Source organism: Chelativorans sp. M5D2P16 (assembly GCF_034427935.1).
Lineage (GTDB): Bacteria > Pseudomonadota > Alphaproteobacteria > Rhizobiales > Rhizobiaceae > Chelativorans.
Map to the genome: position 1 here is coordinate 172,435 of NZ_JAXQNM010000030.1, position 57,338 is coordinate 229,772.

At 61.2% G+C, this 57,338-nt stretch carries 52 protein-coding genes and 1 pseudogene (2 of these 53 only partly in view); 30 read left to right on the forward strand and 23 right to left on the reverse strand.

Going from position 1 to position 57,338, the window contains the following annotated elements; all coding sequences use genetic code 11:
• The 15 genes and pseudogenes from SIN08_RS15440 to SIN08_RS15510 form a co-directional block, all read right to left on the reverse strand.
• On the reverse strand, positions 1-290 hold the beginning of the coding sequence (locus tag SIN08_RS15440) for a DNA cytosine methyltransferase (protein ID WP_322452494.1). It extends 1,204 nt beyond the left edge of the window; only the first 290 of its 1,494 coding nucleotides appear in the window; it begins with the start codon at positions 288-290; its stop codon lies off the left edge, out of view.
• A complete protein-coding gene (locus SIN08_RS15445; RefSeq protein WP_322452495.1) occupies positions 274-738 on the reverse strand; it encodes a DNA mismatch endonuclease Vsr in 465 nt (154 codons plus the stop codon). Before SIN08_RS15445 ends, SIN08_RS15440 begins: the two co-directional genes overlap by 17 nt.
• 95 nt (positions 739-833) lie before the next feature.
• Positions 834-1,043: pseudogene (locus SIN08_RS15450) on the reverse strand (helix-turn-helix domain-containing protein); the annotation flags it as partial.
• 307 nt (positions 1,044-1,350) lie between these two features.
• A complete protein-coding gene (locus SIN08_RS15455) occupies positions 1,351-1,605 on the reverse strand; it encodes a DUF2274 domain-containing protein (RefSeq protein WP_322452496.1) in 255 nt (84 codons plus the stop codon).
• A 42-nt stretch (positions 1,606-1,647) separates the two neighbouring features.
• Positions 1,648-2,865, reverse strand: coding sequence for a TrbI/VirB10 family protein (locus SIN08_RS15460; protein WP_322452497.1), 1,218 nt, complete (start codon positions 2,863-2,865; stop codon positions 1,648-1,650).
• Positions 2,866-2,872: 7 nt separating this feature from the next.
• A complete protein-coding gene (gene trbG / locus SIN08_RS15465; RefSeq protein WP_322452498.1) occupies positions 2,873-3,898 on the reverse strand; it encodes a P-type conjugative transfer protein TrbG in 1,026 nt (341 codons plus the stop codon).
• Positions 3,888-4,619, reverse strand: coding sequence for a conjugal transfer protein TrbF (gene trbF, locus SIN08_RS15470; RefSeq protein ID WP_322452499.1), 732 nt, complete (start codon positions 4,617-4,619; stop codon positions 3,888-3,890). Before trbF ends, trbG begins: the two co-directional genes overlap by 11 nt.
• The gene (gene trbL, locus SIN08_RS15475; RefSeq protein WP_322452500.1) at positions 4,620-5,936 is read right to left on the reverse strand and encodes a P-type conjugative transfer protein TrbL; all 1,317 of its coding nucleotides are present in this window, start codon (positions 5,934-5,936) and stop codon (positions 4,620-4,622) included.
• Positions 5,937-5,969: 33 nt separating this feature from the next.
• Complete coding sequence (gene trbJ, locus SIN08_RS15480; protein WP_322452501.1) at positions 5,970-6,695, reverse strand: P-type conjugative transfer protein TrbJ; 726 nt, start codon at positions 6,693-6,695, stop codon at positions 5,970-5,972.
• Positions 6,692-9,142: a conjugal transfer protein TrbE gene (trbE, locus tag SIN08_RS15485; RefSeq protein ID WP_322452502.1), complete on the reverse strand. Its 2,451-nt coding sequence runs from the start codon at positions 9,140-9,142 to the stop codon at positions 6,692-6,694. The genes trbJ and trbE overlap by 4 nt, the downstream gene beginning before the upstream one ends.
• Positions 9,136-9,408: a VirB3 family type IV secretion system protein gene (locus tag SIN08_RS15490; protein WP_322452503.1), complete on the reverse strand. Its 273-nt coding sequence runs from the start codon at positions 9,406-9,408 to the stop codon at positions 9,136-9,138. The genes trbE and SIN08_RS15490 overlap by 7 nt, the downstream gene beginning before the upstream one ends.
• The gene (locus SIN08_RS15495; RefSeq protein ID WP_322452504.1) at positions 9,408-9,716 is read right to left on the reverse strand and encodes a TrbC/VirB2 family protein; all 309 of its coding nucleotides are present in this window, start codon (positions 9,714-9,716) and stop codon (positions 9,408-9,410) included. The genes SIN08_RS15490 and SIN08_RS15495 overlap by 1 nt, the downstream gene beginning before the upstream one ends.
• A gap of 10 nt (positions 9,717-9,726) precedes the next feature.
• Positions 9,727-10,710 carry a P-type conjugative transfer ATPase TrbB gene (gene trbB / locus SIN08_RS15500; RefSeq protein WP_322452505.1) on the reverse strand — a complete coding sequence of 328 codons (984 nt, stop codon included), beginning with the start codon at positions 10,708-10,710 and terminating at the stop codon, positions 9,727-9,729.
• Positions 10,707-11,120 carry a CopG family transcriptional regulator gene (locus SIN08_RS15505; RefSeq protein WP_322452506.1) on the reverse strand — a complete coding sequence of 138 codons (414 nt, stop codon included), beginning with the start codon at positions 11,118-11,120 and terminating at the stop codon, positions 10,707-10,709. The genes trbB and SIN08_RS15505 overlap by 4 nt, the downstream gene beginning before the upstream one ends.
• A 115-nt stretch (positions 11,121-11,235) precedes the next feature.
• Positions 11,236-13,266 carry a conjugal transfer protein TraG gene (locus tag SIN08_RS15510; RefSeq protein ID WP_322452507.1) on the reverse strand — a complete coding sequence of 677 codons (2,031 nt, stop codon included), beginning with the start codon at positions 13,264-13,266 and terminating at the stop codon, positions 11,236-11,238.
• A gap of 755 nt (positions 13,267-14,021) precedes the next feature.
• On the opposite strand from SIN08_RS15510, the gene SIN08_RS15515 reads away from it, so the two are divergent.
• The 3 genes from SIN08_RS15515 to SIN08_RS15525 are packed head-to-tail and all read left to right on the forward strand — an operon-like array spanning position 14,022 to position 15,959.
• Positions 14,022-14,327 carry a hypothetical protein gene (locus tag SIN08_RS15515; RefSeq protein ID WP_322452508.1) on the forward strand — a complete coding sequence of 102 codons (306 nt, stop codon included), beginning with the start codon at positions 14,022-14,024 and terminating at the stop codon, positions 14,325-14,327.
• The gene (locus SIN08_RS15520; protein ID WP_322452509.1) at positions 14,324-15,454 is read left to right on the forward strand and encodes a HigA family addiction module antitoxin; all 1,131 of its coding nucleotides are present in this window, start codon (positions 14,324-14,326) and stop codon (positions 15,452-15,454) included. Before SIN08_RS15515 ends, SIN08_RS15520 begins: the two co-directional genes overlap by 4 nt.
• A 16-nt stretch (positions 15,455-15,470) precedes the next feature.
• Positions 15,471-15,959, forward strand: a complete 489-nt coding sequence (locus SIN08_RS15525) for a hypothetical protein (RefSeq protein WP_322452510.1) — start codon at positions 15,471-15,473, stop codon at positions 15,957-15,959.
• A 314-nt stretch (positions 15,960-16,273) separates the two neighbouring features.
• On the opposite strand, the gene SIN08_RS15530 is transcribed toward SIN08_RS15525, so the two are convergent.
• Both SIN08_RS15530 and SIN08_RS15535 read right to left on the reverse strand, forming a co-directional pair.
• Positions 16,274-17,497: a hypothetical protein gene (locus tag SIN08_RS15530; protein WP_322452511.1), complete on the reverse strand. Its 1,224-nt coding sequence runs from the start codon at positions 17,495-17,497 to the stop codon at positions 16,274-16,276.
• A 333-nt stretch (positions 17,498-17,830) separates the two neighbouring features.
• Positions 17,831-18,874 carry a hypothetical protein gene (locus SIN08_RS15535; protein ID WP_322452512.1) on the reverse strand — a complete coding sequence of 348 codons (1,044 nt, stop codon included), beginning with the start codon at positions 18,872-18,874 and terminating at the stop codon, positions 17,831-17,833.
• A 269-nt stretch (positions 18,875-19,143) separates the two neighbouring features.
• Between SIN08_RS15535 and SIN08_RS15540 the strand changes: the two genes are divergently transcribed.
• From SIN08_RS15540 to SIN08_RS15590, 11 genes are all read left to right on the forward strand, one after another.
• Positions 19,144-20,445, forward strand: a complete 1,302-nt coding sequence (locus tag SIN08_RS15540; protein WP_322452513.1) for an ADP-dependent glucokinase/phosphofructokinase — start codon at positions 19,144-19,146, stop codon at positions 20,443-20,445.
• Between the two features lie 106 nt (positions 20,446-20,551).
• Complete coding sequence (locus tag SIN08_RS15545; RefSeq protein WP_322452563.1) at positions 20,552-21,808, forward strand: sugar ABC transporter substrate-binding protein; 1,257 nt, start codon at positions 20,552-20,554, stop codon at positions 21,806-21,808.
• Between the two features lie 58 nt (positions 21,809-21,866).
• A complete protein-coding gene (locus SIN08_RS15550; protein ID WP_322452514.1) occupies positions 21,867-22,799 on the forward strand; it encodes a sugar ABC transporter permease in 933 nt (310 codons plus the stop codon).
• Complete coding sequence (locus tag SIN08_RS15555) at positions 22,799-23,620, forward strand: carbohydrate ABC transporter permease (RefSeq protein WP_322452515.1); 822 nt, start codon at positions 22,799-22,801, stop codon at positions 23,618-23,620. The genes SIN08_RS15550 and SIN08_RS15555 overlap by 1 nt, the downstream gene beginning before the upstream one ends.
• A gap of 18 nt (positions 23,621-23,638) precedes the next feature.
• Positions 23,639-24,718, forward strand: coding sequence for a sn-glycerol-3-phosphate ABC transporter ATP-binding protein UgpC (locus SIN08_RS15560; RefSeq protein WP_322452516.1), 1,080 nt, complete (start codon positions 23,639-23,641; stop codon positions 24,716-24,718).
• A gap of 17 nt (positions 24,719-24,735) precedes the next feature.
• Entirely contained in the window at positions 24,736-25,509 is a 774-nt protein-coding gene (locus SIN08_RS15565; RefSeq protein WP_322452517.1) for an SDR family NAD(P)-dependent oxidoreductase, read from the forward strand.
• A 51-nt stretch (positions 25,510-25,560) separates the two neighbouring features.
• Positions 25,561-26,379, forward strand: coding sequence for a DeoR/GlpR family DNA-binding transcription regulator (locus SIN08_RS15570; RefSeq protein WP_322452518.1), 819 nt, complete (start codon positions 25,561-25,563; stop codon positions 26,377-26,379).
• 101 nt (positions 26,380-26,480) lie between these two features.
• On the forward strand, positions 26,481-27,206 hold the full coding sequence (locus tag SIN08_RS15575; protein WP_322452519.1) for a LuxR family transcriptional regulator: 726 nt from the start codon (positions 26,481-26,483) through the stop codon (positions 27,204-27,206).
• Between the two features lie 89 nt (positions 27,207-27,295).
• Positions 27,296-27,928: an acyl-homoserine-lactone synthase gene (locus SIN08_RS15580; RefSeq protein ID WP_322452520.1), complete on the forward strand. Its 633-nt coding sequence runs from the start codon at positions 27,296-27,298 to the stop codon at positions 27,926-27,928.
• 1 nt (position 27,929) lies between these two features.
• Complete coding sequence (locus SIN08_RS15585; RefSeq protein ID WP_322452521.1) at positions 27,930-28,181, forward strand: transcriptional regulator domain-containing protein; 252 nt, start codon at positions 27,930-27,932, stop codon at positions 28,179-28,181.
• A 268-nt stretch (positions 28,182-28,449) separates the two neighbouring features.
• Positions 28,450-28,734, forward strand: a complete 285-nt coding sequence (locus SIN08_RS15590; protein WP_322452522.1) for a DNA -binding domain-containing protein — start codon at positions 28,450-28,452, stop codon at positions 28,732-28,734.
• A 32-nt stretch (positions 28,735-28,766) separates the two neighbouring features.
• On the opposite strand, the gene SIN08_RS15595 is transcribed toward SIN08_RS15590, so the two are convergent.
• Positions 28,767-29,033: a DNA -binding domain-containing protein gene (locus SIN08_RS15595; protein WP_322452523.1), complete on the reverse strand. Its 267-nt coding sequence runs from the start codon at positions 29,031-29,033 to the stop codon at positions 28,767-28,769.
• A gap of 123 nt (positions 29,034-29,156) precedes the next feature.
• Between SIN08_RS15595 and SIN08_RS15600 the strand changes: the two genes are divergently transcribed.
• The 10 genes from SIN08_RS15600 (at position 29,157) to rlxS (ending at position 37,851) form a co-directional block, all read left to right on the forward strand.
• Positions 29,157-29,375 carry a helix-turn-helix transcriptional regulator gene (locus SIN08_RS15600; protein ID WP_322452524.1) on the forward strand — a complete coding sequence of 73 codons (219 nt, stop codon included), beginning with the start codon at positions 29,157-29,159 and terminating at the stop codon, positions 29,373-29,375.
• 400 nt (positions 29,376-29,775) lie between these two features.
• Positions 29,776-30,738, forward strand: coding sequence for an ArdC family protein (locus tag SIN08_RS15605; RefSeq protein ID WP_322452525.1), 963 nt, complete (start codon positions 29,776-29,778; stop codon positions 30,736-30,738).
• Positions 30,735-30,938 (forward strand): hypothetical protein, encoded by a 204-nt coding sequence (locus tag SIN08_RS15610; protein WP_322452526.1) that lies wholly within the window; start codon positions 30,735-30,737, stop codon positions 30,936-30,938. The genes SIN08_RS15605 and SIN08_RS15610 overlap by 4 nt, the downstream gene beginning before the upstream one ends.
• A gap of 14 nt (positions 30,939-30,952) precedes the next feature.
• A complete protein-coding gene (locus SIN08_RS15615; RefSeq protein WP_322452527.1) occupies positions 30,953-31,375 on the forward strand; it encodes a DUF2958 domain-containing protein in 423 nt (140 codons plus the stop codon).
• A gap of 75 nt (positions 31,376-31,450) precedes the next feature.
• Positions 31,451-33,181, forward strand: coding sequence for a ParB/RepB/Spo0J family partition protein (locus SIN08_RS15620; RefSeq protein ID WP_322452528.1), 1,731 nt, complete (start codon positions 31,451-31,453; stop codon positions 33,179-33,181).
• Positions 33,182-33,716: 535 nt separating this feature from the next.
• Positions 33,717-34,040, forward strand: a complete 324-nt coding sequence (locus SIN08_RS15625) for a DUF736 domain-containing protein (protein ID WP_322452529.1) — start codon at positions 33,717-33,719, stop codon at positions 34,038-34,040.
• Positions 34,041-34,218: 178 nt separating this feature from the next.
• Complete coding sequence (locus SIN08_RS15630; protein ID WP_322452530.1) at positions 34,219-34,488, forward strand: helix-turn-helix domain-containing protein; 270 nt, start codon at positions 34,219-34,221, stop codon at positions 34,486-34,488.
• Positions 34,485-35,033 carry a S26 family signal peptidase gene (locus tag SIN08_RS15635; protein ID WP_322452531.1) on the forward strand — a complete coding sequence of 183 codons (549 nt, stop codon included), beginning with the start codon at positions 34,485-34,487 and terminating at the stop codon, positions 35,031-35,033. The genes SIN08_RS15630 and SIN08_RS15635 overlap by 4 nt, the downstream gene beginning before the upstream one ends.
• A complete protein-coding gene (locus SIN08_RS15640) occupies positions 35,021-35,707 on the forward strand; it encodes a lytic transglycosylase domain-containing protein (RefSeq protein WP_322452532.1) in 687 nt (228 codons plus the stop codon). The genes SIN08_RS15635 and SIN08_RS15640 overlap by 13 nt, the downstream gene beginning before the upstream one ends.
• Before the next feature lie 173 nt (positions 35,708-35,880).
• On the forward strand, positions 35,881-37,851 hold the full coding sequence (gene rlxS, locus SIN08_RS15645; protein WP_322452533.1) for a relaxase/mobilization nuclease RlxS: 1,971 nt from the start codon (positions 35,881-35,883) through the stop codon (positions 37,849-37,851).
• 370 nt (positions 37,852-38,221) lie between these two features.
• On the opposite strand, the gene SIN08_RS15650 is transcribed toward rlxS, so the two are convergent.
• From SIN08_RS15650 to SIN08_RS15665, 4 genes are all read right to left on the reverse strand, one after another.
• Positions 38,222-39,208 (reverse strand): GSU2403 family nucleotidyltransferase fold protein, encoded by a 987-nt coding sequence (locus SIN08_RS15650; protein ID WP_322452534.1) that lies wholly within the window; start codon positions 39,206-39,208, stop codon positions 38,222-38,224.
• A gap of 305 nt (positions 39,209-39,513) precedes the next feature.
• Entirely contained in the window at positions 39,514-41,346 is a 1,833-nt protein-coding gene (locus SIN08_RS15655; protein ID WP_322452535.1) for a hypothetical protein, read from the reverse strand.
• Positions 41,343-41,837 (reverse strand): ABC-three component system middle component 2, encoded by a 495-nt coding sequence (locus tag SIN08_RS15660; RefSeq protein ID WP_322452536.1) that lies wholly within the window; start codon positions 41,835-41,837, stop codon positions 41,343-41,345. The genes SIN08_RS15655 and SIN08_RS15660 overlap by 4 nt, the downstream gene beginning before the upstream one ends.
• A complete protein-coding gene (locus tag SIN08_RS15665) occupies positions 41,827-42,984 on the reverse strand; it encodes an ABC-three component system protein (protein ID WP_322452537.1) in 1,158 nt (385 codons plus the stop codon). Before SIN08_RS15665 ends, SIN08_RS15660 begins: the two co-directional genes overlap by 11 nt.
• A 369-nt stretch (positions 42,985-43,353) precedes the next feature.
• Here SIN08_RS15665 and SIN08_RS15670 point away from each other — a divergent pair, with 369 nt between their 5' ends.
• The 5 genes from SIN08_RS15670 to SIN08_RS15690 all read left to right on the forward strand — a co-directional run bounded on the left by SIN08_RS15670 (position 43,354) and on the right by SIN08_RS15690 (position 51,866).
• Positions 43,354-44,232, forward strand: coding sequence for an aminoglycoside phosphotransferase family protein (locus tag SIN08_RS15670; RefSeq protein ID WP_322452538.1), 879 nt, complete (start codon positions 43,354-43,356; stop codon positions 44,230-44,232).
• Positions 44,233-44,887: 655 nt separating this feature from the next.
• A complete protein-coding gene (locus tag SIN08_RS15675; protein ID WP_322452539.1) occupies positions 44,888-46,981 on the forward strand; it encodes a TerB N-terminal domain-containing protein in 2,094 nt (697 codons plus the stop codon).
• Positions 46,959-48,269: an ATP-binding protein gene (locus tag SIN08_RS15680; protein ID WP_322452540.1), complete on the forward strand. Its 1,311-nt coding sequence runs from the start codon at positions 46,959-46,961 to the stop codon at positions 48,267-48,269. The genes SIN08_RS15675 and SIN08_RS15680 overlap by 23 nt, the downstream gene beginning before the upstream one ends.
• Before the next feature lie 9 nt (positions 48,270-48,278).
• The gene (locus SIN08_RS15685) at positions 48,279-50,453 is read left to right on the forward strand and encodes a DEAD/DEAH box helicase (RefSeq protein ID WP_322452541.1); all 2,175 of its coding nucleotides are present in this window, start codon (positions 48,279-48,281) and stop codon (positions 50,451-50,453) included.
• A gap of 534 nt (positions 50,454-50,987) precedes the next feature.
• Positions 50,988-51,866 (forward strand): pentapeptide repeat-containing protein, encoded by an 879-nt coding sequence (locus tag SIN08_RS15690; RefSeq protein WP_322452542.1) that lies wholly within the window; start codon positions 50,988-50,990, stop codon positions 51,864-51,866.
• 158 nt (positions 51,867-52,024) lie between these two features.
• Here the strand turns inward: SIN08_RS15690 and SIN08_RS15695 are convergent, their stop codons facing one another.
• Positions 52,025-56,116 (reverse strand): hypothetical protein, encoded by a 4,092-nt coding sequence (locus SIN08_RS15695; RefSeq protein ID WP_322452543.1) that lies wholly within the window; start codon positions 56,114-56,116, stop codon positions 52,025-52,027.
• A 906-nt stretch (positions 56,117-57,022) separates the two neighbouring features.
• On the opposite strand from SIN08_RS15695, the gene SIN08_RS15700 reads away from it, so the two are divergent.
• Positions 57,023-57,338, forward strand: the 5' end (the start) of a protein-coding gene (locus SIN08_RS15700) for a hypothetical protein (protein WP_322452544.1). It continues 437 nt past the right edge of the window; 316 of the gene's 753 nt are visible here — the first part of the coding sequence; the start codon lies at positions 57,023-57,025; its stop codon lies beyond the right edge, outside the window.

Sequence of the window (57,338 nt, forward strand, 5' to 3'; positions counted from 1 at the left end):
GCGGGCGTTGCCAGTCCGAGATCATCGACAACGTCATCAGCGGTCTGCTCGACCATGTCGCGCGGTGCTGACCATTTGTCGGACGATACGCCCTCGGGTGGTTCGAAATTGAGAGCATAGCTCTTCGCTGCAATCGGATCACACTCGACATGCGCCTGAAGATTGAACCCGGCGGCGGCGAATCCAAGAGACAGCCCCCCGCAGCCAGAGCAGAGCTCAAGGACCCGCGGCTTCTCGCCGGAGCGGACACGCTGCAGCTTCGCAGCCCGGTTGTCAGCATCTATAATCAATGTCTCGCACTCCCCCCAGATGCGAGGCGACCCGCTCTCTAAGATGCTCCAGGTCTTCAGTCTCGCACTCCCAGATTACCAGAGTGTCCCATCCCAGCTCTGTAAGCTCTGAAAGCGCTCGCCGATCCCTTTCTTGATTGGCCCTGAATTTCCGCTCCCAGAATTCAGTATTCGATTTGGGCGTATACGCAAACCTGCAATTTCGATGACGGTGCCAGTAACACCCATGGACCAGTATTACTTTGCGCAACCTTGGAAAGACAAGATCTGGTGACCCAGGAAGGTCCCGTCGATGTAATCGGTGGCGAAATCCGAGCGCATGCGCGACGCGACGGACGCGCAGTTCCGGCTGCGTATCCTTGCCGCGCACTCGCGCCATCATCGCCGATCGCTTTTCCTGGCTGACGATGTCCATGGCTCCCCGTTCCAGATTTAGATGCAAGTTCATGCGGGATTCGCCATGTCGGTCCCGCGATGTCGACGCGCGTTTCTTCGTGCACGGCAGTCCGGCACGGCTCGACGAGGGGACGATCCGGCTATAATTCGCGGCGTGTCTGGCGACTTGACTTCAAGTTCGCAGCCCAGCGTGGCCAGCACGATCAGCGCCTTCCCGATCTGTGCGGTCGGCTTGCCCGCTTCTAGCTCCACGAGAAACCGCACACCAACGCCGGCAGCGGCAGCAAGCTGATTCTGCCTCAGACCTTGCGCTCGACGTACATCTCTGATCAGCTGCCCGACTGCTTCCGGTGTCATTCCGTGATTCCCGTTCGGGAAATTTATGCTACGATGCAACTCACAGTTCAAGCCTGACCTTCCCGATCCTCAAGGCTATCTGCGTTCGCAGGGCCCAGCCTCATTCTCCGGATTCAAACGTCCCGCCGGGCGATCGAACCTTCCGGATTGCGAACAGGTCAAGCTGACCGCCCGCATTACCGGCCCCATGTCTTTGATGTGGATGTCGTCCGCTGCGGAAGTTGGAGTTCGGTCTGATGCGCCGGGTGCCCAGCTCCAACGCCTGATACCCACCACAGATGACTGAACCGGAAGTCCCATTTTTCCTTTAATCCGGTTTTCCGGATCGGGATCGATCTACAATTGGCGATTTCTCCTTCCTTGCTTTCACGAAGGCCCGATCCCCTTCCAGGAATGCTTCAAGCATGAACGGGATCAGTTCGGAGACAGATTCGGATTCGCCGTAGGCCTGACGGTAAAGCGCCGCATAGTCGCGAAGCGCCCGATTCAGCTCGGCGCCAACCGTGATGGTGATCTTCACTGGCGTGCGGTCGGGCAGTTTTCCAAGCTTCAGGTTCGTCATTTTCAATCCTATGCATTTCGCCACGCTTTCCAAAGGCGGACGTCAGCCTCGATACGGCTGTAGCAACAAATCTTTTTGGACGATGATGCGCAGCGGCCATCCGGGGCGGACGGTGATGGTCGGCTGGATGTTGAGATTCTTTTCGGTGATGCGCTGGCCGGCGCGGTTGACGTTCTGTTGGGTGGATTCGCGGACGGCGCGGACCAGATCGCTTTCGTCCTGGCCGAGGCTCAGTTCCGTGGTGACGCCGAGCAGCGTGGCGAGCGCGATACCCTTGATCAGTCGCCAGGTATGGAAATCGACCTCGTCCTCGAGCCCGGCATAACCGGCGGTGTCGGTGGCGGGCAGGTTGTCGATCTCGATGGACGAGCCGTCGGGCAGCAGAATGCGCTGCCAGACGAGGAGCGCACGCCTTTGCCCGAAGGCGACCACACTGTCATAGGTCCCGATGACACGCGAGCCCTGCGGGATCAACAAGATGCTGCCTGTCGCCGTGTCGTAGATGTTTTCGGTGACCTGAGCGACGACAAGGCCCGGCAGGTCGGAATTGATGCCGGTAATCAGGCTCGCCGCGATCACGCTGCCGGCCATGATCTGATAGGGCGAGGCCGGGGTTTGCAGGGCGTGCGGATTATAGATCCCGCTAGCGTCGCGCCGGCTGACAAAGTCCAGTTTGCGCTGCTGGTTGTTCTGGTCGCCTTCGGCTGGTGCAACGGAGGCCGGCGCGAGCCCGGCCCCTGATTGTGATAGCGCCGTTTCCGGTTGCGCGCGGGCGCCCTGTCCCGTTCCGACAGCACCGATCATGCGGGTCCTGTTCTCGATCCGGAAGAACACCTCCGACTCGCGGGCCTGGATCGCCTGCTGGGCGAGGCGCTGTTCCTCGGCGGAAACCTCCTGCCCGGGTGCGATGCCGAGCTGGCGCTGACGTTCGAGAATGGGCCCACCGAGATCGCCGGGCAGCGGCGGCCCCAGCATGGGGATCTGCGGCTTGACCTGGGAATAATCCCCCGGAAGCGTTTCAAGTCCTTCGGGCGTCGGCTTGCGCTCGGTGTTGTAGAGTTCTTCCGCCTGTTCGCCGAGGCGCAGTGCCGGTCCCTGCAGCGCCATTATGGTGACGCCGAGGATGGTCCCGGAACCAAGAGCAGCAATGGCGATGACCACACCGCGTTTGAAGCGCACGGTGCGGCGCGGTGAGGCCCGCAGCTGCAGCCCCTCGGGATCGACTTTGGGAGGCGTATGGGAAGCGGATGTATCGGTCATGACCTGCTCACCTACTCAGACGCCCGAACAGAGACGTGCGGCGGCGTGGTCTGCCGTCGGTTCTCGTGATGCGTACGACCTGTTGCGGCTTGGTGCCGAGACGCAATTCGGCCGCGGCGAAGAGGCGGTCTACGATGTAATAGTTGCCGCGCATGCGGTAGTTGACGAGTTCGTTGCCACCTTTGGCGCCGACCACGAAGAGCGGCGGCGCCTCGCCCTGATCGATGCGGCGCGGGAATTCGATATAGACCTTGTGACCGTCGTCGAACGCACGCACCGGGCGCCAGGGAGGCGTGTCGCCGGTGATCGAATAGCGGAAGCGGATATCGTTGAGCGCTACGTTGGACGCCACCGGTGCGGCTGCTTCGGCTCGGGCATTTCGCCGGCGTAGTGCGATGATCTGATCCTCGCTGTAGGTCCAGGATATCGCGGCCATGGCGGTCTTCTCCGTGCTTTCCAGCTGCAAGTGATAGGACCGCCGGTCCGTCGTAATGACCAGATTGGTTTTCAGCCCCGGCGCGAAGGGTTTGACCAGTACATGGGTGCGCTGGTTCTCGCCCGTGCCGCTCACCGTATCGCCGATCACCCAGCGCACGGTGTCGCCAGCCGAGACGGAGGTCAGCGTCTCGCCAGGCTGCAGCGCGATATCGGTGACGCGCTCGGGTGCCGCATAGAGCTGGTAGAGCGCTCCGTCCGCATATGGATAGACCTGGACCGCGTTGACATAGCCATGTTTCGTGGGTTCCTGGGTGGCGGCCTTGTTGGCATCGGCGACACGCTCCTCGGGCGAGCGCTTATCCTCGACGGCCTTGCTCGGTTCGGGCTGCAACTGACCAGGCAAGGGCAGTGGCTTCGGAACTTCGACGATCTTCACCGGTTTCTCAGGCGCCTTCTCGGTTGCCGCCGGTTTGAAATCAGCAGCATCATAGGAAATCTCCGGCGGCGGCACCTTCTTCGACGCACAAGCGGAAAAGACCACTGCCGACGCCGACACGATCAGCACGGCTCGGAATGACAAAAGCCTATTCTTCATGGGCGGACTCCTTCGGGGACGCAGAAGTGGGTGCGGCGCTGTCGAGCTCGCGCGACCAGTCGATGGCATGTACGAAGACGCCGAGCGGATTCCTGCGCAGCTGATCGGCGTCGGTCGGCGGCCGGATCAGGACGGTGAGGATCGCGGTCCATCGTGTCGTGCTGGCGAGACTGCCGCGCTCGTAGACCTGCTCGGTCCACTTGACCTGGAACGAGCTGTCGGAGGCCCGGACCACGCTGGTCACCTGCACCGACACGCTGCGCGTGCCGATCCGGCCAAACGGATCGTTGGCCTTGGCGTACTCGTTGAGGAAGAGTGCGGCGCGGTCGGTGGCGAAGTCATACGCCGATAGCCAGTTCTGCCGCACCAACACGGGATCGGTGGAAACCGACCGGACATTCGAAACGAAGCGACCGAGATGCCAGGCGATCTGTGCATCGGTCGGCTCGTAGTCCTGGATCGCCGGGGCGACCGCACGCGCCTCCCCGAAACGGCCGACCTCGACGACGTAGGGGACGACGCGGCTTTGCAACGACTGCCACAGAAGCCCGCCGGCAAGGCCCGTCGCCAGCGCCAGGCAGCCGAAGGCCATGAGGCGCCAGTTCCTGGCCTGCACGCGGGCCGAACCGATGCGCTCGTCCCAGAGTTGAGCCGCCTTCTGGTAAGGCGTGACGGGTTCGGGTGTCTTCCCGTAGCGCTGAACGGGTCGCTTGAAGAGCATCTAGTCGTCCTTGTCTCTGAGGGAGGGATTGGCGCCGCTTCCCGGCCGATCGCCGTCGCGGACGGCCTGCATCGCAGTGTGGCGATGGGCACGGGTTGTCTGTTCGGAGCGCAGCCGCCTTGCCCAGGCTGGGGCGCTATCGGCCGCTGTGCCGGCCGAAGGTTCGCGGCTGGTCGGCGCACCGCCTGTCGCGATCCAGGAGGCATCGCGCCCGGCATCGGCACTCTGCTTGAACGGTGCGGCCGCGGAGCGCGCGCCTTGTATGACGCCGCCACCGGCAGCCCGCGCCACACCGCCCATTCCGGCCGCAACGCCTGCTACACCGACTTCACCGGACGTATCCCGTCCGAAGCGATAGGCCGCGGTTGTCGCGGAACCCATGGCGGTGCCGGCACGGATCGCGGACAGACTGCCGCCGGTGGCTAGGCGGGTCCCGGCGTAGGCTGCGCCTCCGGCAACGAGCGCCGCACCGCCCGCCGCTGCCGTCGTGCCCAACGCTGCACCCGCACCGAGCTGCGGCGCGCCGGAGACAAGACCGGAGGCGATCCCCGGCCCGAAGATGCCGAGGCCAAGCAGCGCCAGCGCACCCAGCACCTGCGACATGGCGGCGGCGAGGTCCGGTTCCTGGCCCTGCAGGGCGGAAACGAACTCGGAGAAGAGCGTCGAGCCGATGCCGACGATGACGGCGAGCACCATCACCTTGATACCGGAGGAGATCACATTGCCGAGCACGCGTTCGGCCAGAAATACCGAGCGGTTCCAGAGTGCGAAGGGCACGAGCACGAAGCCGGCGAGCGTGGTGAGCTTGAACTCCAGGATGGTGATGAAGAGCTGGATGGACAGAATGAAGAAGGCGATGATGACCAGGAACCAGGCCAGAAGCAGCACGAAGATGGTGAGCGCGTTGCCGAAGAATTCCGGGAAACCGAGAAGCTGGCTTGCCTGATCGAGCAACGGCCATGCGCCTTCAAAACCGGTTGACGCAATGCGGCCTGGCCGCAGCAGGTCGTCGGCCGACAGGCTGCCGGATGAGGCGTTGATCCCGAGCCCGGCAAAGGACCGGTAGATGATGTCGGCGAGGTTGGAAAAATTGTTCAGAATGAAGGCGAAGACGCCGACATAGAGCACCTTGCGGATAAGGCGGCCGAAAATGTTGGACTCATCACCGAGCGTCCAGAACAGGCCGGCCAGCGTGATGTCGATGCCGATCAGGATGGTGGTGAGGAAGGCGACGTCGCCCGAAAGCAGACCGAACCCGCTGTCTATATAGCGGATGAAGGTCTCCATGAACCGGTCGATAACGCCGAGGTCGTTCACGTTGCCGCCTTCCTCTTGCCTGTCGGGCCTGGATCAGTTGCCGGAATAGGCGTCACCGGAGCCGAGGAAGCGCCGCGTCGTCTCGCGAGCTGCTTCCTCCGACTGCGCCTTGCGGGCGGCATCCTCGGCCTGCGCCCGGTACTGGGTGGCGAGCAGCGTCTGGATCTGCATCTGCTGCTTGGCCGACAGCGCGATCAGCTGGTTAGTGGCCTGGCTCACCTGGAGGGCGCCGACGGCGCCCTGGCTGCGACTGACGAGATCGGCAAGGAGATCGCCGTCGGCCTGGACGTTCTCGACGATCTGCGACTGGACGCGCATGGTCTGGCGGAAGGCCTTCATGGCGCTTTGCCAGCGCTCGCGCGCGGCCGCCGCCAGGTCGTTCACCTTGATCGTGGCATCGTAGCTTTCCGGATATTGCTCTCGCCATTCATCCTCGAGCCGGTCGAGGTCGAAGCTCAGACCGTCCGCCTGGATCATCAGCCCGTCGATGCGGTTGAGCGCGCCGGTGAGCTGGCCGAGCGAAGAGAAATCCAGACGCTCCAGGTTGCGCGCCATGTTCTGCAGCATGGTCGCCTGATTCTGCAGCGACTGGATCTGGTTGTTGATCTGCTCCAGGGAGCGTGCGGCCGTCAGCACGTTCTGGGCATAGTTCGACGGATCGAACACGGTGATGGCGAAGGCCGGCTGGATGAAGCCGGCAATCGGTCTGGTGACCAGGGAGACTGTGATCAGTCCCGTGAGAAGATGGCGTCGCATCATGACGATTGCTCCTTGTCTGGTTGAGGGAATTGCCCGAGAAGCTCGGCGGCCCAGTCGAGGCCGCGCGCACTGAGAAACCGGGACGCGAAGCCGTCCCGCCCGTGCTCGGATAAGATGGTGTCGATAAGGGTCTGCGCGGCCGGATCGGAGGCGCCGCAAAGCGCCAGTGCCACGGGACCCAAGCCCAGCTCGAACTGCCGATTGCCGCGGCGCGATTGCAGATAGTAGTGGCGCTTGGGCGTGGCGCGGGCGATCAGCTCGATCTGCCGCTCGTTCAGACCGAAGCGGTCATAGGCCGTCCGTGCCTGCGGTTCCACGGCGCGATCGTTGGGCAGAAAGATACGCTGCGGGCAGCTCTCGATGATCGCCGGCGCAATGGAAGAATCGGCGATGTCGGCGAGCGACTGCGTGGCGAAGATCACCGAAACGTTCTTCTTGCGCAGCACCTTCAGCCATTCGCGGATGCGGGCGGCAAAGAGCGGGTTGTCGAGATAGACCCAGGCCTCGTCGAGGATGAGCAATGTCGGCCGCCCGTCGAACCGCGCCTCGAGCCGGTGGAACAGATAGGTGAGCACCGGCAGGACAACGCCGGCCTCATGCATCAGCTCCTCGGTCTCGAAGCACTGCACGTCCGACAGCGCCAGCCGGTCGTCATCGGCATCGAGCAGCCGGCCGAAGGGGCCGTCCAGCGTATAGGGCATGAGGGCAGCTTTCAGCGCATTCACCTGAAGGAGCACCGACAGGCCGGTGAGCGTGCGTTCTGCCGCCGGCGCGGTCGCCAGGCTGGTGAGCGCCGACCAGACCGCCTCCTTCACCTCCGGCGTGACGGTGATGTTCTCATGAGCCAGCAGGCCGGCAATCCATTCGGCAGCCCAGCTGCGGACGGTCTGATCATCGATGTTGCGCAGCGGCTGGAAGGCGAATGAGCCGTCGGCGCCCAGTGCATGGTGCTCGCCGCTCATGGCGAGTGTGACCGCGCGCGCGGAATTGCCCTTGTCGAAGAGATAGACCTGCGCGCCGGCATAGCGGCGAAACTGCAAGGCGATGAGCGAAAGCAGCACTGACTTGCCGGCACCGGTCGGCCCGACGATCAGCATGTGACCGACATCGCCGACATGAGTGGAAAGCCGGAACGGTGTCGAACCGCTGGTCTCGGCAAAGAGCAGCGGCGGAGCTTCTGTCCCCGTGATCCTGGCAAGATGGTCGTTGCGCGCCGGACCGGCCCACACCGACGACAGCGGCATCAGATGGGCGAGGTTCAGCGTGTGGATTAGCGGCTGGCGGACATTGGCATAGACGTGGCCGGGCAGCGAGCCGAGCCAGGCCTCGACCGCATTGACGCTCTCGCGGATGGTCGTGAAGCCGAGCCCGTTTATGATGCGTTCGACCGCGCGAAGCTTCTCCTCGGCGGCCTGACGGTCCTCGTCCCGGATCGTCACCGTGGTGGTGAGATAGCCGAAGCCGACATGATCGCCACCCAGGGCCTGGAGTGCTGCATCGGCATCGAGTGCCTTGTTGTCGGCATCGCTGTCGACGAGCGGCACCGGCTCGTTGGTCACCACCTCGCGCAGGATGGCGGCGATCGACTTGCGCTTGGCGAACCACTGCCGACGCAGCCTGGTCAGCGTCTTCGTAGCCTCCGTCTTGTCAAGGGGAATGAAGCGGGTCACCCAGCGATAGGCAAAATCCTGATGATTGAGGGCGTCGAGGACTCCGGGCCGGGTGGTATTCGGGAAACCGAGAATGGAGAGCGTACGCAGATGCTGTTCGCCCAGCATCGGCTCCAGCCCGCCGGTAAGCGGCGTGTCGACCAGCACGCCATCGAGATAGATCGGCGTCTCCGGCACGGCGACCGGATGACGCCTGGTCGCGATCGTGCCGTGCAGGAAGGCCAGCGTCTCGGCGTCGTCGAGCGCGTACATCTCGGGCATGAAGCCTGACAGGAGATCGAGCACCCGGTCGGTCTCGTCGCGGAACCGCGTCAGCTCCTGGCGCCAGTTCCGTGTCCCTTCCGAATGATCGGACTCGACCAGGGCGCTTTCGGCGCGTGCCTGGCCGTCCGGTGGCGGCATGAACAGCAGGGTCAGGTGATAGCGGCTCTCGAAATGCGCGACCTTGCCCTCGAACGCCGCGCGCCGCTCCTCGTCGACCAGCCACGAGGCGGCGTCGGGGAACTGCGCCTTCGGATAATCCAGCGCCTCGATGCGTTCGGCCTCGAAGAACAGGGCCCAGCCGGTGCCGAGGCGTCTCAGCGCATTGTTCGCCCGCGCACAGATGCCGACGAGCTCGGCTTCCGTCGCGCTTTCCAGATCGGGTCCGCGGAATCGGAACGTCCGCTGAAAGCTGCCGTCCTTGTTGAGAACGACGCCGGGCGCCACCAGCGCCGCCCAGGGCAGATGGTCGGCAAGCCGGTCAGCGCGGTTTCGGTATTCGACAAGGTTCAGCATGCGAGCCACCCCTTCTGGCGAAGGTGACGGACGAACACGCTTGCGAAGTCCGGGTCGCGCCGGGCGGCAAAGACGGCGAGCGTGTGGCCCGCGATCCAGAGCAACAAGCCGGCGATCCATTGCTGCATCCCGAGCCCGATCGCCGCGGCTACCGTGCCGTTGAGGATCGCCACGGCCCGTGGCGCACCGCCAAGCAGGATCTGCTCGGTCAGCGATTGATGGACCGGAACTTCGAAACCTTCGATATGCTGCTCCCCGGCCGGCATCAGATGAGCGCCCCGCCACCGAAGGAGAAGAAGGAGAGGAAGAAGCTCGAAGCGGCAAAGGCGATCGACAGGCCGAAGACGATCTGGATCAGCCGGCGGAAGCCGCCCGCCGTGTCGCCGAAGGCGAGCGTCAGACCTGTGATGATAATGATGATCACCGCGATGATCTTGGCGACCGGCCCCTGCACCGATTCCAGGATCTGTTGCAGCGGCTCTTCCCACGGCATGCCGGAACCGGCCGCATGGGCCGGAAGCGTGAGAAGAAGCGGGAGGGCGGCGGACGAACAAAAACGAAGCTTCTTGCGCATGAAAATCCTCTCAAAGCTGCTGGAGTTGCGGGAGGGTGAGCTGTGTGACGGCGTAGTCGCCATTGCCGTCGAGACCGGCGACTTCGGCGATCGCGTCAATGCGGCGCGATGAGCCACGCCCGGCGATGAAGACGATCAGATCGATCGCTTCGGCGATGAGACGACGGGGAACGGTGACGACGGCTTCCTGAGCGAGCTGCTCGATACGGTAGAGCGCCGAGCGTGCCGAATTGGCATGGACCGTGGCGATGCCGCCCGGATGACCGGTGTTCCACGCCTTCAGCATGTCGAGGGCTTCCGCGCCCCGGACCTCGCCGACGATGATGCGATCGGGTCTGAGCCGCAGCGTCGAGCGCACGAGATCGGCGAGGGTGACCGAGCCGCGCCGAGTACGGAGCGCAGCGCAATCCTTCGCCGCGCATTGCAGTTCGCGCGTGTCCTCGATCAGTATTACGCGCTCGTCACATTCGGCCACTTCAGCGAGCAGAGCATTGGCAAGTGTCGTCTTACCCGACGACGTGCCGCCGGCGACCAGGATATTGCGACGCTCCCGGACCGCCTTCCTGAGCGCATCGGCCTGGACCGGCATCATGATCCGGTCGGTGACATAATCGGCGAGTGTATAGACACGTGCGGCCGGCTTGCGGATCGCAAAGCATGGTGCCAAGACCACCGGAGGCAGCAGGCCCTCGAAGCGCTCGCCGCCCAAACCATCTGAAATTGGCAATTCGGCGCTGACGATCGGATTGTCGGCATGCGCTTCGGCGCGCACGTGGGAGGCGACCAGGCGGATGATGCGTTCCGCCTCGGTCGGATGCATGCGCACGCCGGTGTCGACCCGGCCCTCCCCCAGCCGGTCGAGCCGCAGAGCGCCGTCGGGGTTCACCATCACCTCGATGACGGAGGGATCGGCCAGCGCATCGGCGATCGCCTGCCCCATGGCGGTGCGCAGCATGGTGCGGCGGCGGTGATCGGCCTCGGGATGCGTGGTCATCCTTCTTCTCCCCCGGCATCGCCTTCATCAAGCGAACGCTTGCCGGAGGCGATCTGGCGGCCGACCTGCTCGACGAATTTCCGGAAGCGCTCCTGCGCGATCGCCTGTGTCGCCTTGTCCGGCACCGGCGTGTGGGCGTGAAGCGTGATGGAAAAGCGGATGAAGAGCGCCAGGCTCTCCAGGATCATCTCGGCATCGCGCCGGACATGATCGAGGTCGCGCGAAAGACGATCGAGCCTCTTGCCATAGCGCCGGTCGAGCTCGTTCTCGCCGCGTTGCTCGATGAAGGCCTCGACCGCTTTCGCCACGATCTCCGACTTGGTGGTCGAGGGATTGCGACTGAGTTGGTCGAGCTTCCTGCTCAACTCGGGATCAAGGAGAAACTGATGACGGATGCGTTCGGGCTTCATGCGGCTCGTTCCGGTTGCCGGCGCCCATGCGCCGGATGCGGAACGAGCATCGTTTAGATGCCCGGATTCGCTTATGGCCCTTATCTACGCCGAGATACGCCCGGCCACGGAAACGTCAGAAACCGGGCAGAATGTCCTTGTCCTCGCCCATGCCCTCGTTGACGCCATAGGCGCGCGCAGCATTGGAGATCGGGTCCATGACTTGTCCGTCGGCGACCGTCTCGCCGTCATCGTCGGCGGGTCTGAACAGGTCGCCCTGGTCAGGCTGTTCGGCTTTCCTTTCGCTTTCTCCGGGCAACCCCGGATGACGCTGCTTCTGGACGCCGCCTTCGTCTTCGGATGCGGTTTCGGCGCTCTCATCGTCGGCGGCAAGACGACGGTCCACGCCGCGTACCTGACCGCTCCAATCTTCGGGACGTTGAGCAGGGCAATCTGCATAAGGACCATCGTGCAGGATTGGCGAAGGCAGAACGCGCTCGGTGAAGTTCCGGTCTTCGTAGTAGCGCAACTTCTTCGCCCGGATCGGCGGCAGGCCGGAGACCAGGACCAGTTCGTCGGCCGGCGGCAACTGCATCACCTCGCCCGGCGTCAACAACGGGCGTGCGGTCTCCTGGCGGCTCACCATGACGTGAGAAAGCCACGGTGCCAGCCGATGGCCGGCATAGTTGCGCATGGCCCTCAGTTCCGTCGCCATGCCGAGCGCGTCCGAGATGCGCTTGGCCGTGCGCTCGTCGTTCGAGGAAAATGCAATCCGCACATGGCAGTTATCGAGAATGGCATTGTTCTCGCCATAGGCCTTGGAGATCTGGTTGAGCGACTGCGCGATCAGATAGGCGCGGATGCCATAGCCGGCCATGAAGGCAAGTGCGGTTTCGAAGAAATCGAGCCTTCCCAGCGCTGGGAACTCGTCCAGCATCATGAGCAGCTGATGTTTCCTGCTCTTCTTCGGATCGCCGTCAAGCCGCTCAGTCAGCCGCCTGCCGATCTGATTGAGCACCAGTCGCACTAGCGGTTTGGTGCGCGAAATGTCCGAAGGTGGCACGACGAGATAGAGAGACACCGGCCGGTCTGCATCCATGAGGTCGGAAATTCGCCAGTCGCAGGCCGATGTCGTCGCCGCCACGGTCGGATCGCGATAAAGCCCGAGGAAGCTCATCGCCGTGGACAGGACGCCGGAGCGTTCGTTTTCCGATTTGTTCAGCACCTCGCGGGCTGCCGAGGCGACCACCGGATGCACCCGAGGCCTTTCCTTCGTGCCGAGATGGTTGGTGGCCATCATCCGCCGCAGCGTCGCGGCAAACGATCGCTGGGGATCCGACAGGAAAGTGGCGACGCGGGCAAGCGTCTTCTGCTCCTCGGCGTAGAGAACATGCAGGATGGCGCCGACCAGCAGAGCGTGGCTGGTCTTTTCCCAATGGTTCCGCCGCTCCAGCGCACCTTCGGGATCGACGAGGATGTCGGCGATGTTCTGGACGTCGCGGACCTCGTGCGGGCCCTTGCGTACTTCCAGCAGCGGATTGTAGCGCGCCGATCGCGGATCGGTCGGATTGAACAGGAGGCAGTGCGAGAACTTCGAGCGCCAGCCGGCGGTCAGCTGCCAGTTCTCGCCCTTGATGTCGTGGATCACCGCCGAGCCGGTCCAGGAAAGAAGCGTCGGAACGACCAGACCCACACCCTTGCCCGAGCGCGTCGGCGCAAAGGCCATGACGTGCTCCGGCCCGTCATGGCGCAGATAGCGGTCTTGCAGCTTGCCGAGGAAAACGCCCGCCGGCCGAAACAGTCCAGCCTTCTCGATTTCACGCTTCAAAGCCCAACGCGAGGAGCCATAGGTCGTGACGAGCCCACGCTGCCGCGCACGCCACAACGAGCCGGCGATCGCGGCGGCGCAGCCCATGAAGCCGCTGGCAGCTGCAAGCATCCCAGCCTTGTTGAAGACCTCCGGCGCATAGGCCTCGAACTGGAACCACCACTCGAACAGTTTCCACGGCTTGTAGATCGGCCAGCCGGCCGCCACAAACCATGGCGAGCCGAGTTGCTCCTGATGGCCCAGCATATCGGCGCACCACTGCGTCGCTGCCCATACGCCAAGGATGACAATGGCGAACACCACGGTGATCTGGCCGACAAGGAGCTTTGTCGGTGTCATGGGCGCTGCTCCGCTAATTTAAACGGAACAAGTATTGTGCCGAGTGTCAGGAAATCGAAGTGCCCCTATGTGCGATCAGGTGCGATCAATCGGCCGGCTTTGATCACCTAGCTGCGCCAGGCGGCCAGTCGAAGGCATGTTCCGGAATGTCCACAGTGGGTGCAATAGAGCCGGCCGCCGCTGCCCTCTTGGTCGACGATTTCGCGGACATGCCCGGACTTCGCCAAGCTGATTTCCGAACGGCGTATTCGGGGCCGTTCGCTGCCTGTCCGGTTCTGGCCGAGGATTTGGGCAAGCTGCCGTTCGGCTACCGACCTCTTCCAAGTCATTCATTGGACTTGATAGCGCGACCACAAACCGGACATTCTGCACTGAGCAAATCCGGTTTTGGGCTGTTACCTCGACCGAGACGATGCAGCTTTTGCGAGAAGAGCTCTCGGTAGGGCGACTGTCCCAGGCTGATGCGTTGGTGCTTGATTTGCGCAGCCGCTGGAGCGGAGCTCCGCTGGATGCCGCCGAAATTTTCGTTGGCGGGACGCGCTGTAGGGCGATGAGGAGGGGCAGTTGAAATGCATTCTCCAGTGAAGAACGTCGAATACGCCGAATTTCGGCTGAACTGTCGGAATCCGACAGCTCCCTTCCACCCCGGTCTCCAAGCGCTCAGGCGAACAAAAGCATTTCCCACCGATATCATCTAACTTAACTACTTGCGTTAAGTAGCGTTGACAAGTCGGAAATGTCGGCTATGTTGGGGCGTGATGGACATCGAGTTTGCAGACCCGCGCCTAGCGCTGATTGAAACAGAAGCCGCAGCGGACACCCGATTGCCGGTCGCCGTTATTCAGAGCGCACGTCGACGCTTTAGCATCATGCGGGCAGCCCCTGACGCGCGCACGCTGCATAACTGGAAAAGTCTAAGATTGAAGCCACGCAGTGGATCAGCAGAGTACCTCGTGGTGCTCTCGCCGCAGTGGGCGATAGCGATCAAACTCATAGAAAAGAACAGCATGATGACGGTAGTCGTAACAGCTATGGAAGAGCAACAGCGGGGGGTGGCATGACGGGGACCAGCAATCAGGTGGCTATTGAGCCGCCGGGTACGTTCATCAAGATGGAACTGGAAGCGCGCGGATGGTCCCAGCGCGATCTAGCCTTCATTCTTGGCCAGAGCGAGCAGCAGCTCAATCCGCTTTTGTCTGGCAAACGTGGCATCACTCCCGATATGGCGCGCCTGCTTGGCGATGCGTTCGATACGTCGCCGGAGTTTTTCTTGAATCTCCAGGGCCGTTATGACTTGCAGAATGCCAAGGACCCAGATCCGGCGGTGAAGACTCGGGCCGGGCTGCAAGCTCATTTCCCTGTACGCGACATGATCCGGCGCGGTTGGATTCAAGATGGCGAAGCATCCCTGCTCCAGCTCCAAATGTCTCGCTTCTTCGAAGCAGCGAATGACGATAAGCTGGGTGACATCACATTCGCTGCGAAGCGCACGCACTATGACGCTACGCCGCCGCATCAACTCGCGTGGGTATTTCGAGTACGCCAGCTTGCCAGGCAGATGAAGGTCGAAACTTTTTCGACCGAAAAGCTTGGCGCACTTCTGCCCAAATTGCGCAGCTTGATGGTCGATCCCGAGGCGGTCGCCTCGGTGCCAAGCCTCTTGGCGGGCTGCGGAGTGCGTTTTGTCGTCGTTGAGGTTCTGCCAAACGCAAAGATCGATGGGGTCTGTACCTGGCTTGACGACGCATCCCCCGTAATCGGCATGTCTACGCTGTACGATAGGCTCGATAACTTCTGGTTCGTGCTACGGCATGAGATTGAGCATGTATTGCAGGGTCATGGCAAACAATCGATCGGAATGGTCGATCATCTAACGGGCGAGAGCGCCAACGAATTAAGCGGAGAGGCGGATGAGGAGAAGGTTGCCAACATAGCGGCCGCCGACTTCTGTGTCCCATCTGCGAAGATGTCATCATTCTATGCCCGCAAGTATCCCTATTTTTCGGAGCGCGACGTAGTTGGCTTCGCAGCATTAATGGCCGTCCACCCGGCGATCGTGGTTGGTCAACTCCAGAAGCGTATGCAACGCTATGATTATCTGCGCAGATATCAGGTTCCGGTTCGGGCGCATCTCCTCAAGGAAGCCCTTGCCGATGGCTGGGGCAATGTGGCCGAAGCACAGCTTTAGAGAATAGGATCTACAAGTGGCGACCTTTAGCGAACAGATGCAGGCGATCTTCGGACGCTATACCGAAGAAGTAAGTGCGGACCCGGTCTCGCTGGATGAGGTCGCGGCCTGGGCAATCGAGCGCGGCCTTTACAAGCCTGCCCCGCGTGACATCGTGAAAATCTGTCGCGACGCTTTGGCCGACAGCCTGCGCCAAGAGAGACGGGTCGATGAGAAAGGGCGCAAATATCGCGCCAAACATTCGGTCCGAACCTGGATCAAAGGTCAGCAGCTGAGCCTGTGGGCTGATATCGACACTGCGCCCCGTTCCTTCTTGGAAAAGTCTTTCGGTCAGCGTCGTAAATCGATTGCGGACGACTGTTTTCAGATCAAGCAGGATGTCGATCACTTCAATGACGAGCATCCGGGTGAAGAGCCCATTCAGATGATCATCGACTTCACGGATGACGTCGCCGAAATGGAAGCCGCTGCGCGGCAGGACACTGGAGACGACGAGGCAGCGTAAGCTGCCTACCCCCCCGTGAATTGCACAATCGGCCATCCCAAAAAGACTAGGCCGTGAACCCGAGGGAATGACCGTTTTCAGGCTACCCGCTCCGAGCGTCGAACGGCGTAAAAGGGGGCGCAGAACTGCCGTTCAGAATCTGAAATGCGAGCACCACCTTGGGTCATGATTTGCCGTGGCGAATAGCATTCAGTTGCGAGCCTATTGATCGCAATGCGGAGGGAGAATTGCGGGCGCCCAAGAGGTTGCTGTGAAAGTCCGGCACCCCAGGCGACGTCATGTCATTACTGCAAACCAACAGCGCTCTTCCGACGTCAATCACCTGCTTTTGCGGAAGGACTGTCGTCGTCGCCATAAAGTTCCAAGCCATCGATCTCACGCTTCAGTGTCTCTCGCTCGAATTCCCGTCCAACGACCGTGACGAGCGTTCTCAATTCGCCAATCAGGAGATCGACCGGTTCGTCTGAATATCTGTAGACCTTGCGCCCCATGAATTCGGCAAGAGCCGCCAGCTTCTGATAGCGAACATATTCCTCCGCTTTCCGCATCAAGTATTCTTGCCGCTTCTGCGCCCGCTCGCGCCGCGCTTGGGCTCGGCGCCTGCGTTCCGCCTCTTCGGCGCGCCGGCGCTGTTCCTCGGCTTCCTCCGACAGTCGGTGGTTTATCGCGACCGCTCCCGTGGCCAGCGCAGCCAACGCCTCGCCGAGGTAATCTTCAAGCCGCTTGTTCTTGCGGTCATGCCAATGACCGATATTCCTGTCGCGACCCCATCTGAATCGCGTGGCATCGGTGAATGTCATGGCCAGCCGTCCGGACGGATAATAGTCCCATGACCGATAGGCTTTGGTTTCGCGTCGTGATGAATACAGGCTCGGCCACCGGGCACGGCTTTCCTCCAGGCCCGCCAGCTCCTTGAGTTCCTTCTGGGTTGGCTCATGCGGCTTCCGATCCTTGATTTCGTAAAGGCGCCACCCGATCGGCACGTCATCGACAACAATGCGAACACCGTCGTCGTGCTCGGCGAGACGGTATCCACGCTCCTCCGCGGCGCGGGCCAAGGCGTCGATGACACACAGGGCGCGGTCGATGGAATCCGGACCAATTGTTGCGTCGACAGCCGAGGGACTTGACGCTTTTTTGAAACCCTCGTCGTCGATCCTGGATGCTCTCAATGCTTTCGCCGTGCCAGCAGCGGCATGATGGAGCTTCGCGGGGCGCTCGGTCGGAACGACGACGTCCGGATGTTCTGCCTCGCGCGCAAGTGCAGTCGCTTGGGCGGTGGCCACCACCGCTGGGGTTTCAGGAGCGATACGCACGCTGAGATGAATTGCGGAATTTCGGCCTTCGGCAACTGGCGAAAGAGGAGGCTGATGCACGGGCTTACCGTGTGCCAGCTTGGCCCAATAACCCAGCGGTGGGGTCGGTATATCGTGCTTCACGCAGATTTTTCGCAGCCCGACATCGGACAACCCAAATCTCTTCGCCAACCGTGACATCGGTGTCTGCCACACGAGTGTGTAGAGTTCCTCCCGCGTCATGATGTGCGCTCCCTTATCTCCGCCAGTCTGCTCCGATGATCCGAGCAATTCCGCCCTTATCCCGTCGTTCATAGAGGTCTTGTTTTCCGAATCGAGATTGTGGCGCAGAGCGGGATGACTCAAGCACTTCCTTAAGCTGATCAGCATGAACCGGATATGATGCCAACCCACTTCAGCCGCTGCATTGTCTCGGCGCCACCAACGCAAGAGGATGGGGCGCCAAGACGTCGACCTGACGTATTCAGGCAACTTGTTTTTTGGCGGGTGAAGTTGCAATGGCCCGCGTTCCGGGTGTGCTCCCGATAGGATCGGTGCTGCAAGAGCGACTGACGGCTACGCTGCTTTCGATATCGCACCCTCCTTTAGCGGCGCTTCGGTGATCTCAATATCCTCGCTCAGCGAGCGGTGCGGCAAGATCTTCATCTTTTCCAGATCGCCGTGATAGGCGCGAACCGCTTCGGCTGGTCTTACCTCGCCTTCGACGACCCTGCGCAGATAGGTGATCATGAGTTCCTGGGACTCGGCCAAGTTGATCTTGCGGCCGAACAGAGCCAAGCGCGCACCGTATTTTTCGGCTTGTGCGATAAGTTCAAAGGCATCACGCGTTGTTCCCGCGCCTCCACCCAGAACGCCGACGATCAGTTTCGAATCGAATGAAGCTAACTCCTCCATGGCGCGAGGACCGTTGAAGGGGATCTTGAGGAATTGAGGCCGGTCAGCTTCCATGACACCCGCCAGGCAGCGCAAAATGCAGTCGTTGACGAACTCGGCGGTTTGCCGAGCATCGAGTCCGGTGGACACATTGGGATTGAAGACCTCGAGGAAATACTTGAATCCCAACAGCCCGGCTTCATCGCGGAATTTCGCAAACTCATTGAGTGCGTGGGTATCGATGTCGATGTCGTTGACGAAGGTAACCGAGTAAAGACCCAGGTCGGTGCCGGTAATGGATGCTTCCGGTGTTGATGTCAGGGTGCCGTACATGACGCGCTGCAAATTTGCGGTGCGGAATGGGCGCGAGGGATGGCCGGCATAGCTTCCGTGGCGGATGGCTCCCCAGCAATCCGTAGTATCATTCGCTCGGATCGCCGGCTTGGTGCCACTCTTTGCGAATGCATTGGCGGTCATCAGCCGCTCGAGGATGGAGCTCGAGACAAGCATGATGTCGACGATGTCCGCATCCAGAATGGACCTGATCTGGGACTCGAATTCGTCACGCGTACGATAACGCGATGAAGTGCCATCGTTCTTGCGCTTGGGACCGAGGCCGGTAATGCCGCTCCCCATATCCGCATCCTTGGCATCTGCAATTATGAAGTCGGATTTCCGGTATTGGCCAGCGCGAATGCGCGCCAGCTTTTCATCCAAGCGGGTCACTTGTCTCTCCTCAATAGCACGTTGCGTATCAACCTCGCTGTCCCTGTCGGCATGGGGCGAGATGGTGGCAAGGTTAGGCGGGTTGGGTGATGGATGTCCAGCCATTTTCATGCAAACTCTATCATATTTTTTAAACTATATCATCTGGCGGCGGCGGCATTGCACCTCGTACATTCGTCTTCCTCCTGCTATTTCGCGCCAGTTCGGCAGAGTATCGGAGTCGTCTATGAAGGCAAGAATCCGCTCAAGGCGCTTGACAGCCGCTCCAAATGTTATCAAACTGTGTCAACAAAGTGCAAAAAGTTTCTCGAAGGGAGGTCGAGGTGAGTGGGGCGAGTTGGCGGTCGCGATATGAGGCTTTGCTTCGTCGGTTCCCCGACGTGGCCTCCAGTGCCAGGCTGACCATATGCTGCACCAGCAGCTGCCTTGACGTCTCTCTGTTTCTTCGTGAATTGCCCGACCCGCGGAGCATACAGAATCCGGACGCGGCGAAATTTCTCGATCAGATCGTAACTCGAGCACAGAGCGGTGTTGGTGGCGAAGTTGTCGTCAACTGGCCTGGTGGGGGCACTTGGCTCAAAACCGCAGCGCCAGTGACATGTTCCTGGGGCGGAACCGGACCACATGCCTCGATGGCTCTGGCTGCTCTCGGGGCGCCTGCAGTCAATGCTCTGGGTGCACGAGGCGAGCTTGTTCTCTCACGGATCCCGGCTGGTGTCCTCTTGGCTGAGAATGGACGCCTCGTTCGTTCGGGTGGCGCGGTGCGCCGGCATGGCGAGAGCGCGGAGGTTTTCATCATCGAATTTTCGGCCGGCGAGGTGTGTGGCGGAAAGACTCTCCCGCGTTCGTCGCGGATCATCGTCCGGTTCGGGGACATTGGCATAGAAGATGACGCGGACTTCGGGGAATTGACCGCGCGCTTGGCGCACTATGCAGGCGCGGGATTGATCGGTGGCTTCCAGTGCGTTTCGGATCACCAGCTTCGGGATGAGTATGCGCGTTTGTCTTCCATGAGCTCGGGCTGGATCGCAGCCGGCGTGCCTTTTGTGCATCTTGAGCTCGCTGGATACGAATCCTCGGAGCTGTGCGAGCAGGCGCTGCGAGCATTGAGAGGGAGCTACAACTCCCTTGGCATGAGCTTGTCGGAGTTCAAGCTTTACTTCGGCGGATCGGACTTTTCCGGCGCACTTTGTCGCCTTGCTTCGTCGTTGGGCTTGAGGCGGCTTGCGGTACACGCTGACGAATGGGCTGCGGCCGTTACCCTTGACGATCCAGAGGTCGAAATCGAAGCCCTGATGAGCGGATGCCTGTTGGCATCTGCTCGGGCCTCTTCCGGCGCCCACGGCTTCCCAAAGGTCCTCCCGGCGGATGCCCACTTTGCCAAGCTTCCCTTTGCCGAACGGCAGGAGCTTGGCGAGTGGGCATTCGTATCTTGCCCCTCCCCATACTTGCCCTCGCCAGCAACGACGCTCGGGCTCGGTGACACGTTTACCGCCGGCTGCCTGCTCGTGTTGGGCGGCCATGCAGAAATCCCTAGCGTCTCCCGCGACGCCGGGTCCGAACTCGGCTGAAGTCCGGGCAACCGCGTAAGAGCAACAAGGAGGAGTAGTCGTGAAACCCGATACATGCATCAAAAGTGCCGTGCTGGGGGCAGCCACATTGTTCTCGTGGCAGGCGATGGCACAGACACAGGTGACCATTGCAACCGTGAACAACAATGACATGGTCGTCATGCAGGAGCTGTCGTCGAAATTCGAGGAAGAGAATCCCGACATCCAGCTCAACTGGGTGATCCTTGAAGAGAACGTTCTGCGCCAGCGTCTGACCACCGACATCGCCACGGGCGGCGGGCAGTTCGACATCCTGACGATCGGCCTGTTCGAGACCCCGATCTGGGGCGAACGCGACTGGCTTGTCCCCTTCGAAAACGTCCCCGCCGACTATGACCTTGACGACGTATTGCAGTCGGTTCGCGATGGGCTTTCGACCGGCGGCAAGCTCTATGCTCTGCCGTTCTATGCGGAAAGCCAGATGACGTTCTACCGCAAGGACCTGCTTGACGCGGCCGGCGAGACAATGCCCGATCAACCGACCTGGGACGATATCGAGCGCATTGCAGCCGCAATCAACGATCCGGAAAACGACGTCTACGGCATCTGTCTGCGCGGCAAGCCAGGCTGGGGCGAAAATGTCGGTCAGATCACGCCGGTGGCCAACAGCTACGGCGCCCGCTGGTTCGACATGGATTGGGAGCCTCAGCTCACCTCTCCTGAATGGAAGGAGGCGCTGGGCAGATATGTTGGCCTTCTCCGGGAATATGGTCCTCCGGGTGTGGCATCGAACGGCTATAACGAGACGCTGGCGCTCTTTGCCGGCGGCCATTGCGGCATCTGGGTTGACGCTACCGTGTCTGCGGGCTTCCTGACCAACCCCGACGAAAGCAAGGTCCATGACAAGGTCGGCTATGCGCATCCGCCCGTAGGCAAATACGAGAAGGGGAACCACTATTTGTGGTCCTGGGCGCTGGCTGTGCCGACAAGTTCCAAGTCCGCCGAAGCGGCGCAGAAGTTCATCTACTGGGCAACCAGCAAGGAGTACATCAAGCTGGTTGCGGAGCATTCGGGCTGGGCTTCCGTGCCGCCGGGAACCCGCGAGTCTACCTATGCGAATCCGAATTATATCGAGGCGGCTCCCTTCGCCCAATTGACGTTCGATACGATTCAGACCGCGGACCCGACGGATGCCACCCAGGAGCCGGTGCCGTATGTGGGCATCTCCTATGTGGGTATTCCCGAATTTCAGAGCTTCGGCACGACGGTCGGACAGGAGTTTGCAGCAGCCATCGCGGGCAGCAAGACCGTGGAAGAAGCCCTGCAGGCTGCGCAGGACGCAACCCGAACCGCGATGGAACAGGCTGGTTACATCAAGAACTAGCCAAGCCAATCCCGGTCGGCGACCGCAAGTCGCCGACCGCACCTATGGGCAAATAATGATGGCAAGCAACGAAGCAATCCCAGCGGATGTCGTGCAGTCCGAGGCGGATTCGACCCCTGACAAGGACGCACCGGGCGTCAAGACAGCTCCGCTGCTTGCCCCCTCGGTCGTGCTCCTGTTGGCATGGATGATCGTGCCACTGGGAATGACCCTCTGGTTCTCCTTCCAGCGATACAACCTGCTCAGTCCGAACATCAGCGGTTTTGCAGGGTTCAACAACTACGCGTTCCTGTTGGCAAACGGAGCGCTCTGGAACGCAATCTTCAACACGATCCTGCTTGTCGGCGGAGTCTTGATCGCCACACTGGTTCTTGGTCTCGTGTGCGCAGTCCTGCTCAATCAGGAGTTCGCCGGCAACTCCGTTGCCCGGCTGTTCTGCATCCTCCCGTTCTTCGTCATGCCGACAGTGAGCGCGCTGGTCTGGAAGAACCTGCTCATGCATCCCGTCAACGGGCTTTTCGCCTGGATTTCGAAATCCCTGAATCTGCCCGTGGTGGACTGGTTCACCGATCTGCCGCTCTTTTCAATCGGCATCATCGTTGCCTGGCAATGGATACCCTTTGCGACGCTTGTCCTCCTGACCTCGCTGCAGTCACTTGACCGCGAGCAGGTCGAGGCCGCGCGCATGGATGGCGCGCGGGGATGGTCGCTTTTCACGAACATCACACTGCCGCATCTCTGTCGGTCACTGACGATCGTCGCGATGATCGAGACGATCTTCCTCTTGTCGATCTTCGCCGAGATCCTCGTGACGACCGCCGGCGGTCCAGGCAACAGTTCTACGACTTTGCCCTACCTCATCTACAAGATCGCCATGCTCGATTGGAACGTCGGTATCGCATCGGCCGGGGGTGTCGTCGCGATCATTCTCGCGAACATCGTGGCGCTCTTCCTGATCCGCACGATTGCACACACTCTGGAGCGCCAATAATGACAAGTGCAAAGCGCATCGTTTCATGGCCATTCGTGCTCGGCTGGGGCGTCACGTTCCTGATGGCACTTCCGGTGCTCTGGATGACGCTGGCCGCCTTCAAGACCGAAGCCCAAGCCATTGCGACACCACCCGTTCTGCTCTTTGAGCCGACGCTTGAGAATTTCGCCGCTGTTCTGAGGCGCGCAAACTATCCGAGCTACTTTCTGAACAGTGTCATCATTGCCGGAGGCTCTACGCTTCTCGGAATAGTCGTGGGATTGCCTGCAGCATACGCCTTCGCGTTTTTTCCCGGCAAGCGCACCAAGGATATTCTGGTGTGGATGTTGTCGACCAAGATGATGCCTGCGGTTGGCGTGCTGGTGCCCATATACCTTCTGTCCCGCACGCTCGGGCTTCTGGATTCGGCCATCGCGCTCCTGATCATCAACATGCTGATCAATCTTCCGATTATTGTATGGATGCTTTTCACCTACTTTCGTGAGATACCCGGGGAGATCATTGAGGCTGCCCGTATGGACGGGGCAAAGCCCCGCCATCAATTCTTCTTTCTGCTCATTCCGCTCGCCGCGCCCGGCATCGCCTCCACCGCGCTCCTGTCGTTCATACTGGCTTGGAATGAAGCTTTCTGGAGCATCAATCTGACCAGTTGGCGCGCTGCGCCGCTGACGGCGTTCATTGCCTCGTTTTCAAGTCCGGAGGGGCTGTTCTGGGCCAAGCTCTCCGCGGCCTCGCTCATGGCCATAGGCCCGATCGTCGTCTTTGGCTGGCTGACCCAACGTCATCTTGTGCGCGGGCTCACGTTCGGCGCCGTAAAGTAGGATATCTGGGACAAGAAAATGGCACACCTTCAACTCAAGGCTATCTCGAAGTCGTTCGGCAACTTCCAGGCCGTCAGGGACATCAACCTGGACATCAAGGACAGAGAGTTCGTTGTTCTGGTCGGCCCCTCCGGCTGCGGGAAGTCGACCTTGCTGCGAATGATTGCGGGGCTGGAGACAATTTCGTCGGGCGACCTTTTCATCGATGGCGAGCGGGTCAATGGCCGTGAGCCGGACGAACGCGGCTTGGCGATGGTGTTTCAAAGCTATGCCCTTTATCCGCACATGACCGTCGAGCAGAACATGGGTTTCGCCCTGCGGCTCGCTGGTGTGCCGAAGGATGTCAGGCACCAGAAGGTGCTTGACGCGGCTCGGAAGCTCCAGCTTGAAAGCATGCTTGACCGCCGCCCGAGCGAGCTTTCGGGTGGACAGAGACAGCGCGTAGCCATTGGCCGTACGATCGTTCGCGACCCGAAGGCATTCCTTTTCGACGAGCCCCTGAGCAATCTTGACGCGGCCTTGCGCGGCCAGATGCGTATTGAGCTCGCGAAGATGCACCAGGAGCTCGAAGCCACGATGGTCTATGTGACGCATGACCAGGTCGAGGCCATGACCATGGCCGACAGGATCGTGGTGCTGCGCAACGGGTCAATTGAACAGATGGGACCGCCGGTCGAACTATATCAAAATCCGGCAACCGCTTTCGTCGCCGGCTTTCTGGGCTCGCCGAAGATGAACCTGTTTGACGTGTCTGCGATCGAGCGGAGCCATGACAGCACTGTTGTCATCCTTTCGGAGCAGAACCGTCTGAAACTCGGGAATTGGCCTGTGTCCGGCAGGCAGATCACTGTGGGCATCCGGCCGGAAGCCGTGCAGATTTCTAACTCCGGGGATTTGGTTGGAAAGGTTGAAGTTGTCGAGCACCTGGGTGCCGAGCAGCTGATCTACCTGAACATTGGCACGGAAGATCTCCTGACGGTCCGGTGTCACCAGCCGACCGCCGTGAAGATCGGTGAGCCACTGCGAGTGGAGGTCGATCCGTCACGCATGCATGTATTCGACGCCAACGGCCGCGCCGTGATGCGTAACGCCGCTTGAAATGAAGGTTGCACGAAATGTACTTGGACAGACTTCGCCTTGATGGCCGACTTGCATTCATTACCGGTGGAGGACGCGGAATCGGGCTGGCATGCGCGCATGCCATGCTTGAAGCTGGTGCGCGAGTGGTCATTTCCGATGTCAATCCCGACATACTCGGGCAGGGGCAGGAGGAACTCCGCGCCTTGGGCTTTAAGGCGGATGGGCTGGTGCTGGACGTCACCAGACCGGATGACGTGACAATAGCCGCTGAAACGGTGCGGCAGCGGCACGGGCATGCGGATATCGTTGTAGCAAATGCGGGGATGGCATGGCCCGACACGGGCGCCGAGGAAATGCCCGACGATGTGTGGCTGCGTATCGTCGACGTCAACCTCAACGGTTGTTTCTGGACGTGCCGAGCCTTCGCGCCACGGATGCTGGAGCGTGGCAAGGGATCAATCGTCACCCTCGGCTCCATGTCGGGCCTGATATCGAACAAGCCCCAGCGACAGGCGCATTACAATGCGGCGAAAGCAGGCGTCCATCACCTGACCCGCTCCCTTGCCGGTGAGTGGGCCGAGAGGGGTGTGCGCGTCAACTGTGTCGCGCCCACCTACGTCGACACATTGATGTCCAGAGGCGGGATGGAAGATGAGACCATGTTCCCGATATGGATGGAAAACACGCCGATGAAGCGCGTGGCAAAGGCAGACGAGATTGCTTCGGCAGTGCTGTTCCTTGTTGGAGACGGGGCAAGCGCGATCACGGGAACCGTCTTAACCGTGGACTGCGGGTATACAATCTGGTGAATTTACCTGCCCGTCCTGGAGCCGCTTGGCGGCTGAGCCTTTGGAGTCTGAATGTCCGGACAAGCTAAGAGAGTGGAGCTTTTGCCAGCCAAACGTCGCGCCTTGGTTCTGGAGCGATTGCGACGTGACGGTGCGGCCAGTCTTCAGGAACTGTCGCGCGAGATCAAGGCCTCTATTTCCACGATCAGGCGCGACTTGGAACACCTGACCGCGGAAGGATATCTGGTGCGTACCTATGGCGGTGCGGTGCTGGTGTCGGACCCCCTGTCGACGTTCGAACGCGAGCCGGCGAAGAATGTCCAGTTCCGTCATCAACAAAAGGCTGCAATCGGGAAAGTGGCTGCCGAACGCATCGAGCCGGGCGAAAGTGTCATCCTTGACGGTTCGTCGACGGTACATGCCTGCGCTCGCGAACTGAGCACGCGCGGTATTCCTCTCACGGCCGTCACCAACAGCCTGGATATCGCCCAATTGTGCGCCTCCTGCCCGGATTGGCGCGTCTATACGCTGGGCGGACTTGTGCGGCCGGGTTGGCAGATGATGTATGGCGAGGTTGCGGAGACATTCCTGAAGACGATTCATGCGGATATCTGCATTGTCGGGGCCTATGCCGTCTGGGAAAAGGCGCTTACGGATCCGTCTCCCGAGATAGCATCGCTGAAACGCGTCATGATCAAGGCGGCTCGTCGTATCATCTTGGTCATCGACAGCTCGAAGTTCAGAGCCCCGGCATTCTCCGAATTTGCAACTGTTGAGCAGATAGACGAAATCATCACGGATGACGGTATAGCACCTGAAAATCTGCAGACCCTGCGCGCCTTGAACGTGAAGGTTACCGTCGTGAACGTTCCGGATTCCGAAGAAGGGTGATCGCGGAATTATGAGCGGATCTCATCTGTGAGAAACGCGCCTCCAGCTTTTCATGCCTGCAAATCAACAAGTCATCGTGGAGTTGATACCGGCAGCAAACCATGCAGCTTGTTTTCGAGACGTTCCTGGAGCGCTTGTCAGAGAGCGTTGACGAGGTGGACTTCCGCGAGGCCATGGCCGCAGCGGCTGGCGAGCTCGGTCTGAGCGCGTTCGCCTATCTGTCCCTGCCTGTCGAAACTGCGGCCAAACCCAGGCTGATCTCGAACTACCCGTCGCGCTGGACATCGTATTACCTGCGCAAGCGATACGAAGATTTCGATCCGGTGATCGAGCGCGCGCGGTGCGATACGTGCCCCTTTCGTTGGGGCCCGAAGTTCGGTCGCATCGGCTCATCGAAACTGCAGCGGCAGGTGTTCGATGAGGCAGCGGCTTTCGGTATCTGTTGCGGTCTGACGATCCCGGTTGTTGATCGCCGCGGTGGTGTCGCTGCGATGACCTTCGCCGCGGATGAACCAGATCCGACGTTCCTGCGCGTCGCCGAGCGCTATGGGCAGGCGCTCCAGCTCATGGCGATGTGCTTTCATATAAGCGTCCGCCGGAAGCTGTCTGGCGACCGAACGGTGGACGGCGTGACGCTGACGCCTCGTGAGTACGAATGTCTGCAGTGGGCTGCCCGCGGAAAGTCTGCCTGGGAGATCGGCAGTATCCTCGGAATCAGGAAGCGCACCGCTTCCTTCCATCTTGACAATGCGAGAAGGAAACTCGGCGTGCGCACCATCAGTCAGGCAGTGGTGTTGCTGGCCACTTCAAGATCTTCAACTCTCTGAGATACCGAATCTACCTGTGCGTGTGCGCAGGCTGCCTCGGCGTGAGCATTCGCCTCCAATGGCAGGGTCATTCCTGCAAGGAGGCCACAATGATGCAGCTTATTGCGCCCGACTGGTACGGTGCTTTTGCCGACGAACTCCATGAAATGCATCGCTTGCGACACCGTGTCTTCAAGGAGCGGCTCGGCTGGGACGTGCGCACGCGCGGCGGGTTCGAAATCGACGCGTTCGATGCGCTGAAACCACGCTACCTGCTGCTGCGCGGTGATGAAGGAGGCGTCAATGGTTGCGTGCGTCTTCTTCCGTCAACCGGGCCCACAATGCTGCGCGATACGTTCTCAACGCTTCTGAATGGCATGTCGGCACCCCAGACGCCCCAAATCTGGGAAAGCAGCCGCTTCGCGCTTGATCTGCCGTCATCGGCACCGAAACGGGCAGGAGGGATTGCGCTCGGCACGTATGAACTCTTCGCCGGCATGATCGAGTTCGGCCTGTCGCGCCGTCTGCGCAGGATCGTGACGGTAACCGACCTGCGCATGGAGCGGATTCTGCGTCGAGCCGGCTGGCCCCTTGACCGGATAGGCAACCCGGAAACCATTGGCACCACTCGCGCCGTTGCCGGTTTTCTGGACGTCTCCGATGAGAGCCTTGCTGCAATCCGTCACAATGGCGGTCTCGGCGGTCCCGTGCTGTGGGCGCCTGTAGCCTGCATCGCTGCGTGACATGGTTGTGTCGGGCGGCGTCGCCGATTGGCCGGATTGGCAGGATCGGAACACCTATGGCTATACACTGCGCCTGACACGACGCGGCTGGGCCTGGGAGTTTCTGCGGCGCAATCCGGCATTCCGGCGTGATCTGATGCGCGCTCTGAAGCACGTCCGGTATGTCGAAAGGCGCAGGGATGTCGGCGTGATCAAATCCTCCTTCGACCTGGCGGGTTGGGGGCTCCTGTTTCGCAAGCTCCTTGAGGAGTGATGCGGCGGTATTTTGGTGCCCCCGCCAATGCCCGCATGTGCTGCCGGTCGTCGCCGAACTGGCATCGTCACCGTCCGCAGGATGTTCGTTCGAGCTCGCTACATTGCCATGTCGGGCAACGATCCTGAAAACGGCCGATGGTCGGCAGCATGTCCTGCTGCGAGATGCCGGCAGAGATCTCCAGCTCTTGGTGACGGGCTCGAACGTTCTGCAGCCCGTTCGGCTCCGCACCGACGCTATCTGGCCGGCCAACCAGTCGAGACATCGCATGTATGTGCTCGAATGCCTCAATGCTCTTCACGCGACCGAACAACTCCCGGACAGGCTGTTCCCACCCGAGGCGCGCGGCAACCGCCTGCGCTTTGTGCTTCAGGCGCTCGACGGATCGCTGGCTGGAGCGTCTCATCGAGAAATCGCGACGGCCTTGTTGGGCAAGCAACGCGTCCAGGCCGACTGGACGGATCCGGGCGACCACCTCCGTGACCGCATCCGTCGCGCCATTCGGCGCGGCCACATGCTCATGAATCGTGGCTATCGGGATTTCCTCGTGTGAAGGGAAACTGGGTGTGGTCTCGTGCACGCCGGTCAGCGCGCGAAGAGTTCCTTGTATCCCGTCGTGACCATCCAGTTTGCCCGGTTCAGATGGCTGCGAACGGTCCGGCGGGCGCGGTCGGGTTCCAGCACCGGATCGATGCCGAAGACGACCTGGGCCATTTCCTCTTCGCTGGCATCGTCGGCAGAGGCGTCCAGGAGCCTCATATAGGTCGTGAAGTGCTCGTTGTCATAAGCCGTCAGGCTGTCCGACCAGGGGACTTCATCGGCTATTTCTGGGTTTGGTTCGGCGTGCGACATGCTTGACCGTATCTCCGAAAAGACAGCTTCTGCAAAGCTTTGACCGGGCAGCACCGGTCGATCAATGTGGAATACATACTATAGTTGATAAACTCAAGGCGATTGATCCGCTGACTTTGGCGCATGGATATGCGCAAGCTGGTCGGACGGAATGCACGAAGAATCAGGGAGAAAGCCGGCCTGACGCAGGAGCAGCTTGCCGAAATATCCGGCTTCAGTCAGCAGTACATCAGCGGTCTTGAAAAGGGCCGCAGAAATCCCACTATCGTCACGCTCTATGAGCTGGCGGCCGCACTCCATGTGAGCCATGTGGAACTGGTTCTGCCTGACGAGCAGGATTAAGCTTTCAAATAGCCAGTTGACTTGAGGGCGCCTGCGCGCCTGATGCCGCGCACCGGGTGCTCGTGAACCGAGCCCGCTTTTTCCTCGCTTCGCTCAGGCGGTCTCGGCCATGCGGCTTCGCCCCCTGGCGCGGGCAGCCCTTGCGGGCTGGTGCGGCCGCCACCCTTTGCGGGCGGCGTCTTTGCTTGATGGCCTTTCCCCGGTGGCGCAGGGTGGGCGGCACTCCCTTCTAGACCCGCCGCGGCGCCCCGCAACCCTCCGCTGGCGCTCCGGGTCCTCCACTTCGTTTCGGTCCTTCGGATGCCGGCCGCCTCCTACGGCGGGTCTTTCCGGTCGTTTCTCGCCGCCCACCCCGCTTCCGGGGAAGGGCGCGCGAGATTTGCGAGCGGAGGACGAGATCATGCGCAAGACCGGCAAGCATCCTGCCCGTGGCAAGGCCGGCGCGAAAAAGGGGCAGCGCCCGACGGCCAGCCTTTATTCCGAAATCACCGACCGCATCATCGCCGAACTGGAGCGTGGTGCCGTGCCCTGGGTCAAGCCATGGGGGCGGGCGAAGGCGGCCCTTGGCCTGCCGAGGAACGCCGCCACCGGCCGCACCTATTCCGGCATCAACATCCTGATCCTGTGGGGTGCGGTCATTGAGTGCGGTTATCCCGGCCAGAACTGGCTGACCTTCCGGCAGGCGCTGTCCCTCGACGGCAATGTCAGGAAGGGCGAGCGCGGCACGACCATCGTTCATGCCGACCGCTTCATTCCGAAGGAGGAGAAGGAGCGCGCCAAGACGCAAGGCGACGAGCCGCAGGCGGTGCGGTACCTCAAGCGCTTCACCGTCTTCAATGTCGCGCAGTGCGACGGCCTGCCCGAGCACCTTCACGGCAGCGCCGAACCGCTGCCCGAACGCGAGATCATCCCGCAGGCCGAAGCCCTCATGCAGGCGAGTGGCGCGGATGTGCGGATCGGCGGCGCGCGTGCCTTCTATACCCAGGCCGGCGATTACATCCAGCTGCCGCCGCAGCCCGCCTTCTTCGAGCAGATCGACTACTACCGCACCTGCTTTCACGAGCTTGGCCACTGGACCGGCCACCCGTCGCGGCTTGGCCGTGACCTCTCTGGCTCGTTCGGCTCGAAGGCCTATGCCCGCGAGGAGCTGGTCGCGGAAATGGCTGCCGCCTTCGTGTGCTCGGCGCTCGGCATCGCGCCGACGGTGCGCCATGCCGACTATATCGGCTCGTGGCTGAACGTGCTGCGCGAGGACAATCGCGCCATCTTCCGCGCCGCCAGCCATGCATCGAAAGCCGCCGATTTCCTTCTCGCTTTCCGATCCGGTGCCGAAGACGAGGCGCTTGCGGAGATCGCGGCATGACGAACCGCGATCCCCAGACGCTTCAGGCCGAGCCGACCCCGGAACGCGAGCAGACGCTCTTCCCCGGCGTCCATCCGATCACCACGCGCGACCGGCTGGCGGTCCTGATGGACGCGCCGATGCGTCCGCGCGCGGCGCAGAAGCCGCTCGATGTCGGCCTGTGCGATGAAGACCGGCGCAACCAGCTCGACCTGTTCTGAACGGAGGACTAGCAATGATTCTGATTACCGATGACATCCGTGCCCGGCTTCTCGCCAATGGCGCCGCCGAAACCGAGACCGATCATTTCCCCGTCGTGAAACTGTTCGATCCCGCAGGCGCCGCGACCTGGCTCCTCACCGAACTGGATGCCGACGGCGACACCCTTTTCGGCCTTTGCGATCTCGGCTTCGGATGCCCGGAGCTTGGCAGCGTCAGCCTCGCCGAGCTTGAAAGCGTCGTCAAGGGCGCGTTCGGCCTCGGCATCGAGCGCGACCTCTGGTTCGAGGCGAGCTTTCCGCTGTCGGTTTATGCCGAGGCCGCGCACATTGCCGGCCACATCACACAGGCCGAACGTCTTCTGCGTCGAGCCGCCATCAGGCTTTCCAGTCCCCATTCCGAGCTTCCGCCCGACGCGGCGGGACAAGAGTGCCCGTAGGCGCAAACCGTCTCCGTCGCGCCGCCTCCGGCGTCAGCGGCGGGACCATTCCAACCCAGTCTAGGGAGAGAAACGATGCAGCTTGCCCACATTCCCATCGAGCGCCTGAACGTCTCGGTAGTCAACATGCGCCATGCCAAGCGCGCGCCGGACATCTCCGACATCCTGCCGTCCGTCCGCGCACGCGGCGTGCTGGTGCCGCTTCTGGTGCGCCCCAATGGCAAGCCGGAGCACTTCGAGATCGTGGCCGGCAGGCGGCGCTATTTCGCGGCCAGAACCGTCGCCGACGAGCGCGGCGAGGCCGAGCCGCTGCCCTGTGCGATCATGGAGGATGGCGACGATGCCGATGCGCTCGAAGCCTCGCTGATCGAGAACCTCGCCCGTCTCGAGCCGGACGAGGTTTCGCAATGGGAGACCTTTGCGCGGCTGATCAGGGAAGGCCGCACCGTCCCCGAGATCGCCGCCACCTTCGGCATCACCGAGCTTCTCGTCAAACGCATTCTGGCGCTCGGCGACCTGCTCCCGAAGATACGCGAGGCCTATCGGCGCGAGGAGGTAGACGCCGAGACCGTGCGCCATCTCACCATGGCCTCCAGGGCGCAGCAGAAGGAATGGCTGGCGCTTTTTGCCGATCCCGAGCAGCACGCCCCGCACGGCTTCCAGCTGAAGCAATGGCTGTTCGGCGGACAATCGATTTCCACGAAGGTGGCGCTGTTTGCCATCGAGGATTATCCCGGCCTGATCGTCTCCGACCTGTTCGGCGAGGAGAGCTATTTCGCGAACGCCGATCTGTTCTGGCAGAAGCAGAACGAGGCGATTGCAGCCAGACGCGATGCCTATCTCGAGGCCGGATGGCCCGAGGTGGTCGTGCTCGAGCCGGGGCAGTACTTCCATTCCTGGGAGCACGAAAAGACGCCGAAGAAGAAGGGCGGCAAGGTCTTCGTCACCGTCTCGTATCGCGGCGAGGTCGAGTGCCACGAGGGCTGGCTGTCGCACAGGGAAGCCCGCCGCGTCCGATCGAAGGGCGAGGCCGGCGAGGGCGCCGAAATGCCGGTCAGACCGTCGCGGCCCGAACTCACAGGACCGATGCAGAACTATGTCGACCTGCATCGCCATGCCGCCGTGCGCACGGTCATGCTCGACCGTCCGGGCATCGTACTGCGCCTGATGGTGGCGCACGCCATCACCGGTTCCGGCCTGTGGCAGGTGCGCCTCGAGCCGCAGCGGGCGGCCAACGACACCATTGCCGCGAGCATCGCCGGAAGCAAGGCGGAAGCCGTTTTCGCCGAAAAGCGGCACGAGGTGCTGGCCCTGCTCGGCTCACCCGACGAGGACGGCAGAGTCACCGGCGGCAACGGCGACGACTTTGCCGCCGCAAGCGTGTTCGCTCGATTGCTGACATTGTCGGACGACGATGTCATGCGCGTTCTGGCCGTCGTGATGGCCGAGACGCTTGAGGCCGGCAGCGCGGTGGTCGAGGCGCTCGGCAACCATCTGAACGTCGACATGAGCGACTGGTGGCAGCCGGACGACGCCTTCTTCGACCTCCTGCGCGACAAGAAAATCGTCAACGCCATGCTGGCCGACATCGCCGGCAAACATGTCGCGGACGGCAATGTCAGCGAGAAGGTGAAGACGCAGAAGAAGATCGTCCATGACTTCCTGTTCGGCGAGAACGGCAGACGAAAGGTCGAGGCCTGGATGCCGCGCTGGATGAAATTCCCGGTCGAAGGCTATACCGATCGCGGCGGCTTCCGCACCGCCGACCAGTGGTCAAGGGTCCGCCATCTGTTCATCTCCGAATGAGCACTGGACGGCAAGCGGCGGCATTCGAACTGCCGCCGCTTGCCCGCCTTCCGGTCCCGGCGGCTGCCTGGCACGGCCTTCGCCACAGCACGGCATTCGTCCGGATTCAGCCGCACAATCTCCCACGCCGGGCGCTCGGAACACCCGCGCGGCTCTGCCGATTTGGCGATGGCTCCTTCGGCGCAATGCCATCCGGCACGGCATCTGAACGTGAGCAAACCCGTCGAACCTGCGTCACCTGCCTGCTGCACCGACCGCTCGTCTTGCCTGTCTCCCTTGCTCGACTTAAGGACCATTCCCCTGCCGCTGGCCTCTTGACCTATGGGCGGGTCCGGCCCGCCCGAAACCCTCACCGCCAGCTTTTTTCCCCGCCGCCTGCGGCGGCTTCCTCGCGCCGCTTCGCTGCAAAAGAGCCGTCCGCTCGTGTCCTGCGCTCACGCTGCGGCCCTGCCGGGTTCAGGCGGGCCGGACACGCCCATCACGGTCAGCCATCGCAGGGGAATGGTCCCCGGCGACAAGCAAGGGAGACAGGAACATGACTGCAATCGGATACGTCACCAGGCATGAAAGCGGTGGCTACAAGGGCCAGCTCAGGACGCTCAGCGTCCGCGCCGACATCGACATCGTCCCCAACAAGGCCAAGAGCGCCGACAATCATCCCGACTTCCGGGTGCTGACGCAGGGCGTCGAGGTGGGCGCGGGGTGGATCCGCACCGGCGAGACCTCCGGCAGGGACTATGTGAGCCTCGCAATCGCCGCACCGGAGTTCGGGCCCCGCAAGCTCTACGCCAATCTCGGCCGCGCCGCCGGTCAGGACGACGACGACACTTTCGCCGTCATCTGGAACCCGGTCGACTGACCGGCGATCCGAGCCCTCGCGCCGCTGTCGGCGCGGGGGCTTTTTCCAGGTCTTCCCGTCCGAATCTCGTCCGCCCCAGGGGCGGCGAAAACTCCCGTCCGACTCTTTGCCCGTCCCCTGATCGCCCTCGCGTCCCCATCCTCGCCGCCGCTTCTCCAGAACCGATGCGAGGACGATCATGGACGACGAAAACCAGCGCGCCGCCCGCGCCAAGAAGGGCAGCCCGTTTCTCAACACCGCACAGGCCGCCTTCTATATCGGCCTGTCCCAGCGCACGCTGGAAAAGATGCGAGTGATCGGCGGCGGCCCGAAATACCGCAAGCACGGCCGCTATGTCCGCTACCACATCGACGAGCTCGACGACTGGTCGAAAGGTCGCTCGCAGGACACCGATTCCGATGACGATCAGGCCGGTTCCGGCCACACCGACAGTGGAGGCCGGCCATGAGCGGGCGGCCTTCCATCCGTCTGATCGGCAGCCGCCTGAGGCGCGCCCGGGCCCGCAGGGCCATTGCCATCGCATCGGTCGGCCTCGGCCTGATCGGCTTTACCGCCTTCACCGAACCGTCGCCCTGGCTGGTCTGGAATCGTTCGGCGAGCGCGCCCATCGGCCTTTACTTTGTTGGTTTCGATGCGCCCGCGCACGGCGACCTCGTGCTCGTCCGCGTGCCGGAATCCGTCGCTGAGCTCGCCGGCAGGCGCGGCTATCTGCCCCGCAGCGTGCCGTTGGTGAAGCGCATCGCGGCACAGCCGGGCGAGCATGTCTGCGCCTTCAATGAGGTCATCATCATCGGCGGCGATATCGTCGCACGCCGTCTCGAGACGGACCGCCAGGGTCGTCCACTGCCCTGGTGGGACGCGTGCCGCAGGCTCTCGCAAAACGAGGTCTTCCTGCTCAACGGCGACGCACTCGGCTCCTTCGACAGCCGTTATTTCGGGCCGGTCCCGATCGAAAACGTCATCGGGAGGCTCGTGCCGCTATGGACCGGCTGACCCTCCTGATGCTGGGCGCGATTGCGGTCGCGCCATGCGCCTGCTCCGCCTCCACCGTCGCCGAGCCGGCTGCGGTTTCGGTCGATCAGAGGCTGGCGCGCTGGCAGGACCACGTCTCGGAAGCCTCGCGCCGGTTCGGGATTCCCGAGAGCTGGATTTATGCCGTCATGGAGGCCGAAAGCAACGGCCAGACCATGCTCGACGGCCGGCCGATCACATCCGGCGCCGGCGCCATGGGCCTCATGCAGGTGATGCCCGAGACCTGGCGGGACATGCGCCGCGAGCACGATCTCGGCGCCGATCCCCATGATCCGCGCGACAATATTCTGGCCGGGACGGCCTATCTTCGCGCCATGTATGACCGTTTCGGCTTCCCCGGGCTGTTTGCCGCCTACCACGCCGGACCGGGTCGATACCAGGAGCATCTGCAGCACGGCAGATCGCTTCCAAAGGAAACGGTTTCCTATCTGAAAGGCCTCAAGGAAGCAGGTCTTTCGGCCGCCGACATGGACGGATTCAGGGGCAAATCCCGTTCCTCGAAGGCGCCGGATATACCGTCCGGGCGGTCGCTGTTTTTCCTGCGAAACGGCGTTCCCGAGGTTCGGTCGGATGGCGGAATTCTCATGCCGCTCCGATCGGAGCGGACGGGTGCGAAGCGGCCGGATCGCAGGTGAGCGCAGAAGGTGCGGTGGGCCGGGCGGGGGGCGCGGAAGGCAAGATAAAGGTACAGCCTCCTGCAGGCGGTCAGGTCCTTGTCTGCACATCGTTTTTCCAGGAGGCCCCTCGCAACGCCTGGAGGGTTGGGCGTGCAAGTCACTGATTTGGCTGGAACGGCCCGGAGGTCGGCATGAAGGATGACGAGTTCAGGCCCAAGCTCGGCAGGATACGGTCACGCAGTTCGAAGGCAGGCAAGCGCTATGCCGGTCAGGTCCGCGCCGCGATCAACCGGGCCGGCGGCAGGTCTGCGCGTGGCGCACGCTTTGCGGGCAGCCGGACGGGACGCGGCGGGGCGGCTGCAGCACTGCTCAGATCGCGTGATCGTCATGCCGCCTTCCGCCAGCGGCGGGTCGTCGTCAAGGCGCGCATCGTCAGGCTGGCCGGCAAGGGTATGGACGGCGCCCGCGCGCATCTGCGCTACATCCAGCGCGACGGCGTCACCCGCGAGGGCGAGCCGGGCGAGCTCTACGGGCCCGATCGGGATAGCTTGGACGGCAGGGACTTCCTCGATCGCGCGGACGGCGACCGGCATCAGTTCCGCTTCATCATCGCGCCGGAAGACGGCATCCAGTATGACGATCTCAGGCCGCTCACGCGGCGCCTGATGGCGCAGATGGAAGAAGACCTCGGCACGAAGCTCGACTGGGTCGCCGTCGATCATTTCAACACCGGTCATCCCCACACCCACATCATGGTCCGCGGCAAGGACGACCGCGGCGAAAATCTCGTCATCGCGCGGGAGTATGTTTCGAGCGGCATTCGGGAGCGGGCGACCGAACTGATAAGCCTCGATCTCGGTCCACGCACGGATCGCGAGATCGAGCAGCATCTGCGCCGGGAGATGGGACAGGAACGCTTCACCAGCATCGATCGGCAGCTCATGCGCATGCGTGATGATGATGGCCTTGTCTCGCCGTCCGGCCGCGACGCATTCCGTCAAACGCTCCATCAAGGTCGCCTGCGTAAGCTGGAACGCATGGGTCTGGCCGAGGAGACCGGCTCGGGTCGCTGGCATCTGAACGATGATCTGGAAATCACCCTGCGCCGCATGGGGGAGCGCGGCGACATCATCAAGACCATGCACCGCGAGCTGACCGGAAAGGGACTCGCCCGCAGCGCCGCCGACTGTGTGATCCACGATCGATCCGACGAGCCAGCCCAGTCCGTCGTCGGCCGCGTTGTCGCGCGTGGGCTCGCGGACGAACTTGATGACCGGCATTACCTCATCGTCGACGGCGTGGACGGCAAGAGCCACTACATCGACATCGGCAAGGGCGATGCGACGGAACCGACACCTGACGGCTGCATCGTGCGCGTTACGCCGAGGAGCACCGAGCCCCGGCAGGTCGACCGCACCGTGGCCGAAATCGCCGGTACCAATGACGGGCGCTACAACATCGATATCCATCTGAAGCATGACGCGTCCGCCACCGAGCGCTTCGCCGAAACACACGTGCGGCGGCTGGAGGCGATCCGGCGCGCGACCGGAGGCGTGGAGCGCGAGCCGGACGGTACGTGGATCATTGCGCCGGATCATCTCGAGCGCGTTGCGGATTACGAGCGTGAGAGGGCCAGGGCCGTGCGTGTCATCGTCGACAGGCTCTCCTCACTGTCGCTCGATCAACAGGTCGGTTTTGACGGCGCCACCTGGATCGACCGTGAGCTGGTTTCCGGTAGCCCCGAGCCCTTGCATGATGCCGGTTTCGGGCGCGAGGTGCGTCAGGCCCAGGCCCGTCGGCGGCAGTGGCTCGTCGCTCAGGGATTCGCTCACAGGGAGCAGGACCGGCTTGTCTATCGCAACAACATGCTGCGCGCCCTGTACAGTCGTGAGCTGAATCGTGTCGCCAGTCAGCTCTCTCAAGAGCTCGGCCTTGCCTATGCCGAGGCTCACCCCGGCGAGATGGTCGAGGGCACCCTCCGCCGTTCGGTCGAACTCGCCAGTAGCAAATTCGCGGTCGTCGAAAAGTCGCGGGAGTTCACGCTGGTGCCATGGCGGTCGGTTCTCGACCGCCACATCGGCCAGGAGGTCTCCGGCATGGTGCGGCGCGAAGGCATCTCCTGGACGATCGGACGGCAGAGAGGCGGGCCCAGCGTTTCGTGAACGGCAGTCAGGCGAATTGCCTTGATGGCATGCATCGACCCGAAAACGCTCTTCGTCGCACATGGTGCGAACGGCGCTTCGCGCGTCCAAGTCGATCGTTCCGATCGCTCATGGTGGTCCCGAAAGCGGACGCTTTGCATTGGATTTTCAACGTCAGCAATGCGAGATATGGCAGTCTCCTGATGTTCTCGTCAGACATCGCCCAGCGAAGCCCGTGGTCGATCCCGTCCAGTATCGGCGTAAGCGATCTCGTCGATGCCATTGCCGCTTGGGAAACTGTAAACGACCATGATCGGCGCCTACATCAGCATCATGATGTCGATCACGGCTTTCGGTCTGATCGTGCCGATCATCGCCACGACGTTCGCCACTAAGTACTGTTCAGGGTGTTCATTGTGTCCGGCATCCGCTTCAACGAGTTCGCTATGTGTTCGCGCCAGCGGGGGCCGACGTCCATTGCGGTTTCATAGGCTCGGCGCAGATCGTCCGGCCGGTCCTCGGCCATCGCCTCGATCAGAAACGCCGCCTGCTCCCGGTCCTTCGACGCTTTCAGGCTGCCTGCACCATCGCGCCGTCGATCAGCGATAATCAGCTTGTGGATCGCGTACCTTTCGGGGCGGGGCACCTGCACCAGAACGCCGGATCTGTAGATGGCCGCTGCGTGGATTGGTTCGGCGATAAGGAAATTCAGGTAGTTAAGTGCCTGCGCGTTAACGCCGAGTGCGGGTAGGTCGCGGATAGTCTCCTCACCGAATGCGGGGGTGAGGAACTCGACCAACTGGCCACTGCCGCCCTGCGCCCAGCGCCATATGCGCCCCCGGTCGAGTTCCGGGAGAGGATCGAACTTCAGCGCCGAGAACGTCTCGGCTAGGCCCGGGTCGACTTGATCCTCCAGAGCGACGCTGAGCTTCTCGAATTGGGCGATGTCGATGTCGCCAGTATTTGCCATTCCGCCCAAGGGCAAGCGGATGCCAAGCTCACCTTCATATAGGCGAAACGCATTCGTCCCGACGATGGTGCCGCCCAGCCGAAACGTCCCTGCGTCCGCCATGGCGGATAGGATGGAACCGGTCGCCCGGTCCGTCGGTGTCATGCCCTCCGCCCGCAGCAGACGGACCAGCCGTGACCGCTCAGCCTGCCGTTCCTTCGCTGTCGTGCGCAGTGCCTCGATACGGTCGATGCGCTCGCGCGTTTCGTCACTGTCTTCGCCGATGTAGAAGAAGCGCATCTCTGATCCGACGCGGCGTGCGGCATACCAATAGGCCTTGTCGCCGCGTTGTTTTAGGGTCGGTTTGCCCTCGACGCCGGACACTGCATCGTCCCTCAAGAGCCGTACCAGATCGGTATACGCGCTCATCGCAATGCTGCTGAGTGGAGTCATGCCTATCACTTTCAGTTTTTGCTTGGCACAAATATGCCTATCAAAAGTCCAAATTGCTAGGCATTTCTGGAAAAAAAGGAATTTGGCAGCATAGAAGCGGCGAATTGACTTTTATCCCTGAGCCACCTTTCAACAACCGCTTTAGGCTCATCGAAACCGGCTTTCGCCACAGGTAGCTTGGCCGGCTGCTTCGCGCCCATAACAGCCGTTCACACTCGGTCTCAATGAGCTCGAAACCAGCCGTTCGTGTTGCCGGATTGAAAACCGGTGATGAGTGCCATTCAAAGCAGACCGTATCGACCGGCGTTGGGATTGCCCGTGAACACCGTCAGGGCCACTTGCTCCTCAATGCGCTCGGGCGGATGCTGGTTCTCAATGATGATGACCTGACTGTCCTGACAGTGGTGTTCGATGAGATAGTCGTAGAAGCGTTCTTTAAGGTCTGTTCCTCGTAGAGCGAGTTCTTCGTCACCTTCAGGCTTGAAATATGCGAGCAAGGGAGAATCAAGGACCACGAAGCCCGGATGCGAAAGACCGTTCAACTGACAGTATTCGAGCAAGGCTATGTTCACTGCGGCATGAGTGATCGCGCGAAGACCTTTACCGCGACTCGATCTGGGCTTTCCGTCGATAACGAAATCGGATGAATCCTTATCGTAATACACATGACATTCTCCAGGGAAATGCCATGCCTTCAATATTTCGGAGACCTTTGAAGAGAACGCGTGTGCGACGGACTCTGGGATACCGGTCGTCACTTCCGCACTTGCGGATTCAGGAGCGTCTTCTTCTTCGAGTAAGCCGGTCTTTCTGGCTACGAGCTTGTCGTATCTCGCAAATAGATCAGCGGCCTTTTGCGCACCGGAACGCTCCTCTACGAGCGCGGAAAAGGAGGCCCGAACCTCGGTTACGTCAGGCCCGACGGATTCTTTGATTTCTTTATTAAGCGCTTCGTATTCAGCTTCGATGACCTTCAAGGACTCCGTGAGTTCTGCTGACTCCGTCGTCAAATCCGAAACGGTCGAGTCCAGCTCCGCCTGAAGGCGCTGAATCTTTCCGATTTCGGCAGTTGCTGCCGCGACCACTGCTTCAACATCGCCGTCACATGTCTCGTCGAGGTGTTGCGCCTCTGGTTCCGCACCGCAGAGCGGACAGGCCACCTGCTCGACGTGGGCAAACATCGAGCCGCTCTCCTGTATGGCGGTGAGCCTTTTGATATCGACATCATAGTGCTCGGCCAGCAACCCGAAACGTGCAAGAAGATCACTAATTTCGTCGAGCCTGTCCGACGTTTCTTGCTTCTGCTCGAACAGCTCTCGGCGATTGCTTACAAGCCCATCGAGAGCTTTCTGGGAAGCAGAAAGCTCTTCGCGCCGGGTTTCAATCGACCCTTCCAGCCTTTCGAGCTGGGCTTCCAACTCTTCCCGGTCTTCGCCAAGGTCTTCGATCTCAGTTTGTAGGTCTGAGAGAAGCTCGTCGATCAGTGCGATTTGGCGGGTATTATCAGGTGACTGATCGGCATCAGGAACAACTGAAGAGTCGTCGATACCGGTCAAAAGCAGTTTGACTGTGGCGATCTCGGAGGTCTTGGTCGTGTACTGGCCGCTCCAAAACGGTGATCCTGTCTGCTGGATTTCACCTTCCTGGACAATGACGAGCCGTGCCAGATTTCTGAAACTCAGGCTTTGGGTCGTACCCTTTAGCTTGCTTTTAAGGATTCGCTTTCCGAGGAGCCCGATTTTGTCGAGGAGATAGCCCGACAGATTGTCCGTTTTATCGTGCGCGTGATTCTGTTTGAGCGTTAGAGGCTCGGCATCATCACCTTCGCCCAGATCAATCAGTTGAAAATTGCCGCCGGACATCGAGCGGCGCAACTTGAACTCTTCATCTTCGATCGCCGCCAAACAGAGGCTGATTTGATCATACTTTGCCCGCTCTGGAATTTCCTTCAGTGCGGAGCCGCCCAGCATAAAGTCGATGGAGTCCGCCAAGAACGATTTTCCGGTATCAGAAGCGCCGCAGATCACATTCACGCCGGATCGGAAATCGAGCTCCACCGAGGCCTTGGGGCCTCGGAAAAGGATCCTTCGAAGCTGGAGATAGCTGTCACTCATGGGCCCTCTCCTAGCTGCTGGACGGACTGGAACTGGCTAGACCAGCGCGCGAAGAACTGATGTGTAAATCTGCGCACTTCATCCGTCGGCATGTCAGCGAAACGTTCTACCGCCCAAACTGCACGCACTTTCAGGTTCACCGAATACTCGTCGCTCAATGAGGCGATGAACGGAGCCGCGGATTCACCGGCGATGTAGGTGAATCCCTCCTGCGCAGGCAGTCTTCGAACGAGACCGCGGCTCATCATCAAAATCAGGCCCTTTTCAATCAGACCTCTGCGAACAAGCAATTCCCCAGCACGCAGAGGTAGCGGGGCATGCAGACTGTCCGGACCTCCAGCGTCACCGGAATGGACGACGAGATAGTCCATCTCAACTAAGCGCTGGAGGTCAAAGGCTACAGGAAAAGCCGCATGCAGGATCGCCAGCGACCTTACACCGGTCTCCAGCGGGCTATTGAATGGTGTGGGTTTGTGATCGCTATCCATCATCCGGCACCCACGTCAGTCGATCTTCGTTAGCTAACTGATGACAAATCCCTTGGCAGTCTTGTTTCTTGGTCACGGACGAGAGCGGGTTTGCCGTGAGCGAGAGCGCAGCTGCCTGCGTCAGCGTTGCCCGCATCCGCTCGAACCCGTCCGGATGATGTCCCTCGCAGATATCGATAACCCCGTGGCAAACTTCATCTTGTAGCGCCGCGAACGTTCCCTCTGGGACTGTGTCACGTGCAAAATTCCGCAGCGACTCAGCATGGTAGAAGCGCTCTCGCTGCCGAAGGAAGTCCCGCTTTATCGGAGCGTGAGCGTCAAGCGAAACCGGGTCGCTCATGGGGGGCCCCAACTGGTCACCGTAGGCGTCGAGGAGCTGCCTGATATAACGGCTCTCGGTCTCCGCCGGGGTCTCCGGCGGCTTATCGGGATCAGGGCGCGGCGGCAAGCCACCACCGAAACGGACGGCATGGTAGACAGTGGTGCTGTGGCCGTTGATCAGGTCGACATGCGACTTTGAGGTAAAGATGCTGAAGTCAAAGGCGTTGAAGTAAGTTTCGAGAGCGCCGGTAAGAGAAATCTTCTCGGTCGACGTAATCCCTTTTTCGCAGTGCTTTCCCCAATTTTCCCGCGCCTTGGCCTTCAGAGCATCAGGCTTGTTGAGAAGCTGTTCGAGGGAGGTGCCGATACCCTGCGATGCCACGAAGTAGTGCAATCTCGGTGGGAGGTACTCCCCTTTGAAAGAGTAGTAGATGATCTTCCCTATCTCGACCCATATATCGCTAGGGCGTAGAGGGTGATCATAGCGTTTGCACTGGTAGTTATCCCAAACGTCTTGAAAACCATCCTCGGACGTGAACCCGGCAATATCGACTCCTAGATCGCCCGATCCGCCGAAGCGTCGGACCTTGAGATATGCCCCTGACAAACTCGTAGACCATTCCTCGATAAAGTCTTCCCAATCGTCCGGACTGAAGGTGCGAATGCGCATTACCTTGGGGATTGGCACGCCGCTGCTCACATGCTCCGGTGATGCCGAGCACGTTGCGGGCTTAGGCTTAATCTCTTTGAGATCCTCTTCTTTGATCAAGCGACTTACTCTTTGAAAATTAGAAGAACCAATATCATTCGGCAGCTCTTCAGTCTGCATTCCAGCTTCTTGGCACGTAAACTATCCGGATAACGCAGGCCTTTGTCGCGGACAAGAGTACCTTCGCCGCCCAGTTTCAGCGGGCACAAGCAGCGTCTCTACCCTTCCAGCGGTGTCGACCATTAGGGTATCCTGCAGCGCGCGTTCGGCTCCATTCTTGTGTACCGAGGTCTCAGGGGCTCGCACCCGAAGCTAATGGCAGGATTGGCAGACCGCCCCCAGCATGCTGGCCCTTTATCAAACGGCAGGTTTAGGGCCGGGGACGGCAACGTGACCAGCACGGGCAAGTGTCGGCTTCTGCCGATTGGTGTCGGCAAGCCGACAGTCCGCTAAGGCCCGGAACAGCCAAACACGTCTTCGCGGGTGGTATTGTGGAAGGTCAGCTTCTCGCGCATTTTGATGAACATGTCCCGGCCGGACCTTCACGATGAGATTGCGGTGGTTTCCACCATATGCAGAGACCTCGGACTGGGCGAGGTCACGCCTACTATTCTGAAGACGGCACACCACACTACGCTCCTGATTTCTCCTCTCACGATAGTTGCGAGGGTCCAATCCTCCGAGCCGATCGACGCGGCTCGGCAACGGGCGATCAGGGAAGTTGCCGTCGCACGTCATCTTGCCGCCCGCAGCGCGCCCGTCGTCGCGCCGCTGGTGGATCAGGCGGGACCACACATCGTCGCGTCTTCTGTCGTGACGCTATGGCCTTATGTGAAGCACGAGCGGACGGCCGATGAGGCTGATGCGGCACTCGCCGCCACGACGCTCGCTTCCGTCCATGAAGCTCTGCTGGATTTTCGTGGCAAACTGCCGCCGTACACGCAGGCGATGGATCGCTGTTGGGCTGTGCTTGCCGACAATGGAGCGTCTGCCGCACTCAGCAGGCACGATAGAGATCTCCTGAAGACGCAATATCGCCGCCTTCGTCACGAAGTCGAGGAAACGACCCGCGATTGGGTTCCCCTCCACGGAGACGCTCATCTCGGCAATCTCCTGCTTGGCGAACGTGGCCCTCTATGGACGGATTTTGAGGACGCATGCCGCGGGCCTCGCGAATATGACATCGCTGGCTTGCCGCTCGCCGCGTGGTCGCATTTTAGCGATGCCGACCAAGCACTCGTTAGGCGCTATGCTGACCTGAAGAGTGTGTGCGTGGCCGTTTGGTGTTGGGCGAATGTTTCCCGCAGCACAGAGATTCTCGAAGCAGCTGAATACCATCTGCATCGGGTCCGGGAATTTACTTTCTGAGCGACCATGCCGAGAGCCGCGAACGACCCTTGTTGCTAACTGCACCGTGAAAGCGGATGGGCAATTTTCAGCCCAATGCGGAATAAATGTCGTGGCAAAGACATGCTGGCGCAGATGATTGAAAAGGGCGGTGGGAGCTAATGGAAGGCGTTCCTTTCTTCAAAGATGACCATGGCTCTGATATGGGTCCTAGGGGGCAGGCTGTATATTGGGGGGAGGCAACAGAATGCATGCTATTTTTCGATTGCTAAGAATTCTGTTGTTATATGCGGTATTCTTCCTTCTTAGCCTGATTGCGATTGCATTTTGGGCGACAGCTTGGCCGGTCGGCGCACAAATTCTCTTTGTGTTCGCATCGCCGCTAGCAATTGTGTGGTGGATTGAGCGACGTCGCTCCGCGAAGCGCGAAATCAGTCTATCTCGCAGGATAGAACCCGAGATACATACCCCAGTTTCGCCGCGGGAGCTTGCATCAGAGGCTCCAGCAGTACCAAGGCAGTCAAGCAGAGTGGAGCCACTGCCTACAGCCCCTCCACGTTACGTTCCGCCGCAGCAGGACAATACGGCACTCATCCGGAAAGCGCGGGAAGTCGGACCAGAGCTGGCTGCAATCGCCGCTCGGAGAGAAGGAGAGAAAGCGCCACGCAGCCGTAGAATGCGCAGTCAAGGCTGGATCCCTGCCGGCGAGACCGTGTCGGTCGCGGGCCGGGAACTGGGTGGGATGATTTATGTAGGCACACCACCCTTATTGAACACCTACGGCTACAGGGACAAGTGCCGCGCCTACATCGATCCGTCGCTCACGGTGGCGCGGTTGGGTAGCGACCGAGACGGTCATGGAATGCCTTACTGGCCTGGCTACTCCGATATTTCTCCGCAGTGCCGAGCCACCTATCTAGACTGGCTCGCGGGCGGGCGCGCCGATGGCTCCTACAATCCCGGGTACATGTTCCTGTATTTCTATGGGCTCGAACGACACTTCTTCGTTGATGATCCGCCGGCTGAGGAAAAACGACAGCTCGTTGACGAGGTTCAGCGGCTTGCTCAGACATTCGCCGACAACCGATCCGTCCAACGCTATCTCGGTGAATTCATCGAGGTCGCTAAAGTGGCTACGACCGAGATCGACAAGATCGAGCCGATTTTCGAGAGTTCCAGCTGGGAACTGCCCCTCTCCTTGCAGCTAGCGATCGGAACGCGCCTCGACAAGGGGGAACAACTTAACGCTGACTGGACGTTGAGCTGGCTCCTTTGCCATCCCGAACGGAACCTCAGGACGCCAGCAACACGATGCCGGGACGAATTCATCGCGCTCTTCAAGATGCGTTTTGACGAACGTTTTCCCGACGGCTTGAAAGTGAACAAGCCGCGAAAAACGCTGAAGGCGTCCTATCGGGCGGCATCCAGCGAGTTCGAGGGAACCATCAACCCTTCGATGGATGGCAAGCCGATCCCGGATATCTCGGGGTTGCGAAGGCCCGTCGAGATTGCGCAGGAGATCGCGGACGGGGTGATGGACGATCTGGACAAGTTCAGCCGGTTTCTTGGTCGCAACCCGGACGGACGCGGAAGCTTGGAGGCGCACGCCCTTCTTCCATCTGAGCTCTGGGCCCTATTTCCTTCAGAGGGGCTGGAAAACCTCAAATCCTGGGCTGCCGAGATAGTGGCCGCCGGCGGCCTCGTGCCACTCGCAAGTGCGATCGAACGACTGGAAGGCGAGCGGCCGCAGAAGATTGGAAAGAGGCAGCTTGCCGGAGCGGCTGATGCGCTCGCTCGGATCGGTTTCGGTCTTGCTCCCGACCCGCGATTTGCGTTGCGGTCACCCAAGCACGACGAGCCGGTTGTCGTGTTTGAGCTCGGCGAGAGAGTCGAGAAGCTCGAGGATGTTTCACCGCAATACCGCACGGCCCTCATGGAACTGGCACTGGGCTCCTTCGTCGCCCACGCAGACGGTCACATCGCAGACACCGAGCGCCGGTCCCTGGAGGAACAGGTCGTCGCAACCGAAGGGTTGAACGAGCAGGAAAAACGACGGCTTCGCGCCAATCTCAGCTGGTTCCTCGCCGTCCCGCCGGACATGAGCCTCCTGCGCCGCAAACTCAAGGACGTGGGAGAGGCCAACCAAGCCGCCATGCGTGCCGCATTGGTGGCTGCCGCCCATTCCGACGGGATGATCCAGTCCGAGGAGGTCGCGAGCATCGAGAAAGTCTACAAGGCGCTCGGCCTCGATCCGGCCCTTGCCTACTCCGATCTTCACGCCGGTGACATTCCAGATGCACCTCGCACTGTACGTGCGGCACAGCCAGGTGCGCCGGGGGAGGCGATTCCGGATGATCGACAGCCCACGGGACCCACGCTCGACGCGTCGCGGATCGCGTCGATCAGGTCTGACACGGAGCGCGTTTCCTCCGTGCTGGGGCAGATCTTCGATGCCGGCGAATACGACGTAGACGCTGCAACGGGAAATGAGGCCGTGTTGCTCGCCGGGCTCGATCGGAAACACGCGGCCTTGGTGCAGGATCTGGTGGAACGGGAGCATTGGACGGAAGACGCCTTCGAGCAGCTTTGCTCAAAGTATTCGCTCCTCGCCTCCGGAGCACTGGAAGCGGTCAACGAATGGGCTTTCGAGACCTATGACGAGGCGCTGCTTGATGAATACCACGGATATGACGTCATCCCGGAGATCGCCCAAGCGGTAAAACAGGAACTCACCAAGGAGGGCGGATATGTCCAGACTGAAACCGCGTGAACGCGATGCCATCGTTCAGGCGCTGCGTGCGGGTGTCGTCCCCAAACTCGGCCTGCGCCACATCCAGGTCGGCCGCGTGCGCGAGATCGAGGAACTGGTCAAGGACATGGACCGGATCGCCGACGGTGGAGCGGCCATCCGCTTCATCATCGGTGAATACGGATCGGGCAAAACCTTCTTCATGAACCTCATCCGGCTCGTGGCCTTGGAGAAGGGGCTTGTCGTGATGTTCGCGGACCTTGCGCCAGACCGGCGGCTCCACGCGACTGGCGGCCAGGCCCGCGGCCTTTACGCGGAGATGGCCCGCAACCTGTCGACCCGCACCAAACCCGACGGCGGAGCGCTCGCGAGCGTTGTGGAGCGTTTCGTCTCGCAGGCGCATCGCGACGCGGAGGAGCGGGACTTGCCGACCGGCACCGTCATCCGTGAACGGCTCGGACATTTCGAAGAGCTAACGGGCGGCTTCGAATTTGCGGAGGTGATCCGGCGCTACTGGGAGGGTCACGAGACCGGCGACGACGAGCTGAAATCCGCCGCCCTTCGCTGGCTTCGCGGGGAGTTCGCGACCCGGACGGATGCGCGCAAAGCGCTCGGCGTCCGCACTATCATCGATGACGCCAGCGTCTACGACCACCTCAAGCTGATGTCGGCGTTCGTGCGGGAGGCTGGATACAAAGGTCTGCTCGTCGGTCTCGACGAAATGGTGAACCTTTACAAACTCACGTCGGCCCAGGCGCGGAACGCCAACTACGAGCAGGTGCTGCGGGTTCTGAATGACGTTCTTCAGGGGAGCGCCGAGCATCTGGGCTTCCTGATGGGCGGCACCCCGGAATTCCTGATGAATACCCGCCGTGGCCTCTACAGCTATGAAGCCCTGCAGTCCCGCCTTGCGGAAAATACCTTCGCACGTGACGGGCTGGTGGATCTGTCGGGGCCTGTGATCCGCCTGGCCAGCCTAACGCCCGAGGACCTTTTCGTTCTGCTCTCGAATGTCCGTAGAGTGATGCACGGTGAAGACAGCGCCCTGCCGGACGAGGCGCTCGAAGCGTTCATGGCGCATTGTTCCGACCGGATCGGCGAGGCGTACTTCCGAACACCGAGGAATACAGTCACCGCCTTCGTGAACCTTCTTTCGATCCTCGAACAGAATCCGGGTGTGGAATGGAGCGACCTCATCGAGAAGATCGAGGTCACGGAGGATCGTGGCGAAGACCTCGCGGATGTGGATGAGGCCACCGGCGCGCAGCGCTCCCCGGGCGAAGATGACCTTGTCAGCTTCAAACTCTGAAGCCGTGCGGTGAGTGGGACCTTCGAAAAGCTGGCGCGTCCGGTTCAGAAATGGATCCGGTTGCAGGGATGGCGCGAATTGCGCGACATCCAGGCCCGTGCGATCAGGTCCATCTGTGACAGCGACAGAGATTTGATCGTCGCTGCGTCCACCGCAGGAGGAAAGACAGAGGCCGCATTCCTTCCCCTTATCTCGCAAGTGCTGGACGCACCCGCGGACAATGAGGGGTTCGACCTGCTATATATAGGCCCGCTCAAGGCCCTGATCACGGACCAGGCGGGTCGTCTCGAGGATATCTGCCGCGAGGCGGAACTTCCCGTCGTCCCGTGGCACGGCGATGTAGCGCAGTCGGTCAAGTCCCGAGCGCTGAAGAAACCCGGCGGCATCCTGCTGATCACGCCGGAATCCCTCGAGGCGCTGTTCATTCGGCGGGGACTTGAAATTCCACGCCTGTTCGGTGCGACGCGTGCCGTGGTGATCGATGAGCTCCACAACGTGCTCGACAGCGAACGAGGCGTGCAGATGCGCTCGCTGCTAACCCGTCTTGAACTCGCGGTCAAACGCCCCATCCGCAGGATCGGGCTCTCGGCAACCCTCGGGGATATGGAGCTTGCCCGCGCCTATCTCCGGCCGGACGATGCGCTGAATGTCGACCTTATCAAGGCGGAGGGCGGTGAAGCGGAACTCCGGCTCCAACTTCGCGGCTACCTCTCCGGCGAGGAGGATGAAAACGCACCCTCGGCCACCAATGCTATTGCTTCACACCTGTTCCAGCACCTGCGCGGCAGCGACAATCTGGTCTTCGCCGGCGCGCGACAGTCCGTCGAAATCTACGCGGATCGGCTTCGCGACCTTTGCGAGCGGGAGCATCTGCCGCAGGAGTTCTACCCGCATCACGCGAGCCTGTCCCGAGATCATCGGGATTTCGTCGAGCGCCGCCTCAAGGATGCCGCCAAACCCACGACGGCGATCTGCACCTCAACCCTCGAATTGGGTATCGACATCGGAGACGTGGCCTGCGTCGCGCAGATTGGTGCGCCGTTCAGTGTTGCGGCGCTCAGACAGCGCCTTGGACGGTCTGGACGCCGAGAAGGTCAACCCGCGATCTTGAGACAGTACGCAGTTGAGGCAAGGCTGACCGCCGAAAGCAATTTCGTTGACCGCCTCAGGATCGGCCTTGTCCGGGCCATCGCGATGATCGACCTTCTGCTCGATGGTTGGTGTGAGCCGCCGAAGCCACAGGCACTCCACCTCTCGACGCTGGTGCACCAGATCCTCTCGGTCATCGCCGAACGGGGCGGTGCCTCTGCAAGCCACCTTTATCACGTCTTGTGTCGCGAGGGTCCGTTCCGGATGGTCTCAACTCCTATCTTCACGGACGTGCTACGTGCACTGGGCGATGCCGAGACCGATCTGATTGAACAGACTGAGGGTGGCCTTCTCCTTTTGGGACCCACGGGTGAAAGACTGGTCGAACATTACAGCTTCTACGCAGTGTTCAAGACGCCTGAGGAGTACCGTCTGGTCGCCAACGGCCGTGACCTGGGAACCCTGCCGGTCGACAACGTTCTCTCTCCAGGAATGATGCTCATCTTCTCGGGTCGCCGCTGGCTTGTTCAGGAGATTCATGACCGCGAGAAAGTCATCATGGTCACCCCTGCGAAGGCGGGCACACCGCCCATATTCGGTGGCGATCCCGGCGACATCCATGACAGGGTTATCGAGCGAATGTTCGACTTCCTCGAAGGCGAAGTGGAGCCCGCCTACATGGATCCCGTCTCGATACAGATGCTGGAGGAGGCCCGGCTGAACTACGCGCGAATGGGCTTTCGGGAAAGTCGCATCGTATCCCCTGGGGCAAGTTCGGCTATCCTCGCGACACGGGTCGGGACCGTAAAGACTGCGACGCTCGCGCTGGCACTTCGGGGGTTTGGTTATACTGTCGAGCGGCATGACGGCTTTCTCGAGGTTGATGCTGGAGAGGAGACCCCACCCGTAGCCGAAACGCTGGCGCGCATGGCTGTCGGGGAGGAAGCGGATCTTTTCACGGATGGAACGAACCTTCTCTTCGAGAAGTTCCACCCCTATCTGTCCCCAAAGCTGTTGGCACAAGACGCGCTGTCGTCACGGCTCGATCCGCCAGCTTTGCCCGGGCTCTGTAAGCAGATGACGACCGCATCATGAAATCTCAGTGCGTCAATCTGCTGAATCACAGATTGATGATCAGCGCCGGGCGGAACTGATCACGGCTGATTCGGGAATGGTAACGGAACGACCGCTTGCCGCTCAAATCGACCGGTGACCGGACAGTCCGCTCACGGCCCCGAATGCGTCATTTGGCGATCAGCTTGGCGACGACCGCTTCAGTCAGCGGAATCGTCGATCAAGAGGCTCGCGGTTGACGGCACGATCGAGCCCGAACCGGTCATTACCTAGGCACGGCGTCAGTGGCGCTGGAGGGTGGCCAGCAGACGCTGCCACCATTCCCCCGTTTCATGCTATCTGATACATCCACGACCGTCCCACTGACAAAGTTGAGAAAGCACGGTGACCGTAAAGCCACGATGGCGACAGACAGTAGCTAAGGGCCGATCTGGAACTCTCCCCGGGCCGCTTGTGAAGCGAATACAGGGAATCTCTCGTAGGACCACCGGATCAATTGGCCGCTTGGTACGGTGGACGAAACGCGAATTTCTTGAGTATACGATTCTTCTGTCGTTGCTTGTTCTCGTCGCCGGCGTTTCGTTGGTCGTTACACTGTACTTGGCGATACCGGGATTGCAGGATGGGTTTTTCAACGGCGTATTTGTCGAGTTCAACGGAATGCTCTTCGATGTCGTTGTGTTCGGCATCCTGATTGCTTTGTTCGTTCGTGCGATGGAGCGGCGCCGCGAAGTCCAGCGTCAGCAGGAAATCATCGACGACTACAAGAAATGGAACAGCGATGAAGGCAGGTTCCGCATCGCCGGTGCAATTCGGCGCTTAAATCGGTTCGGGAAAACCGACATCGATTTCGGAGGAATTGAAGTATCTGATTTCTCCTTTCGGCGGCATGACATTAGGAGCATCAGAGGCTCAACGTTTTATGACGGCACCTGGGGAGAGATGGGCAGCCGGGACGATGTGAAGCTTGAAAGGGTCGATTTTCATTCCGTCGATTGCCGTGAGGTGGTCTTTTCCAAGTTTCACCCCTTTGCCGGGTTCACCTTGGATATTGTGTTTGCTTCTATAAAGGATTGCAATTTCGCGGAAGCCGATTTGGCGAATGCGGTGTTTAAAGGCGCCCATTTGAAGTGGACAGAGGAACATCCGGACGAGCTGGGCATCTGGCATGAATTCCCCGACGAACCGCCAGCTTTTCAGCAAACCCATTACCCGCCATTTTGGCGCGCTGACTTGCAAGGAGCATCTTTCGTTGATGCGACATTCAAAAACGCGGATTTCCGTGGAGCGGATGGCGTCCTTGAGTGTGATTTTACTGGGGCGAAAGGGCTCGAATCTGCCATATTTGATGACGATGAAGTAAAGAAGTCGGTCCTGAGAATGTCACAATCGACGAAACAAGGATCGCGCAAGGCTAAGGAGCGACACCAGTAACACGAACGTCCGCACCGGGTCGAACGCGTCAGTTCCAATTGCCAATCCGATCGTCTCGAAAGTCCGCAACCGCGACCTCCGGAAACCAGTCGAGCGATCTCGAATGCGAGCATGCGAAGGCGTAATGTCGCCGCATCCGTGCGGCACCTTGGTCCCACTCAGTGGCCGGCTGACCTAGGCCGTCGGGCGCGGCGCCCTTGCAGCCTTTCGATTTCCGCCTGCGTTCGCGAGACATCGAAGACGATCACTTCCGTCCTCTCCCTCAGTCCTTCGGGCAAGTCCGCTATGAGCATTCCCTCCAACTCGGCCGCCGCCGTCGGCCGCGCCGTTCCGTCCGACCTCGGCGGCATCGGCTGCACGTCGGCGCCGAACCAGATCACAAGGTAGATGCCGAGGCCGTCCGCATCGGGCGCCGAGGCGTAGCCCTGCAATTGGGTCGCCGCGGCCGTCCAGACCTCCGGGTGATAGTGGCGTTTCACCTCGACGGGCAGATTCCCGCCAGCTCCGCTCAGAATGAGCATATCCGCGCGCGTCTCGCCGGCACGCTGAGCTTCGGGTGCCGCAGCCGCGATGCGGTATTTCGACATTCGGTCGCGCAGCCTGCTGAGCAGATAGTCACGGCATTCGTTTTCGTGCAACGGCTTCATCGCGATGTTGCCATCGCGGTTCCAGCACATCTTCCAATCACCGGTGTCGACAGTGCGCAGTTCGTCCCGCAGACGCACCAGCTCCTCCCTCGCAATCGCCCGCAGATCGGACGCATTTACGGGGGCGCCTCCGGCCAGCGCATCGGCGATCTGCGCGGCGGTCGGATGCCGGAATTCCTCATCGCGCCTCAGACGCATCTGCTCGGCCAACGCATGCAGTATCGACTGGCGCCACTGTTCCAAAGAAGGCTCCAAGCTGAGACGGAGAAGCGCATCGCCCGCTGGCGCTTCCTTCTGCATTGAAAGCGATGTGATGGCGCCCGTCGTGGCGTCAGCCAGATGATGAACATCGTTGACCCGACCACTCCGTCCATGCCGGCCTTCTGGGGTGGAGTGCGCCCCCGCCATCAGAGCAATAACCTCCAATCTCTCGAATGCGTGATCCAGTCCCTGGACTACTGAGCCCAACTCCCTGTCGAGCCCGAGAAAAGCCAGGTCACTCGGGCTTGCCCTCCTGGATAAAGTCAGGAGGCGATCGCGCGTGGCGCCCGGAGCGACTGAAAAGGCGACGAAGGTCCAGAGTAGCTCTTGTCGCAGCGTCAGGCCTGCAGTCGTCAGAGCTGCCTGGGCCAGTTCCCCGATCGCGATCGGCTCGAACAGATCGAACGCTTCCGTGAGTGCGTGCTTTAGGGCCGCCTCATGCATGTTAGGCCGAGCCTCGAGCACTGCCCAAAACGCTCTCCTGACGACCTCATTGACGCGATGCGGCCGGGTGAGCGGCCACAGGCCGTCCAGGCCGTCGCCGCCGGCCTCCAGGCCCTCGATCCAGAATGTCGTCAGCGCGGCGATACCTTCATCCGAGTTAGAACCCAAACGAGCTGCAGCCCAATCGTAGACCGCGTCGCGCCGTTCTTCGGCTTCTGCGTAAACTCCCGACTTGAGGGCGATGAGCGCGGTTTCCACCGGAATGGACTCGTTGGCCGGGACGCAGCTCTCCCGCAGCATCAGGTCTAAGCCGGCTACAACGGCATGTTCTATGCGCCACCCCTCGTTCTGGCCCGCGGCTCTTCCCAACGCGGCAGTCGTCAGAAAATCTGGTGGCTGAGTCACCAGCCGCTGCCAACCCGAGCGGACGGCTACGGCGACCGGTTCGTTGAGTTCCGCGACGAGCCAATCGAATGGCGCCAGCCCGTCGTCTTTGGACTTCCGCAAATAGTTTTCCGCGACGATGAAGAGGTTGTGATGGTGCCGCCCTTCGCGAAGCGCTTCGAGTTGAGAGGAAAGTATCGCGATGTCCTTTGTCCGGCGCCGTGCGTTTTCCCGACTGCGTTTGATTTGCCAGCTGCGGTGCCTCAGTTGAGACCCACTCAATTTCGACGCCACCAGCTGCGCAAGTAGGCGCTTTCGCCCCCGCCCCTTCGTCAGATAATCGTACACCGACCAGTAGGCGCTAGGGTCGGCATTGGCTTCCTTCACTAGGAAGACCGCGACTTTCTCCACCCATCGACGCTCCTCGCCCGAAGCGGCCTCTGCTGCCTGGGTGAGTATGTATTGGGCCAAAGGCCTCGACACCGGCCGCTTGGCGAATCGAAAATAATCGTGGGCGGGTTGCCACGGGCGGTTTTTCGGATCGATCGGCTGATATTCTTTGAGGATCAGATCAAGGATTTCACATTCGTGCCGCGGGTCCGCGTCGAACCATTGTGAAAGCGCTTTCCTCGTCTCCTCGCGGTGGCGATCCGCAAGGGATTCGTCGTCGTTTAGGTTTCGCGTCCAACGCCAGACAGTTCTGCTGTCCGGGGACAGTGTGGCGATATAGTGTGCGGCCAGCCGGTCCAGAAACGAGTCAACCTCGAACGCTCTGTGGCGGCTGCCTTGAGGCGGGCGCCAGGAAGAGACGAACTCGTCCAGCAGTTCCGGCAGAGGCTCGCACTCCAGCCGCCTGCCCAGGGAGAAGAGGTGGCCGATCGTATTGTCGTCCGGTGCTGCATCGAAATCGCCGACGATCGACCGCAAGCGGGTCGCGCCGAGCAGTACAGATGGTACTTCGGCGGCAATATGGAGCCGGAGAACCTCCCTGCTGCTCGACAGTGCTTCTCTGTCGAGCGCATCGAGGAGTTCCAGCCTTGCCACCGTCGCATCCTCTGCCCCATTCAGCCAAGCGTCGGCCGCCCTCCAGCGATGCCAGCTCTCCCTGCCGCTGTCCAGGGCGATTTCCCGAAGCAGCGGGCGCAGCGAATGGACAGGGTGGCCGATCGTCAGCGCATCGAATACAGTGATAAACTTCTGCGAATTGACCGGGCCTGTGAGGATGGCGCGGAAATCGTCGGCGAGATCTTCTCCAGCCAAGCCGCCAAAGGCGGTGATTCCGCTCTCCGAAGAGCGGAAGTAAGGATCGTCACTGCCGATGTTTTCGAGGATGGCGCGGCGTTCCGATGTCCGGAAGATCGCCGCGTCGCCGTAGGCAAGGACCGTCACGGCATCCGCTTCAATCAACCTCCTGGCGCCCGCGGCGTCTCCGGCCTCCGCCAGGTGCGCGGCAAGCCAAGCATAAAGCCCTCGGAGCTCGGTAGGTGGGCGGCCATCGGAGCTCGTGATCATTGCAACGGCACGGGAGAGCGGCAAAGTCGCTCGGTTCTTGCTGCCGATCACGGCATCGGCAAGCGCCTTCGCTGCGAGGAATTCGGCTACGACGCGATGCATCGGCTCGAACGCGTCGCCCTCGCCCCGGAAGAGGGGAGTGTCGAGCATGTCCCCAAAAACGCGAGCAGAAAGTCCGAGGTCCTCCAGGGTGGGCAGAGCACGGTGTTCTCCGAGTTCCGGCGGGACCGCGTTGGATCGCCAGATTGCTTGCGCGCCAGTCGTCAGAAGCATGAGGCAGGATCGGGCCGCAGCCTCGATAATTGCGTGCGCGCCCGGCCATCCGCGGTCGTGTGTATGGAGACTGTTGTGCTCGTGCGCGAGCTGCCTAGTGCCCTCGGCCATCACTGCGAAACGTGTGGATGGCCACGTCCCGTTGCGTTGCACCGCCTTGTTCAGCATCCTCAGCCCTAGGGGGTTTTGCGCGAACGCGGCCACGCCCATCCGCGATGCCTGTTCCAGGAACGCGCCTGGATCGGGCTCACCCCAGGCAGCGAGCAGTGGGCTTGCCTCCGTTTCCTCAAGGGGCAGTAGATGGGCGACAACTATGTCATGCCCCGCCGTCGTCGACTGGATCGCCGCAATGTCCGAGGCATTGCGCCAATCCTCCGAACGACACGAAAGGCGCCAGCGGGCTACTTTCGACTCCGCGATCGCCTGAGCGAGTTTGTCGGCCTTGTCGGCGGCGCTGCCGTCGGAACGGTATTCGTCAAGAGCGTCTATGAAGAGCGTGGTTCCAGGCGGCGGCCGGCTGCCATTGACGAGCTGTCGCACTCTGAGAAGGGTACCACCCTCCTGCTCGGCCTCGATCCTGAAGACCGTCGACTTTCCGATACCGGGCTCGCCCAGCAGGACCACGTACGGTTCCCCACGCAGATCGCTTACTCTTTGGGTCTCGCTCTCGCGCCCTTCATCTGCGCTGGGGATAGCGACCCTACGGTCTATCCCTGCGATCTTCTCCATCGTGTCCATTCCAATGTGGATCTCAGCGCATCCGGAACCGGTTCCGCAGCGCCAAGCCAATGAGGAAGAGCAGCGAGGAGCCCTTCCAGTTCTCGCCATACCTCAACTGTTATGGCAGGAAAGAGGCCTTCAATGCCTCGTGCCGCCAGCCGTTCGCGCTCGGGAGGGGAGAGGAAACGCGACGCCCAAGCGTTCCAACTATGTCGATTCATCGAAACCAGCTCGTTTGGATCGCCCTCCAGACCTTCGGCATAAGGTTGGCCATGAAGCGTGGCCAGGCAGTAGTATACATTCTTCTCGGCCGGACGAAGCTCTTCGCTATATCGCCTGCCGATTTAAGCTGGATGCTAGCGCTCTCGTTCATCTTGCCCCCTACGCTTCGGCGATCGTAACCGTGCAGTCCGCCCTCGCCAATCCTCCTTGACCTCTCCATCCTTCGCATGACAGCCTGCGACCCGGCCGCGCCGGCTGCCCGCATACCGGGCCGTTCGCTGCGGTCTCTCTCTCGAGGGATGACATGCCCGCCCGCGCGGGCATAGTTTGCGCGGGGCGGGCCACGCAATCTGCCGACCATGCTTCTCGCCGCCGACAGCCTCGTCTCCCTGAGCCGCGGGACCACTTTACCGTGCCACTCGAAAGTCCGCTTACCCAAGTATCCGGGCGCAAAGCTGACGGTCCTCTTGCGGCCCCGAAATTCAGCAAGGCGGGAGACTATAATCGCACTTATTTCTGGCTGATAGCTGCATTGCTCACCTGCCTACTGCGAGAGAACGCCGGATTGTATTTTGCCAAAGCGTGCAACGCCTATAAATACTCGGTTAAGCTAACCATGAGTCGCAGCGCGGCTACAGGTTTTCGTTACGTGCACGCAGTTCGCCTTGTTGTGCTCGCGGAAGGGGGGAGAAAATGCGGTCTTGGTGGTCGCCGACGAGCCTGATGTGGCTTGGCATTCATTTGATCCTCGTGTTCGGCGGCATGCTGTGTATGACCACCGAGGGTGAAAGAGTTTTCGGTGCAACACTTGCACAAAGCGTGGGTAGCGGCCTGCTTGCGACGGGTATCGCCGGGATGGCCCTGTACCTCTACATCCGTCTAACCGAGCGGACGCAGAATAAGCTTGAGGTGATCGCCCGTGCCGGCATCTCAAGCGTTTTTCCGCATCGTTCGGTGCGGATCAAGGATCAATACGACCGTCGTCTCAGGTCGGCGAAGCGGATCGACC

What these genes read in the sequence shown, in the direction of transcription:
- SIN08_RS15445 (WP_322452495.1), bottom strand. Translation starts at nt 738, where the DNA reads ATGAACTTGCATCTAAATCTGGAACGGGGAGCCATGGACATCGTCAGC.
- SIN08_RS15455 (WP_322452496.1), bottom strand. Translation starts at nt 1,605, where the DNA reads ATGACGAACCTGAAGCTTGGAAAACTGCCCGACCGCACGCCAGTGAAG.
- SIN08_RS15460 (WP_322452497.1), bottom strand. Translation starts at nt 2,865, where the DNA reads ATGACCGATACATCCGCTTCCCATACGCCTCCCAAAGTCGATCCCGAG.
- trbG (WP_322452498.1), bottom strand. Translation starts at nt 3,898, where the DNA reads ATGAAGAATAGGCTTTTGTCATTCCGAGCCGTGCTGATCGTGTCGGCG.
- trbF (WP_322452499.1), bottom strand. Translation starts at nt 4,619, where the DNA reads ATGCTCTTCAAGCGACCCGTTCAGCGCTACGGGAAGACACCCGAACCC.
- trbJ (WP_322452501.1), bottom strand. Translation starts at nt 6,695, where the DNA reads ATGATGCGACGCCATCTTCTCACGGGACTGATCACAGTCTCCCTGGTC.
- trbE (WP_322452502.1), bottom strand. Translation starts at nt 9,142, where the DNA reads ATGCTGAACCTTGTCGAATACCGAAACCGCGCTGACCGGCTTGCCGAC.
- SIN08_RS15490 (WP_322452503.1), bottom strand. Translation starts at nt 9,408, where the DNA reads ATGCCGGCCGGGGAGCAGCATATCGAAGGTTTCGAAGTTCCGGTCCAT.
- SIN08_RS15495 (WP_322452504.1), bottom strand. Translation starts at nt 9,716, where the DNA reads ATGCGCAAGAAGCTTCGTTTTTGTTCGTCCGCCGCCCTCCCGCTTCTT.
- trbB (WP_322452505.1), bottom strand. Translation starts at nt 10,710, where the DNA reads ATGACCACGCATCCCGAGGCCGATCACCGCCGCCGCACCATGCTGCGC.
- SIN08_RS15505 (WP_322452506.1), bottom strand. Translation starts at nt 11,120, where the DNA reads ATGAAGCCCGAACGCATCCGTCATCAGTTTCTCCTTGATCCCGAGTTG.
- SIN08_RS15510 (WP_322452507.1), bottom strand. Translation starts at nt 13,266, where the DNA reads ATGACACCGACAAAGCTCCTTGTCGGCCAGATCACCGTGGTGTTCGCC.
- SIN08_RS15520 (WP_322452509.1), top strand. Translation starts at nt 14,324, where the DNA reads ATGACGGGGACCAGCAATCAGGTGGCTATTGAGCCGCCGGGTACGTTC.
- SIN08_RS15530 (WP_322452511.1), bottom strand. Translation starts at nt 17,497, where the DNA reads ATGACGCGGGAGGAACTCTACACACTCGTGTGGCAGACACCGATGTCA.
- SIN08_RS15540 (WP_322452513.1), top strand. Translation starts at nt 19,144, where the DNA reads ATGTTATCAAACTGTGTCAACAAAGTGCAAAAAGTTTCTCGAAGGGAG.
- SIN08_RS15545 (WP_322452563.1), top strand. Translation starts at nt 20,552, where the DNA reads ATGGCACAGACACAGGTGACCATTGCAACCGTGAACAACAATGACATG.
- SIN08_RS15550 (WP_322452514.1), top strand. Translation starts at nt 21,867, where the DNA reads ATGGCAAGCAACGAAGCAATCCCAGCGGATGTCGTGCAGTCCGAGGCG.
- SIN08_RS15555 (WP_322452515.1), top strand. Translation starts at nt 22,799, where the DNA reads ATGACAAGTGCAAAGCGCATCGTTTCATGGCCATTCGTGCTCGGCTGG.
- SIN08_RS15560 (WP_322452516.1), top strand. Translation starts at nt 23,639, where the DNA reads ATGGCACACCTTCAACTCAAGGCTATCTCGAAGTCGTTCGGCAACTTC.
- SIN08_RS15565 (WP_322452517.1), top strand. Translation starts at nt 24,736, where the DNA reads ATGTACTTGGACAGACTTCGCCTTGATGGCCGACTTGCATTCATTACC.
- SIN08_RS15570 (WP_322452518.1), top strand. Translation starts at nt 25,561, where the DNA reads ATGTCCGGACAAGCTAAGAGAGTGGAGCTTTTGCCAGCCAAACGTCGC.
- SIN08_RS15575 (WP_322452519.1), top strand. Translation starts at nt 26,481, where the DNA reads ATGCAGCTTGTTTTCGAGACGTTCCTGGAGCGCTTGTCAGAGAGCGTT.
- SIN08_RS15580 (WP_322452520.1), top strand. Translation starts at nt 27,296, where the DNA reads ATGATGCAGCTTATTGCGCCCGACTGGTACGGTGCTTTTGCCGACGAA.
- SIN08_RS15585 (WP_322452521.1), top strand. Translation starts at nt 27,930, where the DNA reads ATGGTTGTGTCGGGCGGCGTCGCCGATTGGCCGGATTGGCAGGATCGG.
- SIN08_RS15590 (WP_322452522.1), top strand. Translation starts at nt 28,450, where the DNA reads ATGTATGTGCTCGAATGCCTCAATGCTCTTCACGCGACCGAACAACTC.
- SIN08_RS15595 (WP_322452523.1), bottom strand. Translation starts at nt 29,033, where the DNA reads ATGTCGCACGCCGAACCAAACCCAGAAATAGCCGATGAAGTCCCCTGG.
- SIN08_RS15600 (WP_322452524.1), top strand. Translation starts at nt 29,157, where the DNA reads ATGGATATGCGCAAGCTGGTCGGACGGAATGCACGAAGAATCAGGGAG.
- SIN08_RS15605 (WP_322452525.1), top strand. Translation starts at nt 29,776, where the DNA reads ATGCGCAAGACCGGCAAGCATCCTGCCCGTGGCAAGGCCGGCGCGAAA.
- SIN08_RS15610 (WP_322452526.1), top strand. Translation starts at nt 30,735, where the DNA reads ATGACGAACCGCGATCCCCAGACGCTTCAGGCCGAGCCGACCCCGGAA.
- SIN08_RS15615 (WP_322452527.1), top strand. Translation starts at nt 30,953, where the DNA reads ATGATTCTGATTACCGATGACATCCGTGCCCGGCTTCTCGCCAATGGC.
- SIN08_RS15620 (WP_322452528.1), top strand. Translation starts at nt 31,451, where the DNA reads ATGCAGCTTGCCCACATTCCCATCGAGCGCCTGAACGTCTCGGTAGTC.
- SIN08_RS15625 (WP_322452529.1), top strand. Translation starts at nt 33,717, where the DNA reads ATGACTGCAATCGGATACGTCACCAGGCATGAAAGCGGTGGCTACAAG.
- SIN08_RS15630 (WP_322452530.1), top strand. Translation starts at nt 34,219, where the DNA reads ATGGACGACGAAAACCAGCGCGCCGCCCGCGCCAAGAAGGGCAGCCCG.
- SIN08_RS15635 (WP_322452531.1), top strand. Translation starts at nt 34,485, where the DNA reads ATGAGCGGGCGGCCTTCCATCCGTCTGATCGGCAGCCGCCTGAGGCGC.
- SIN08_RS15640 (WP_322452532.1), top strand. Translation starts at nt 35,021, where the DNA reads ATGGACCGGCTGACCCTCCTGATGCTGGGCGCGATTGCGGTCGCGCCA.
- rlxS (WP_322452533.1), top strand. Translation starts at nt 35,881, where the DNA reads ATGAAGGATGACGAGTTCAGGCCCAAGCTCGGCAGGATACGGTCACGC.
- SIN08_RS15650 (WP_322452534.1), bottom strand. Translation starts at nt 39,208, where the DNA reads ATGAGCGCGTATACCGATCTGGTACGGCTCTTGAGGGACGATGCAGTG.
- SIN08_RS15655 (WP_322452535.1), bottom strand. Translation starts at nt 41,346, where the DNA reads ATGAGTGACAGCTATCTCCAGCTTCGAAGGATCCTTTTCCGAGGCCCC.
- SIN08_RS15660 (WP_322452536.1), bottom strand. Translation starts at nt 41,837, where the DNA reads ATGATGGATAGCGATCACAAACCCACACCATTCAATAGCCCGCTGGAG.
- SIN08_RS15665 (WP_322452537.1), bottom strand. Translation starts at nt 42,984, where the DNA reads ATGCAGACTGAAGAGCTGCCGAATGATATTGGTTCTTCTAATTTTCAA.
- SIN08_RS15675 (WP_322452539.1), top strand. Translation starts at nt 44,888, where the DNA reads ATGCGCAGTCAAGGCTGGATCCCTGCCGGCGAGACCGTGTCGGTCGCG.
- SIN08_RS15680 (WP_322452540.1), top strand. Translation starts at nt 46,959, where the DNA reads ATGTCCAGACTGAAACCGCGTGAACGCGATGCCATCGTTCAGGCGCTG.
- SIN08_RS15695 (WP_322452543.1), bottom strand. Translation starts at nt 56,116, where the DNA reads ATGGAGAAGATCGCAGGGATAGACCGTAGGGTCGCTATCCCCAGCGCA.